The 57296-nt window shown below is 71.6% G+C and carries 51 protein-coding genes, 2 tRNA genes and 1 other RNA gene (1 of these 54 running past the window's edge); 25 read left to right on the forward strand and 29 right to left on the reverse strand.

Annotated features, from left to right (window positions below):
- Window positions 1–70: 70 nt before the first annotated feature.
- The 3 genes from ABEA42_RS10300 to ABEA42_RS10310 form a co-directional block, all read right to left on the reverse strand.
- Window positions 71–406, reverse strand: coding sequence for a PadR family transcriptional regulator (locus tag ABEA42_RS10300; RefSeq protein ID WP_345503048.1), 336 nt, complete (start codon window positions 404–406; stop codon window positions 71–73).
- 256 nt (window positions 407–662) lie between these two features.
- On the reverse strand, window positions 663–1262 hold the full coding sequence (locus ABEA42_RS10305; protein ID WP_345503050.1) for a GAF and ANTAR domain-containing protein: 600 nt from the start codon (window positions 1260–1262) through the stop codon (window positions 663–665).
- A 425-nt stretch (window positions 1263–1687) separates the two neighbouring features.
- Entirely contained in the window at window positions 1688–1897 is a 210-nt protein-coding gene (locus ABEA42_RS10310) for a hypothetical protein (RefSeq protein WP_345503052.1), read from the reverse strand.
- 876 nt (window positions 1898–2773) lie between these two features.
- Between ABEA42_RS10310 and ABEA42_RS10315 the strand changes: the two genes are divergently transcribed.
- Window positions 2774–3094, forward strand: a complete 321-nt coding sequence (locus ABEA42_RS10315; protein ID WP_345503054.1) for a beta/alpha barrel domain-containing protein — start codon at window positions 2774–2776, stop codon at window positions 3092–3094.
- Between the two features lie 873 nt (window positions 3095–3967).
- Here ABEA42_RS10315 and ABEA42_RS10320 read toward each other — a convergent pair.
- The 3 genes from ABEA42_RS10320 to ABEA42_RS10330 form a co-directional block, all read right to left on the reverse strand.
- Window positions 3968–4135: a Flp family type IVb pilin gene (locus ABEA42_RS10320; RefSeq protein ID WP_345503056.1), complete on the reverse strand. Its 168-nt coding sequence runs from the start codon at window positions 4133–4135 to the stop codon at window positions 3968–3970.
- Window positions 4136–5010: 875 nt separating this feature from the next.
- The gene (locus tag ABEA42_RS10325; RefSeq protein ID WP_345503058.1) at window positions 5011–5703 is read right to left on the reverse strand and encodes a GAF and ANTAR domain-containing protein; all 693 of its coding nucleotides are present in this window, start codon (window positions 5701–5703) and stop codon (window positions 5011–5013) included.
- A gap of 612 nt (window positions 5704–6315) precedes the next feature.
- On the reverse strand, window positions 6316–6858 hold the full coding sequence (locus ABEA42_RS10330; protein ID WP_345503060.1) for a hypothetical protein: 543 nt from the start codon (window positions 6856–6858) through the stop codon (window positions 6316–6318).
- 610 nt (window positions 6859–7468) lie between these two features.
- Here ABEA42_RS10330 and ABEA42_RS10335 point away from each other — a divergent pair.
- The 6 genes from ABEA42_RS10335 to ABEA42_RS10360 all read left to right on the forward strand — a co-directional run bounded on the left by ABEA42_RS10335 (window position 7469) and on the right by ABEA42_RS10360 (window position 12796).
- A complete protein-coding gene (locus ABEA42_RS10335; RefSeq protein WP_345503062.1) occupies window positions 7469–7672 on the forward strand; it encodes a hypothetical protein in 204 nt (67 codons plus the stop codon).
- A 285-nt stretch (window positions 7673–7957) separates the two neighbouring features.
- Window positions 7958–8212 carry a lipopolysaccharide assembly protein LapA domain-containing protein gene (locus ABEA42_RS10340; RefSeq protein ID WP_345503064.1) on the forward strand — a complete coding sequence of 85 codons (255 nt, stop codon included), beginning with the start codon at window positions 7958–7960 and terminating at the stop codon, window positions 8210–8212.
- Window positions 8213–8255: 43 nt separating this feature from the next.
- Window positions 8256–8561, forward strand: a complete 306-nt coding sequence (locus ABEA42_RS10345) for a hypothetical protein (protein ID WP_345503066.1) — start codon at window positions 8256–8258, stop codon at window positions 8559–8561.
- A 1348-nt stretch (window positions 8562–9909) separates the two neighbouring features.
- On the forward strand, window positions 9910–11466 hold the full coding sequence (locus ABEA42_RS10350; RefSeq protein WP_345503068.1) for a replication initiator: 1557 nt from the start codon (window positions 9910–9912) through the stop codon (window positions 11464–11466).
- The gene (locus ABEA42_RS10355) at window positions 11463–11693 is read left to right on the forward strand and encodes a helix-turn-helix transcriptional regulator (RefSeq protein ID WP_345503070.1); all 231 of its coding nucleotides are present in this window, start codon (window positions 11463–11465) and stop codon (window positions 11691–11693) included. The genes ABEA42_RS10350 and ABEA42_RS10355 overlap by 4 nt, the downstream gene beginning before the upstream one ends.
- A gap of 2 nt (window positions 11694–11695) precedes the next feature.
- Window positions 11696–12796, forward strand: coding sequence for a tyrosine-type recombinase/integrase (locus ABEA42_RS10360; protein WP_345503072.1), 1101 nt, complete (start codon window positions 11696–11698; stop codon window positions 12794–12796).
- Between the two features lie 37 nt (window positions 12797–12833).
- On the opposite strand, the gene ABEA42_RS10365 is transcribed toward ABEA42_RS10360, so the two are convergent.
- Window positions 12834–12910: transfer RNA gene (locus tag ABEA42_RS10365), tRNA-Ile, on the reverse strand.
- A 209-nt stretch (window positions 12911–13119) separates the two neighbouring features.
- Here ABEA42_RS10365 and ABEA42_RS10370 point away from each other — a divergent pair.
- Window positions 13120–13599 (forward strand): hypothetical protein, encoded by a 480-nt coding sequence (locus ABEA42_RS10370; protein ID WP_345503074.1) that lies wholly within the window; start codon window positions 13120–13122, stop codon window positions 13597–13599.
- Between the two features lie 255 nt (window positions 13600–13854).
- Entirely contained in the window at window positions 13855–14370 is a 516-nt protein-coding gene (locus tag ABEA42_RS10375) for a DUF3145 domain-containing protein (RefSeq protein ID WP_345503076.1), read from the forward strand.
- Between the two features lie 97 nt (window positions 14371–14467).
- Here ABEA42_RS10375 and ABEA42_RS10380 read toward each other — a convergent pair whose 3' ends face one another.
- Window positions 14468–15382: a DUF1996 domain-containing protein gene (locus tag ABEA42_RS10380; protein ID WP_345503078.1), complete on the reverse strand. Its 915-nt coding sequence runs from the start codon at window positions 15380–15382 to the stop codon at window positions 14468–14470.
- A 440-nt stretch (window positions 15383–15822) separates the two neighbouring features.
- Here ABEA42_RS10380 and ABEA42_RS10385 point away from each other — a divergent pair, with 440 nt between their 5' ends.
- On the forward strand, window positions 15823–16482 hold the full coding sequence (locus ABEA42_RS10385) for a hypothetical protein (RefSeq protein WP_345503080.1): 660 nt from the start codon (window positions 15823–15825) through the stop codon (window positions 16480–16482).
- An 82-nt stretch (window positions 16483–16564) separates the two neighbouring features.
- Here the strand turns inward: ABEA42_RS10385 and ABEA42_RS10390 are convergent, their stop codons facing one another.
- From ABEA42_RS10390 to ABEA42_RS10415, 6 genes are all read right to left on the reverse strand, one after another.
- Complete coding sequence (locus ABEA42_RS10390) at window positions 16565–17191, reverse strand: hypothetical protein (RefSeq protein ID WP_345503082.1); 627 nt, start codon at window positions 17189–17191, stop codon at window positions 16565–16567.
- 145 nt (window positions 17192–17336) lie between these two features.
- Window positions 17337–18581, reverse strand: coding sequence for a beta-ketoacyl-ACP synthase II (gene fabF, locus ABEA42_RS10395; RefSeq protein ID WP_056884552.1), 1245 nt, complete (start codon window positions 18579–18581; stop codon window positions 17337–17339).
- Window positions 18582–18705: 124 nt separating this feature from the next.
- Entirely contained in the window at window positions 18706–18954 is a 249-nt protein-coding gene (locus ABEA42_RS10400; RefSeq protein ID WP_056884551.1) for an acyl carrier protein, read from the reverse strand.
- Between the two features lie 95 nt (window positions 18955–19049).
- Window positions 19050–20069, reverse strand: a complete 1020-nt coding sequence (locus tag ABEA42_RS10405; protein ID WP_345503086.1) for a beta-ketoacyl-ACP synthase III — start codon at window positions 20067–20069, stop codon at window positions 19050–19052.
- 1 nt (window position 20070) lies between these two features.
- Window positions 20071–21054 carry an ACP S-malonyltransferase gene (locus tag ABEA42_RS10410; protein WP_345503088.1) on the reverse strand — a complete coding sequence of 328 codons (984 nt, stop codon included), beginning with the start codon at window positions 21052–21054 and terminating at the stop codon, window positions 20071–20073.
- A gap of 98 nt (window positions 21055–21152) precedes the next feature.
- Window positions 21153–22346, reverse strand: a complete 1194-nt coding sequence (locus ABEA42_RS10415) for a PucR family transcriptional regulator (RefSeq protein WP_345503090.1) — start codon at window positions 22344–22346, stop codon at window positions 21153–21155.
- 147 nt (window positions 22347–22493) lie between these two features.
- Here ABEA42_RS10415 and ABEA42_RS10420 point away from each other — a divergent pair, with 147 nt between their 5' ends.
- Entirely contained in the window at window positions 22494–23654 is a 1161-nt protein-coding gene (locus ABEA42_RS10420) for a glycerophosphodiester phosphodiesterase (protein WP_345503092.1), read from the forward strand.
- Between the two features lie 30 nt (window positions 23655–23684).
- Here ABEA42_RS10420 and ABEA42_RS10425 read toward each other — a convergent pair whose 3' ends face one another.
- Together ABEA42_RS10425 and aceE are read right to left on the reverse strand one after the other, a co-directional pair.
- Complete coding sequence (locus ABEA42_RS10425; protein WP_345503094.1) at window positions 23685–24575, reverse strand: NAD-dependent epimerase/dehydratase family protein; 891 nt, start codon at window positions 24573–24575, stop codon at window positions 23685–23687.
- Window positions 24576–24685: 110 nt separating this feature from the next.
- Window positions 24686–27451, reverse strand: coding sequence for a pyruvate dehydrogenase (acetyl-transferring), homodimeric type (gene aceE, locus ABEA42_RS10430; protein ID WP_345503096.1), 2766 nt, complete (start codon window positions 27449–27451; stop codon window positions 24686–24688).
- A gap of 185 nt (window positions 27452–27636) precedes the next feature.
- On the opposite strand from aceE, the gene ABEA42_RS10435 reads away from it, so the two are divergent.
- Window positions 27637–29748, forward strand: coding sequence for an acyltransferase family protein (locus ABEA42_RS10435; RefSeq protein WP_345503098.1), 2112 nt, complete (start codon window positions 27637–27639; stop codon window positions 29746–29748).
- 46 nt (window positions 29749–29794) lie between these two features.
- Here the strand turns inward: ABEA42_RS10435 and fdhD are convergent, their stop codons facing one another.
- On the reverse strand, window positions 29795–30637 hold the full coding sequence (fdhD, locus tag ABEA42_RS10440; RefSeq protein ID WP_345503100.1) for a formate dehydrogenase accessory sulfurtransferase FdhD: 843 nt from the start codon (window positions 30635–30637) through the stop codon (window positions 29795–29797).
- Between the two features lie 92 nt (window positions 30638–30729).
- Between fdhD and ABEA42_RS10445 the strand changes: the two genes are divergently transcribed.
- The 4 genes from ABEA42_RS10445 to ABEA42_RS10460 all read left to right on the forward strand — a co-directional run bounded on the left by ABEA42_RS10445 (window position 30730) and on the right by ABEA42_RS10460 (window position 33813).
- Window positions 30730–31266 (forward strand): PH domain-containing protein, encoded by a 537-nt coding sequence (locus ABEA42_RS10445; protein ID WP_345503102.1) that lies wholly within the window; start codon window positions 30730–30732, stop codon window positions 31264–31266.
- 20 nt (window positions 31267–31286) lie between these two features.
- On the forward strand, window positions 31287–32774 hold the full coding sequence (locus ABEA42_RS10450; RefSeq protein WP_345503105.1) for a PH domain-containing protein: 1488 nt from the start codon (window positions 31287–31289) through the stop codon (window positions 32772–32774).
- A gap of 120 nt (window positions 32775–32894) precedes the next feature.
- Window positions 32895–33320: a DUF3052 domain-containing protein gene (locus ABEA42_RS10455; protein ID WP_345503107.1), complete on the forward strand. Its 426-nt coding sequence runs from the start codon at window positions 32895–32897 to the stop codon at window positions 33318–33320.
- Window positions 33321–33342: 22 nt separating this feature from the next.
- A complete protein-coding gene (locus tag ABEA42_RS10460; protein WP_345503109.1) occupies window positions 33343–33813 on the forward strand; it encodes a peroxiredoxin in 471 nt (156 codons plus the stop codon).
- A gap of 89 nt (window positions 33814–33902) precedes the next feature.
- Here ABEA42_RS10460 and ABEA42_RS10465 read toward each other — a convergent pair whose 3' ends face one another.
- Window positions 33903–36752 (reverse strand): immune inhibitor A domain-containing protein, encoded by a 2850-nt coding sequence (locus ABEA42_RS10465; RefSeq protein WP_345503111.1) that lies wholly within the window; start codon window positions 36750–36752, stop codon window positions 33903–33905.
- A gap of 204 nt (window positions 36753–36956) precedes the next feature.
- On the opposite strand from ABEA42_RS10465, the gene ABEA42_RS10470 reads away from it, so the two are divergent.
- From ABEA42_RS10470 to ABEA42_RS10495, 6 genes are all read left to right on the forward strand, one after another.
- Window positions 36957–37029, forward strand: a tRNA-Val gene (locus tag ABEA42_RS10470).
- A gap of 1 nt (window position 37030) precedes the next feature.
- Window positions 37031–37882 carry a Nif3-like dinuclear metal center hexameric protein gene (locus ABEA42_RS10475; protein WP_345503113.1) on the forward strand — a complete coding sequence of 284 codons (852 nt, stop codon included), beginning with the start codon at window positions 37031–37033 and terminating at the stop codon, window positions 37880–37882.
- A gap of 44 nt (window positions 37883–37926) precedes the next feature.
- A complete protein-coding gene (locus ABEA42_RS10480) occupies window positions 37927–38619 on the forward strand; it encodes a zinc ribbon domain-containing protein (protein ID WP_425572054.1) in 693 nt (230 codons plus the stop codon).
- A 3-nt stretch (window positions 38620–38622) separates the two neighbouring features.
- The gene (locus tag ABEA42_RS10485; RefSeq protein ID WP_345503118.1) at window positions 38623–39801 is read left to right on the forward strand and encodes a bifunctional RNase H/acid phosphatase; all 1179 of its coding nucleotides are present in this window, start codon (window positions 38623–38625) and stop codon (window positions 39799–39801) included.
- A 69-nt stretch (window positions 39802–39870) separates the two neighbouring features.
- Entirely contained in the window at window positions 39871–40284 is a 414-nt protein-coding gene (locus ABEA42_RS10490; protein ID WP_345503120.1) for a rhodanese-like domain-containing protein, read from the forward strand.
- Window positions 40281–41462 carry an O-succinylhomoserine sulfhydrylase gene (locus ABEA42_RS10495; protein WP_345503122.1) on the forward strand — a complete coding sequence of 394 codons (1182 nt, stop codon included), beginning with the start codon at window positions 40281–40283 and terminating at the stop codon, window positions 41460–41462. The genes ABEA42_RS10490 and ABEA42_RS10495 overlap by 4 nt, the downstream gene beginning before the upstream one ends.
- Before the next feature lie 15 nt (window positions 41463–41477).
- On the opposite strand, the gene ABEA42_RS10500 is transcribed toward ABEA42_RS10495, so the two are convergent.
- Both ABEA42_RS10500 and ABEA42_RS10505 read right to left on the reverse strand, forming a co-directional pair.
- On the reverse strand, window positions 41478–42575 hold the full coding sequence (locus ABEA42_RS10500) for an SLC13 family permease (protein ID WP_345503124.1): 1098 nt from the start codon (window positions 42573–42575) through the stop codon (window positions 41478–41480).
- Window positions 42576–42585: 10 nt separating this feature from the next.
- Entirely contained in the window at window positions 42586–43335 is a 750-nt protein-coding gene (locus tag ABEA42_RS10505) for a YaaA family protein (RefSeq protein ID WP_345503126.1), read from the reverse strand.
- A gap of 54 nt (window positions 43336–43389) precedes the next feature.
- Here ABEA42_RS10505 and ABEA42_RS10510 point away from each other — a divergent pair, with 54 nt between their 5' ends.
- Window positions 43390–44838, forward strand: coding sequence for an RNB domain-containing ribonuclease (locus ABEA42_RS10510; RefSeq protein WP_345503128.1), 1449 nt, complete (start codon window positions 43390–43392; stop codon window positions 44836–44838).
- 24 nt (window positions 44839–44862) lie between these two features.
- Here the strand turns inward: ABEA42_RS10510 and ABEA42_RS10515 are convergent, their stop codons facing one another.
- Window positions 44863–46281 (reverse strand): lytic transglycosylase domain-containing protein, encoded by a 1419-nt coding sequence (locus ABEA42_RS10515; protein WP_345503131.1) that lies wholly within the window; start codon window positions 46279–46281, stop codon window positions 44863–44865.
- A gap of 204 nt (window positions 46282–46485) precedes the next feature.
- Between ABEA42_RS10515 and rnpB the strand changes: the two genes are divergently transcribed.
- An RNA gene (rnpB, locus tag ABEA42_RS10520) (RNase P RNA component class A) lies at window positions 46486–46885 on the forward strand.
- Window positions 46886–47016: 131 nt separating this feature from the next.
- Here the strand turns inward: rnpB and ABEA42_RS10525 are convergent.
- The 6 genes from ABEA42_RS10525 to ABEA42_RS10550 are packed head-to-tail and all read right to left on the reverse strand — an operon-like array spanning window position 47017 to window position 55486.
- Window positions 47017–47760, reverse strand: a complete 744-nt coding sequence (locus tag ABEA42_RS10525; protein ID WP_345503132.1) for a copper chaperone — start codon at window positions 47758–47760, stop codon at window positions 47017–47019.
- Between the two features lie 8 nt (window positions 47761–47768).
- A complete protein-coding gene (locus ABEA42_RS10530; protein WP_345503134.1) occupies window positions 47769–49835 on the reverse strand; it encodes a DUF7868 domain-containing protein in 2067 nt (688 codons plus the stop codon).
- 12 nt (window positions 49836–49847) lie between these two features.
- Window positions 49848–50966 carry a hypothetical protein gene (locus tag ABEA42_RS10535; protein ID WP_345503136.1) on the reverse strand — a complete coding sequence of 373 codons (1119 nt, stop codon included), beginning with the start codon at window positions 50964–50966 and terminating at the stop codon, window positions 49848–49850.
- Window positions 50963–51559 (reverse strand): hypothetical protein, encoded by a 597-nt coding sequence (locus ABEA42_RS10540; RefSeq protein ID WP_345503138.1) that lies wholly within the window; start codon window positions 51557–51559, stop codon window positions 50963–50965. The genes ABEA42_RS10535 and ABEA42_RS10540 overlap by 4 nt, the downstream gene beginning before the upstream one ends.
- 19 nt (window positions 51560–51578) lie before the next feature.
- A complete protein-coding gene (locus tag ABEA42_RS10545) occupies window positions 51579–52898 on the reverse strand; it encodes a hypothetical protein (RefSeq protein WP_345503140.1) in 1320 nt (439 codons plus the stop codon).
- Window positions 52895–55486 (reverse strand): hypothetical protein, encoded by a 2592-nt coding sequence (locus ABEA42_RS10550; protein ID WP_345503142.1) that lies wholly within the window; start codon window positions 55484–55486, stop codon window positions 52895–52897. The genes ABEA42_RS10545 and ABEA42_RS10550 overlap by 4 nt, the downstream gene beginning before the upstream one ends.
- Window positions 55487–55885: 399 nt before the next feature.
- Between ABEA42_RS10550 and ABEA42_RS10555 the strand changes: the two genes are divergently transcribed.
- Window positions 55886–56623, forward strand: coding sequence for an AfsR/SARP family transcriptional regulator (locus tag ABEA42_RS10555; protein ID WP_345503144.1), 738 nt, complete (start codon window positions 55886–55888; stop codon window positions 56621–56623).
- A gap of 6 nt (window positions 56624–56629) precedes the next feature.
- On the opposite strand, the gene ABEA42_RS10560 is transcribed toward ABEA42_RS10555, so the two are convergent.
- Together ABEA42_RS10560 and ABEA42_RS10565 are read right to left on the reverse strand one after the other, a co-directional pair.
- Window positions 56630–56836: a hypothetical protein gene (locus ABEA42_RS10560; RefSeq protein ID WP_345503146.1), complete on the reverse strand. Its 207-nt coding sequence runs from the start codon at window positions 56834–56836 to the stop codon at window positions 56630–56632.
- Window positions 56837–57031: 195 nt separating this feature from the next.
- A protein-coding gene (locus tag ABEA42_RS10565) for a DUF1996 domain-containing protein (protein WP_345503148.1) crosses the window boundary here: on the reverse strand, window positions 57032–57296 show its final stretch. Its footprint extends 617 nt past the window's final position; only the last 265 of its 882 coding nucleotides appear in the window; its start codon lies off the right edge, out of view — the gene reads right to left on this strand; the stop codon is at window positions 57032–57034.

Here is a 57296-nt window from a genome sequence, read left to right on the forward strand (position 1 = left end):
CACCACGCGCTTGGGCCACGGCCGGCCACGGCCGACCTGCCCCGCGAGTGATGGTGCCAGCGTGCGCATCTCATGCCTCCCCGCTCGCCGGGTGGGGGAGGGAGAAGCCGCGCCGAGGTCGGTGTGCTCGGGCCACGGCCAACTGCGCGGACTGGGCACCGGCACCCGTCAGGCGGTAGTACCGCCGCGCGGGGCGGCCTTCGACGCGTGGGTCGATGTCCTCCCATCGCGACTCCAGCCAGCCGAAGCCCTCGAGCTTGGCGAGGATTGGGTGCACGGTGCCGCTGGGGAGCCCGGCCTCCGCGCCGATGTCGCTGCCGTACCGATCGCGGGTGGCGTCATCGAGGAAGACCTGCAGCACGAGCTGGGTCGGGATCGTCATCCGTGGCTGGTGACCGGTGCCCACGGCCGTACTCTACCTAGCCCCTAGGTAGAGTACAAGGGAGTCTCACTGGCGGCGTCCCGCGGTGATACGGCTAGTCGGCACGCTCGTGGTGCTGACCAGGTGCTCCGGACAGGGCAACGCCGAGAACTGCAACGCCGAAGCGGCGGCCGTGGCATTCTCCTCGTTCGCCAAGAGCGCTCAGGGGTGCCCGCTAGCGATGCTGAGCACGCCATGCCCAATATGACCCATCCGTTATCCCTGCTGCTGGCCAAGGACTTCAGGCAGACCACGGCAGATCGGGCAGGTCGCCCGTCTCCACCGGTTTCGCAGCCACCTCGGCGAGCTTGGTGTTGGTGTGCTGGCTGACCCTGCCCAACAGCGTGAAGGCATCGTCTGCGTTGAGCTGTCTTCGCTCCATCCGGATGCCGATGGCCGCGCCGATGGTCCGGGCTCGCAGGAGCGCCAACTGCAGGTTGTCCGACTCGTCTTCTCCGAGCGCCGCCTCGATGGCCAGCACCGCCAGGTCGCCCAAGGTCCGGGCCACCTCGACGGCCGACTCGTCGAACGCCTCGCGTCGATCGGCGTAGCAGGTCAGCACACCGAGGGGCCCGTCGGCGCTCTGCAGCGGAACACTGAGAACAGACTTCACCGGCGTCGCGGCCAGCATGCCCTTGCAGTAGTCCGGGTACTGGTCACTGACGGCCAAGTGGGAGCAGACGACAACCTTGCCCGATTCGAAGGCCGTGATCCCAGGGCTGGCACCGGCTGCACCCGCAATGCCAGCGATCCTTGACGCCAGATCCTCATCGGTCGAGGCGGTCAGGCGGGCAGGTTGTCCGTCAGGGTCCGCGTGACCGCGACAACGGCCCACTTGCACGACAACAACGTGGCGGTCTTCGCGACAACCGCTCGGAGGGTGGGCGCCACCCCTTGGGTCTCTACGAGGTCCCGCGCAACCCTCCCTAGCCCATCCGAGTCGTGTACCGGTGAGTCACTCATGCCCGCATTGTGCAACCCCAGCTTTCGATCGCGAAAAGGGGCGAGGACTGCCCCTGGCGGCCAGCTCTGTTGGAGAGGCGAGGGGCAGTCTCTCTCGCTTTCCCGGTCCGCCGCGACCCAACGAGCGTTTGCAATACGGTGGCGATGTGCCGCTGCCGGTCACAGCGTTGTCGCGGCCATCAACTACACGTGGTTGGCGAGGGCGCCGGGATGTGTGGCCGCGACCGTGCTGGACGGGCCGCACGCTTGGCGCCCTTCATCACGTGTTGACTGGTTTGTAAACCGTCGGCACGGAAACCGGTCTCAGTCCATCTCCCAGCTGAACGTCACGATCACCACGTGCGGGGGCATCGATTCCTCGGTGATCACCACGGCAGGCTCCTCGGCTAACGCGTGATCGGCGGCGAGGCCCAACTGTGTCAGGCGGGCTCGGGCTTCCCCCACAAGGCGGCTGTGAGACTTCGGATCTCGAACGGCGGCTTTGGGCACGATTACGGCGGTCGCGACGCGCATGGTCGACTCCTTGGCTCAGGCGCTATTTCGCGCCTTCACCGTTTCCGCGAGTGTTCCTGCGGGCGCAAACCTAACTGCATCTCAGCATGCGCCTTGCGGTTTGGGCCTGCCATAGCCCGTCGGAGCCACAAGACGAGTTAGCACACTAGGCGCGCCCTCACCTTCTTCCGTCATCGCCTGCTCGGTGGGACCATCAGGTGGGCCGTCGCTACGACGCGAGGTCGAACGGCGACGTGACCGCCCGCTCTTCTTTTCGGCGAACCTCAGGAGAGCTGGGCGGTCAGGGGGGACCTGTCCCCTCTGTGCGCGCAGCCCGGCCTTGAGTAACTCGGGCTCGAGGCGCAGGGAGACGCGCCGCACCGACCCGACACGCTGAAGTGCCCCCACCCTCATTGCGAGGGTGGGGGCTCTTGCCACCTCAACAGCACAGCAGCCTCTGCGGTGAGGGGGGAGGTCGCGGGGACCGCTGCGGTTCGACGGTAGGCGCGGCGGCGTGAGCAGCGCTTCGGTCATGATGCGTAGGGGCAACCAGCCGGATGGGGTAGGCCCCCTGGGCTCTCGCCCGCGAGTGTCGCCGGGACGCTTTCGTTCTGGGCGAACGTAGGGACGAAGGTCCCTCGCCAACGCGAGTCGGACCTCGCCCTCTGGGCCTCTGGGCGCCTGGCGGGAAGGGCGTCGCGCCTACTTGGACGCCGCGAGAAGTCCCCGACGCCGCGAGAAGTCCCCATCGTGGCTAACGGGGGCGTCGGGATGTGTAGCCGTGCCCGGGCCGCACGCCCGGCGCCCTTCGCGAGAAGCGCCCCCGCCCGGTAGCCGTCCGGGCGGTGGCACTTCGTTCGGCCAAGCGTTCCCCCGCGCGACAAGGTGCGGACGATCATGGCGTCCGAGGGCCTGACCGAAGACGAGATCCGACGCACCTGCCAGCAGGTTGCGGCCGCGGGGGCGCGGATGGTTCAGGGCGGCTCTTGGCGGGCCGGACGGACCGGTCTGAACCACGTCGAGATGATCCGGGCCGCCCTACCTCCTGAGGTACTGGTCAAGTGGACCGAGCCGATCAGGGCTGTGAGCACGATGCTGTTGTGCATGTCGCCGGGCGTCGACCGCTTCAACTGCGATGTGGACCAGATCCTCAGCGACGCCAAGCGCGCGGAATGGCTGGTGCCGCTGACCATTCCGGCCAAGGGGCTCGACTACTAGGACGACAGATCTGGGTGCGACGGACTGGAATCGGGATCGCCCCCGTCTCCACGCGCGGAGGCGGGGGCGGCCGTTGCAGGTGAAGACCAGGGGGCTCCTCCGCAACCGCCCAAGCCTAGGACACCGAGCCGAAACGAGGAATCCACTGTCGGAGCTTGGCTCAGCCAGGGGTGCGACCGACGGCGGCGCCCCCTGGGGAAGCGTCGTTCCCAGCGCCGCCGCGGCCGCTCACGCTAGAGCCTGCCGACCGGGGGATGGACCAGGCGCACCCTTACGCGATGCAGAGACCCTACGACCGGCTCGATACCCCCGCGTCCCCCCGATGGCGTAGGTCCCACCTCAGCGCAAGGTCATCGCCGAGAGGCCAACTGCAATGGCTGTCGCGAGCAGCCCGACCGGGACCAGCCACTCAGCCAGCAGGGCTCGACTCGGCCGCACGCGACCACATCCTGGGCATGACGCCAAGTCGCCTGCGTAACGGCACGCGAGACAGGGTGGGGGCACCCTCGGACGTTATGAGGCACGCAGGGTGGCGCGCGAATCGTCAGGAAGACATTGTCCGTTCAGTCGACCCACGGTGTGCGTCTTTCGGCTCGTGCGTGATGACGCTCCTGGCACCCCGCCCGGGCACGAAAGGCATGGCCACCCCCTGCGCGTCTGGTTACCCTGCCGCCGACGCCAGAAGCTACCTCGCCGCCAACGCGAAACGGAAGATCGCCACGTCCCTCGCGGAGTGGACGGGCCCTTCCGCGCCAAAGGCCAGGGACTCAGATGAGACCGAAGGAACCAGCGAGGTAGCCCAACGCCGTCGCCAGCCCCACTAAGACCAGCCATACAAGGCCGCGCTTCAACACGTGCATGACGTGAGGCCCCTTAGACGCTGCCGGCGACCTTGTCGAAGACCCCGGACAGGCTACCTCCGAGCAGGGCGACGGCGACAACGATGACGATGGCGATGAGGGCGACCATCAGGCCGTACTCGACTGCGGTAGCGCCCCGTTCGGCGACTCGCGCGTGGAGCTTAATGAGGTAGTTGCGCACGGGGAGTTCCCTTCGTGAAGGTGGATCGGCTGACTGCGGAGCCCTGAGCGTTCCAGCCGACCGGCGGGGCGCTCATCCACCTTCAGCACTGTTCGCCCTGACCGAACGGTTCGTCCGCACCGCCACCCGCGAGGGTTGACATCGAAGACCTTTGGTCGTAGCAAACGCGACACGGGGAGAGTGCCCACCATTCTCGGGCAGAGAATGGGGGCACTCCATCGGCCGATGGCCACCGCGACCCCTTGAAGCAGTGGCCGGAAGCGGCATTGCCCTGCATCGCGTCAACCTCGCTTGCACGCAGGACTCACACCAGGGCTGCGGGGCAGCGGCCTGAGGCCGGATCTAGCGCCTCCTGCCATGCGCCAGCACGCAGATCGGCCGACCAGCGACCGCTCATGCCGCGGAGCGGCTGTTCAATCGAGGCGTTGAACTTTCAGTCCAGTCGCGGTCGACACCATCTCGCCTCGCAGCCCGTCGAAAGTCAGGAGGGCCTCTTGGACGTGCACCGAAAGCAGCCACCACCCGGGGCGTCGATTCGATCTCCACGCTGGTCCAGCACCCGGGCGGCGGCTAGCCGCGAGCCGCCGCAATTCCTCATCGCTGACCGACCAGACGACCACCGAGGATTGGGCCCCGCCTCTGCGTGTGGAGACCGTACGGCGTGCATCTCGCTGGGTGTCGTAGCCCGGCACGGTCTCCTGCACAGGCTGCTGCCTGCCGAGACCTCTGGGGTGCTTCTTCAGCGTCCTCGCCGTGGCCGCCCCGCGGCGGTGGCAATGGCAAGACGTAGGCGCGCCCGCTGACCTGCGCGTGCTCTTGCGGGCGTGAGCTCGGCACCGTTGTACGAGATGGTTACCCGACCTGGTCCGGCCTTACTACACCTTCGGAATGGCCCGCGTCCGCACGATCTGCTCGGCCAGTTGTCGCAGCTTCAAATTCTTGTTCTGGGAGATCCTGCTGAGAAGACTGAAGGCCCGGTCCGATGGCAGGGAGAACCGCTCCATCAGGATCCCGGTAGCTTGGCCGATCACGGTTCGGCCCCCGAGGGCCTTCTCCAGGTGCTCAACCTCCTGCGCGCCTGCCAGTGCAACCCCGACGTGCGCGGCTAAGGCCATGCCGTCGTGGATGTCGTCGCTGGTGAAAGCTGACCTGTCCTTGCCGTAAAGGTTCAACGCACCAAGAGTGCTGTCGGTGGAGAACAACCGGTAGCTCACGATGCTGAGGAGCCCCAGCCGCGTGGCGACCTCGGGGCCCCACTTGGGCCATCGCTCATCAACAGAAAGGTCGTTGCTCTGTACGGTTTCCTGCCGTCGCAACGCGTCCAGGCAGGGCCCCTCCTTCAGTTCGTGTTGCAGTGTGTCGACTTGGCGGAGTGCGTCATCGCTGGTGGCGTGCGTGTCGACACGTTCCCCTCGGTAGACGACGCACACCCCTGCGGCATCGCATCCGGGCAGGATCTGCGTCGCGAGCACCACCGCTCGCTCCATCGCCTGCTTGCTGTTGTCCTCGTCCTGCATGTCCCGCGCAGCAGCCGCCAGGTCACGGTTGAATTCGTCATGGTTTGGCACCCGTGCAGCATGACCGAAGCCGACGCGGCCTTCAACCGCATCCGACCGAGACGAGACGCCAGTGATGAATAGTTGGAAGACACGGGTGTTATGTACTCAAACAACCACAGCAACGCGTCGACGATGCCCTGAAGTCGGGACGGTCCCGTGCGGTCCATGGGTGTGGCGGGTAATGGTCCTTCCCGAGGGTGAACATCAGGATGCGGACCTGCTCATCGGGCAAACGCCCGCTTCTGCCGAGCAGCCCTCATGGGTTCGAGCTGTGGGCTGTCCAGAAGGGGAGAGTGGCCGACGGACCTGCTTAAACCCCCGCAGTGCGAATCTTGCAAACAGTCCGGGGCCAACAGGCCCAACCGAACGCGCCAATACATCCGGTCATGCCGCGATGGGCGCGCCGACAGAAGCCGGTTTCACGGTCGGCGCGTCAGGGCTTGTATCCGTTGTCGGCGGCATCGCGGGATAGTTCAACTCCGTCGTTGCGACCCGCTCGTCTGCCGGCGGCCTGGACTGACAGAAGAGCTCATCGACGATCCACGCCGAAGGAACGCCGGCCATCCGGTACTCGTGAGCCCAACGCGATGTGCAGTGGGCTGCCTGGGGGCGGTCGACGGCTCAGCCAGCTCCGCCTCCGTCTCCTCCGCCCCAACCACCGCCGGCGCCGTGAACGATGCCCGAGTCGTCCCGTCCGGTTCCGCGGGCAACGTTCCAGCGACCACTGTCTGGGTTGAACCCGGCACTTGCCCACTCCGCGTCGTCCTCGGGGGCCGGGTCGACGCCATCCCAAGTGGCGTACTGACCGAACAAGCCGAAGCTGGCCTCGGTGTGGATGACCGCGTCCGAGAGGGCCCGTAGGACTACGGGATCACAGGTGGAGATGAAAGCGTTTGGCGAGCGGCGCTCACCAAGGACGATGAGGCGGGCCATCTTGGAGATGTCTTCGGAACTCAGGCGCTGACCGGCCAGCAGCCCGTGTTGGATCGACGTCAGAATGATCAACCGTTGTTCCGGGCTGAGACGAGTCATTGCCTGAATGTGGGCTTCCTCGACCGCTTCGGGCGCCGCTTCCCTGAGCAGGAATCGGTACTGGCGGACCACTGGGTCCTCACCCGACCCATCAGGCTGCCGCGTGTCTTGGCGTCGGCCAAGGTTGACCATGTCCGATGGTACGACCGCCGAACGATGACGCGCCACGGCGAAGCCCCGTCCGCAGGGCCTCGTCTTCCGCATCGGCAAGAACATGTGGCCAGAGAGAGCAGATCGATCGTGGAGCAGAAGACGGAGCATGGCACCCCGATGGGCCGGAGTTGGGACACACGCCGTGCGCCCGCACCGCCGACCTGGCCCGAAGGCTCAATGGTGGCGTAGCCGGTTCACGCGAAGCGCAACGACGGCGCCGCAGGGTTGGCAATCAGGACTAGGGGTCCTACTCAGAAGCCGGGACGGTCCGAGTCCGGACGACGGTACGCTATTTCTGTTCTGGTTCCGCTCGTACCGTGGCCCCGATCCCACAGCCAAGCGCCAACCACAAGCAGCACCACGAAGATGCCCGCGATGATCCCGAACCACATAGAGATGGTCCTTCCGGCCGCTCACGCAACCAACTCCCCGTATCGTCCCACCGGGTTGCCGGCATGCCAACCATCATCATGAAGCTGCGACCCAGGACCTGCACCGGGCCTGCTGCAGTGGTTGAGCGCCGAGCTTCTGGGCGATGGTTACACCGGAAGGCTTGTCCCGCCGTAAGCACTGCTCTGGGCATGTTCACATGGACCTTGCAGAAACCGGGCGCATCAGCCTCACCTTGAATCAAGCGGCATCGGCCGTCGGCTTCTCGGCTAAAACCCTTCGCGGCGCCATCGCCTCCGGGGGCCTCATCGCCCATCGAGCAACTGACGCCCCCAACTCAAAGTTCATCGTCCTCGTCGAAGACCTGCGCACCTGGGTGGAGAACCTGCCCTTCGCCAAGTAGATGACGTCCGCTCATGCCGCGATCCGCTCGTGCCGAGATCCGGTAAACGGTCCGGGCTGCAAGAGACAGCAGGACTGGGGGAGCGTGCCGTCGCGAGACTCTGGCCGGAAGAACGTGATGCGCTCGCCGTTGACCGCTGATCGCGCTGCGAGGAACGTTGCGATCATGGCCACAGACCCGCCCACCTCGGCATCGGACGAGCGCCCAACCGTATCGACGCCCACAACGGCTGGCTCCCCATCTGCGCATGGCGCGCCTGCCCTCACTCGGGCGAGCGCGGTCTGGGTGGCCACCGCAGCCGCGCTCCTGCTCCTCATCCTCCTCATCGTCTTCATGCTGCAGAACACCACGAAGGTCGAGGTCCATCTCCTGGGAATGGCCGCCACGATTTCCCTCGGAATGGCCCTGCTGATCGCTGCCGTCGGTGGCGGTGTGGTGGTGGCCATCGCCGGGGTCGCCCGGGTCGCCCAGTTGCGCATGAACGCACGCCGGACTCGACGAGGCGCTTCTGACCCTGAGGAGACCCGGGACGGCCCGTGACAGCCATGTGCGAGGCTCATCTCGCGGGCGCGATGGAGGCGACGTGACCGAGGACAAAGTCCCGCCCATCACGGTCGATGACGTGGTGGGGCTCACCAACGAACGACATACCACTCAAGGCTTGGCGCACGATGTTCACGTCGTGCTCACGGGCAGGCTCGCGATGGAGCAGGCTGAGCAGCGGCTGAGCGGGGAGTGCTGGCCGTATCAAGACACCTGGCCGCTCACGTTCGAGCCGTCGGGCTCGAACTCTGCCACGCGCATCGTCCTGAGACGGGTTGTAGACCACCGGCAGGACGAGGCCGTCGAGGCGCTCAGGGCGTGCTTGGACCGGTTCCAGCGGCAGTAGTCGCGACCACGCGCGGGTGTTATGTCCTGCCTGGTCACATGCGCAGCAACCGGCGAACGGTGGGGCCCGGGACAGCTTCGGGCTGGCCAGTACGCGTGGTCTGAACGCGCGGATCTGCCGCGATCCGCGCGGTCATGCTGATGAGCGAGCACTTGGCATGTCGATGGGTGGCGCCGACAACGAAAGTCCGACTCCCTCGTGTGCAGAGGAAGGGTCAGGCTGGCGTGCTGCATTGACCAGCACTGGAGCAGGGCGGCATCGGCTGACACAAACGGCACTAGGAAATCGTGGGGAAGTGCTCGAAGGTCCGCGCTCCTAGCCTCGTGCACATCGTCAGGGATTCGCGCACTACTTCGAGGTGAACATGCCACAGCGAGGACGGGCGGCCTCAGGCCTGATAGCCGCATTCGTGGCGGCGTCAGTGTGGGTGAGCCATGAGGGCGTCGAGGTGGGCCGCACAGTGATTCTGGACTGCCACCTCCTGTGTCCGGAGGTCATCGCAAAATCCGGCCGCCAGGGACGCAGTCAGCCAAGGCAGGAACATCTTCAAGGCTCTGCGCGCCGGTGAGCCCGATGAGAGGGTCGTGGCTGAGGCAGGTTGTGCCGTCATGAACGCGGGGCTCAGTGAAGATCCTGGTCAAAAGGCATTGGCCGATCAGATCCGCGGGTACGTTGTTGATTCCCCCGGCGAAGAGGTGGCAAACGCAGTCGATGAGCCCATCAAGAAGGCGGCGAGCGCGATCCGAGCGGCGCAGCTTTACGGAGGGGTCGGTCGCTGGTACTTCGAATACTGTCTGACTTAACACGCTCCATCTGTGCCTGTCGCCGCTGCCTACTGTCATGAGCATGACCTTCAATTCACCCCTGTCTGCGCAGACGTCATGGACTGCGCTGACGGGAACGGCACGGGCTGGGCAACCCGGCTGCTCGTGAGTAAAGGCTGGGTCAAATCTCGGCCCCCAGACCGACAATCAGTGGACTGAGCCCGATTCGGGGTGGACGGTGAGTGGTGTCGCACCCAAGGGTGCGGTCGGATCGACAGATCCGAAACATGTTGCGTCACAATGCTTTACGGTTGCCGCAGTTGGCACGGTTGTTGCGACTGGTGCTGGTTGTTGGTGGTTGGTTGTGGCGCGTTGCGGCCCACCCGCCGAGCCTGCACGAACGGGGTTTGGTGGGGGCGGCCTAACCGTTCCACCCAGTGCCGTCGCGGTGCTCGCTCCTCTGCTCGCGCCGGCTTTCCGTCAACACAGTGGGGCCGCCCTTGGACTGGGTGTGCCGTGTGAGAGAGGACCCTGCGGGGAGAGCGCGCACGGCGCACCCTCACCAGGGAAGGGGGTGGCCGTTCATGTCGCAGGAGACGCGCAACGCGTTGTGGGCGGGGCTGCCCCGTCCCCGGTTCGACGAGAACAACAAACTGCACCTGCCCGGGTACGACCAGCACCAGTCCAAGCAGATCTTGGCGCGGATGCTGTCGGACGACGTCGACGCCTGGTCCGTCGCCGCCTCCCGGGTCGGGTACTGCTCCAACCCCGTCCACCTGGTCGGGTCGTCCACCACCATCGACAAGGCCACGGGCGAGGTGCTGTCCACGTACTCCTCAGCGGACGAGCCGCTGGGGTCGACGGTGGTGCGGTGTGGGAACCGGCGCGAGTCCGCCTGCCCGTCCTGCTCCCGCCTGTACGCCGCCGACATGTTCCAGCTCATCCGCGCCGGCGTCAGGGGCGGCAAGACGGTCCCAGAGCAGGTGGCGGACAACCCGTTGGTGTTCGCCACCCTCACCGCCCCCTCCATGGGGCCCGTGCACGGCACGAGGGATAACGCCCGCCGCTGCCGCTCCCACGCCAGCGGCCAGCCCCGCTGCGAGCACGGGCGGCCGACGACGTGCATGGCCGTCCACGCCGACGGCGACCCACTGCTGGGACAGCCGCTGTGCGCCGACTGCTACGACTACGCCAGCCATGTGGTGTGGCAGTGGTGGGCCCCGGAGCTGTGGCGACGGTTCATCATCACGCTGCGCCGTACCCTGGCTCACCACCTGGGCGTCCCCGCCACGAAGCTGCCCGAGGTGGCGACCGTGCAGTACGCCAAGGTGGCCGAGTACCAGCGCCGCGGGCTGGTCCACTTCCACGCCCTGATCCGGCTCGACGGCCCCCGCACCCCAGACGGGTTCGCCCCCGCACCACGGCAGGTGACCGCAACCATCCTCGCCCGCCTGGTCCGCGAGGCCGTGGCCGCGGTCCGGTTCACCGCCCCACCCGTCCACGAAGATGACGTGCCCCGGGTGCTCGCGTTCGGACGCCAGGTCGACGCCCGCCCGGTCACCGCCGCCCGCCGCACCGACGACCCCGGCGCCGCCTTGTCACCGGAACAGGTGGCCGGGTACCTGGCCAAGTACGCCACCAAGGCCGCCACCGACACCACCGACCACTCCAACGCGCACCTGCGCCGCATCCAACACACCGCCGACCAGCTCGGCCGTCGGGTCGAAGACGACTGGGCCGCGACCGGCCGCCAAGGACCCCTCAATGACGTCCCGTACGGGCTGCTGGGCAAGTGGGCGCACGAGCTCGGGTTCCGCGGCCACTTCGCCACCAAGTCCCGCAGCTACTCCGTCACCCTCGGCCAGCTCCGCCGAGCCAGACGTCGCGCCCAACAGCTCGTCGCCGACGCCGGCCGCCGCGGCGACACCATCGACCTCGCTGCCATGGAAGCCCAGCTACTGGCTGTGGACGACGACCAGGCCACCACCGTCGTCATCGGAGCATGGACGTACAGCCACACCGGGTGGGACACCCCCGGCGACGCAGCGCTTGCCAAAGCTGCCGCCGCGGCAGCCCGCGAACACGACCACGAGCGGGCGGCGCAGCGGAAGGCACACATCGACAAGGAGGACAGGCAATGAGAAGACAACGGACGACCGATGAGCCGCCGAGAACGACGTCATCGAAGGTGGTGGCGATCGAGCCTCTGTGGACGATCCACGATGTCTCGAAGTACCTCGGCGTCCCGGTGGGGACCCTCTACCAGTGGCGCCATCGGGGGATGGGGCCGCCCGCGGTGCGCCTGGGCAAACACCTGCGCTACCAACCGGCCGCGGTCCGGACTTGGGTCACGGAGCAGGTGGCCTAACGATGGCCAGCATCACGAAGGACGCGCGCAACGGTCAATGGCTGGCCCGCTGGCGTGACCCGCAGCACCGGCAGCGCAAGAAGTCGTTCAGCAGGAAGGTCGACGCCGAGCGCTTCCTCGTGGCTCTCCTGGCTGAGATGAACCGCGGCAACTACCTCGACCCGGCGGCAGGCAAGGTCACCGTCGGGGAGTTCGCCAAGGTGTGGGTGGCCGGCCTTTCGCACCTGAAGGAGTCCACCGCCGAGCGGTACCGAGGAATCGTCCGCAATCACGTCGTGCCGAAGTGGGGGAGCACCCGCCTGTCCGGCGTGGCTCCCTCGGACGTGGCGGCGTGGATCGGCGAGCTGACCGAGGGCGGGGCGAGGCCATCGACGGTCCGGCAGGTCCACCGCGTGTTCTCCCTGATCATGGATCTCGCCCTGCGCGACGGCCGTATCGCTCGCAACCCAGCAGTCGGCGTGCGCCTACCCCGAGCAGTGAGGGGAGAGCCACGGTTCCTCAGTCCTCCCGAGCTGACGGCTCTCGTGCGGGCGTCGGGTTCGGGTGGTCTGGCCATCTGCATCCTGGCCTTCACGGGCATCCGCTTCGGTGAGCTCACCGCCCTGCGCGTGGTGCGGGTCGACCTCGCACGTCGGCGGCTGCACATCGCCGAGAGCGCCTCCGAGATCGGCGGCCGCCTCGTCTGGAGCACGACCAAGAACCACCAGACGCGGTCCGTTCCCGTTCCCCCTGGGCTGGTGCCGATGCTCGAGGAAGCGGTCGCGGGCAAGGAGCCGGGGGACCTGGTCTTCATGTCGCCGCACGGGGGTCCGCTCCGACTGGGCAACTGGCGCACCCGAGTCTTCGACCCCGCGTGTGCCTCAGCCGGGATCGTCGGGCTGACTCCGCACGACCTGCGCCACACCGCCGCCTCCCTGGCCATCGCCGCTGGGGCGAACGTCAAGGCCGTCCAGCGGATGCTCGGGCACTCCTCGGCCGCGATGACGCTCGACGTCTACGCCGGACTGTTCGGTGACGACCTCGACACGGTGGCCGCTCTGCTCGATGCGCACGTGCCACAAATGCGCCACAGCGCCGAGATCACGGCTGCTGCCGGAGGTTGAAATGACGCCGCATAGGGCGCTGACCTGCATTGATACATGGTGGGGCAGGTCGGGCTTGAACCGACGACCGACGGATTATGAGTCCGCTGCTCTGACCGACTGAGCTACTGCCCCTGGGCGGCAACTGCACCCGCCAGGGCGAGATTCTGTCAGACCCGCAGGACGCCCCGAGGACGCCGGTCACCTCGAGACACGCAGAGCCCAGCGCGACACGGCGAGGCACAGCGAGCCACAGGCAGTGACAGCCGATCCATGGCGTACGCCGGTCGGCGGCGCAGCCCGAGGACCCACCGTGGAGCTCCACCCACCCAGAGGAGCCCGCCATGAAGATCCGCATCGTTCCCGTCGCCGCCGGCCTCGCAGCAGCAGCCGGCATCGCGCTGACCGGCGCCTCGCTGGCCAGCGCCGACACCAGCACCGCCAGTGCGTCGACCGCCGCCTACGCCCAGAGCGCGCCCGCCCAGGGGTCGGCCCCGGGCAACGCCAACGGCAACACCGATCCCAGCAAGCCGACGCGCTCGGACGAGACCCTGCTCACCGGTGACGTCGCCGCCAAGGTCACGGCGGCCGCAAAGGCCAAGGAGCCGACGGCGACCATCGAGCGCGTCGAGACCGACTCCGACGGCGTCTACGAGGCCCACATGGTGCGCACCGACGGCACCCACATCATCGTGCAGGTCGACAAGGGGTACGCGGTGACGGCTGTGCAGGAGGGCGGTGCGGGCGGTGGTCCCGGTGGCGCGCCGCCGGCGTCGTCCGGGCAGGGTACGGCGCCCTCGGCTTCCCCCACCTCGGCCACGTAGGTCGGGCGCCGGTACGGCGCCGGGGTGCCCGGCGCCGTACCGGCACGGTCGGCCAGCTGCCTCGTGCTGAAGAGCTCGCATGTGGGCCACCACAGCAGTTGCGCCCGATACTCGTGGTATTGCTGGTGTCGATGTGGTCTGTGGTGCACAATGGGCGCCAGCACAACCAAACTGAAGAGTCGCGGCGACCAGCCGAGCCACCGAGGTGCAGAGGTTCGTGGGGAAGACGTCCCTCGCACACCCAAGGAGGCCCGGATGTCTGTCGCGATGCCGCGTGTCACGACCCGCGGGGTGGTGTTCATTCACTCCACCCCCAAAGCGCTGTGCCCGCACATCACCTGGGCGCTCGAGTCCGCCCTCGACAGCCGGCTCTCGATCGACTGGACGCCCCAGCCTGCCGGTGCCGCACTCGTCCGCGCGGAGTTCCCGTGGACGGGTTTACAGGGCACCGGCGCCAAGCTCGCCTCCACGCTGCGTGGGTGGGACAACCTGCGCTACGAGATCACCGAGGAGCCCAGCCCGGGCGCCGACGGGTCCCGGTGGTCGCACACGCCCGCCCTCGGCATCCACCACACGTGGACCTCGGCCGCCGGCGACGCGGTCGTCAACGAGGACCGGCTGCGTGAGGTGCTGAGGCTGTCGCAGGGCTCGCCCGAGGCGATGGCCGAGATGCTGGAGGAGCTGCTGGGCGCGGACTGGGATGCCGAGCTCGAGCCGTTCCGCTACGCCGGGGACGGCGCGCCGGTGCGCTGGCTGCACAAGGTCGGCTGAGACGACGAGTGCCCCCTCCCGCACGGCGGGAGGGGGCACTCGCGTGCTGTCAGGCCGTCACGACGACCCGGCGGTCACGAACCCGGGAAGGGTCCGCTCACGGGTCGCACTTGGTCGTCGAGTAGCTCGACGAGGAGGTGACACAGGTGGCCACGAACTTCTCGAAGTCAGGCTGGCGCCAGGTGTTCCAGAAGTCGCCGTGCAGCGTCTCGCCGTCCTTGACACCCGCGTGGGCGTCGGAGTCGAGCGAGATGTCGTTGCCCGGGCCGGTGTAGGCGAACTGGAACGACTCACGCAGCTCGACCATCTTGTTCGGGAAGCCGGCGGGGCAGGTGGACACGCCACCCTTCTTCACCGCGTAGGCGTAGTGCGCGTTGTCGTTGGTGTTGCCCACGTCGGTCGGCTTGTGGTTCGGCAGCACACCGTCCCAGCAGGAGGGGAAGTCGACGTGCGCCGTCAGGGTGTGACCCGGCTTGCCGGACTGGCCGACGCAGGAGGGGATGGACGGGCCGATCGGGACACCGGAGAACTGGCCACAGCCCCAGTCGTGCTTGGTGGCGACCAGGCGGGTGTCGGCCGGGAAGGCCATCCCCTGACCGAAGTCGTTGTGGTCGAAGGTGCGGTAGTACGCGGTGAACTGCTGCGCGGGGACGAGCTGGCCGGCCTTCGGGCCGGAGTTGTAGCGCAGCGTGGGGATCCAGTACCCAGCGGAGTCAGGGGACGTGGACTCGCCGAGGACGGCGCGGCAGTTGTTGGCCTTGCCCTCGAGGTCGGCGTAGTTGGCCTTGTTGGGGTTGGCGAGCGAGTGCCAGGCGATGTTGCCGAAGAACTGGTGCTCGTGCTCGGACCCGGTGCCGTTGTGGTTCACGATCGGGTCGTAGTGGCCGACGGCCACCACGGGCTGGCTGTTCAGGTCGCACTTGACCTTGCCCAGCGCGTTCGCCGGCGCTGCCGACATGAGGGCGGTGACCGACACGAGGGCGATCAGAGCCAGGGCTATGCGTTGACGCATACTTCTCCTTGGTTGGGGGAACGGCTGCGTCCGGGCATGCCAGAACTCGACACGTCGGACGGGCCCCTGGGGGGGAAGGGACACGCGCGTGCCGGCGCGAACGACGCGTACGCCGTCACCATCACCGACACTCCTCGGCACCAGACCGGGTCGCCCTGCGTTCGCCGGTCGGCACGACCCCGGGCACTCCGCGCTCACCGCGGTTCACATCGGGGGCTCGACCCCGCGCGAGCGGGGTCAACGAGCAGCCGGTGGAAGACAGTACATGATCCCCGGGCCTACGCCACATCGCCGATCTTCCGGACATCCGGGCCATCCGGGGCGGCAGCCGGGGAGCGAGGTACTGGGGCGGGGGAGGGCATTCGCCTGACCTGCAGGTTTTCCGACTCCGGGGTGAGCGTGGGTAGCCTCTACGGCTGACCAACGACCTGGAGGTACCCGTGTCCCGCCGTGAAGCCGTGGCCAGGGCGACCATCGTGGCGTTGGCTGCAGCCGGAGTCGTGGTCCTGCTGTGGTCCGCCTGGCGCGTCCTGACCACCCCCCTGCCCAACTCCGCCGCCGCTGCTGCCTGGACGCTGTGGGTCGTCTCGGTCGCCGCGCTGGTGACCTTCGTGCTCTACCTGCGAGAGGTGGCCCGCCACGGGCTCGGCGTTGGGCGCGCCAGCTGGAAGCCGCTGCCGGGCGTGGCCCTGCTGTGGGTCGCCGGGCTCACCGCCCTCGTGGCATTCGGGTTCGTGTTGCCGGAGCGCCCGGCGGACTCGGCCCAGTCCCAGGTCGACAGCGCCGCGGCTTCGCCGACCACGCCTACCACCCCCAGGCCGACCACCCCCAGGCCGACGACCACGGGCACGCCGACGAGCCCCGCCACCTCGGCACGGGTCAAGAGCGTGGCGCCCTCGACGACCGCCCGCGCCACCACCCGTCCCCGACCGGTGACCACGGCGTCGCCGGTTCGGGCGACCACCCGCAAGGCGACGCCGGTGCCCTCGCCGACCAGTACCTCGCCGACGCCCTCGACGACGACGACCGACCCGCTGCTGGACATCGTCCTGCCGCCGGGCCACGGGCGGCGCCCGACCGAGCCGCCACCGTCGCGCTAGAGCGCGACGCCGCACAGAGCGGTCGCCCACGCCGCGGGTCCCACACGGTCGCCGGCCGGCGCCCGAGCCGGGGTGACGTCGACTAGCGCACGAGCCTGCCCAGGCGCTGGGCCAGCCGCTGCGGCGGTGCCTCGCCGGCCACGTCGAGCGGACGGTCGGCCCGCCCTTCGTCCAGCGGCAGGAAGGCGCGCCCGGCGCGCTCGCGGATGACGCTGAGCTCGTGGGGCCGGAACAGCTCCACCGGCAGCGCCCAGAAGGTGGGCCGGTGCTCGATCACCACGACGTCGTCGTACTGGTGCACACCGGTGACGAGCGAATAGCCGTACTCCACTGCCGAGTCCAGGTCACGGACCCTGATCGACTCCTGGCCGACGGTGACCGCGATGAAGCGCCCGGGCACGACCTCGCGCGCCAGCCACTCGTCGTGCCTGCGCATCATGAGCAGGACGATCACGACGTAGGCCAGCACCCCGACCGCGGGCAGCCCGCCCATGAGCCACCACACGAGCGTGTCCAAGCGGCCGGCGTACTCCCAGGCACAGACGAGCGAGGCCACGGCGGCGGCGAGGAGCACGGGCACGACCTGGCGCAGCACCATCGGGCAGCGAAGCGTGTAGCGCCACAACCCCCGTCGGAGGCGCCCCGCGAGCTGCTCGTCGATGATGTGTACGCGTTCGCGGCCCCAGCCCCGCGCGGCGGTAGATCCCACCAACTCCGTGCCCCCTGTTTCATCCGGGGCAGACGCTACAGAGTCCGGTGGGTCCCGGCTTCGTCACGCACCAAAGACCGTCCGAACGGGGGACCAACCCTTAACTGGGCCGGCCCCCGCTCGGAAGTGAACGCGTGGAAAGCCTTCAGACAGAGGTGAAGACGACCGCGACGTTGTGGCCGCCGAAGCCGAACGAGTTGTTCAGGGCCGCGATGTCGCCCTGCGGCAGCTTGCGGGCCTCGCCGTGCACGACGTCGAGCTTGATGGCCGGGTCGAAGTCGTCGAGGTTGATCGTGGCCGGTGCCGTGCGGTGGTGCAGCGCGAGCACCGTCAGGACGCCCTCGAGCGCACCCGCGGCACCCAGGAGGTGACCGGTCATCGACTTGGTGGCGCTGACCGGCATGCCGTCGGCGTCGTCACCGAACGCGCGGCGGATGGCGTTGGACTCGGCGACGTCACCGACGGGCGTCGAGGTGGCGTGGGCGTTGACGTGCACGATGTCCTTGGCCTGCAAGCCTGCTCGCTGCACGGCCTCGACCATCGCACGGGACGCGCCGGCGCCCTCCGGCTCGGGCGCGGCGATGTGGTGGGAGTCGGCCGACATGCCGACGCCACCGATCTCGGCGTAGATCTTGGCGCCGCGGGCCTTGGCGGCCTCGTACTCCTCGAGGACCATGACCGCGGCACCCTCACCGAGGACGAACCCGTCGCGACCGGTGTCGTAGGGCCGGGACGCACGCTCCGGCTCGTCGTTGCGGGTCGACAGGGCCTGCATGGCGGCGAAGCCGGCGATGGGCAGCGCGTGCACGGCGCCCTCCGTGCCACCGGCGACCGCGATGTCGGCGCGGCCGGAGCGGATCATCTCGTAGGCGTAGCCCATGGCCTCGAGGCCCGAGGCGCAGGCCGACACGGGGGTGTGGGCACCGGCGCGGGCGCCGAGCTCGAGCGAGACCGCGGCCGAGGAGGCGTTGGGCATGAGCATCGGGACGGCAAGGGGGAAGACCCGGCGAGGGCCCTTCTCCTTGAGGTTGTCCCACTGCGACAGCAGGGTCCACACGCCGCCGATGCCGGTGCCGATGCACGCGGCGAGACGCTCCGGGTCACCCTCGGGCGAGCCGGCGTCGGCCCAGGCCTCGCGGGCGGCGATGAGGGCGTACTGCGCGCTGGGATCCATGCGCCGGACCTCGACCTTGGTGAGGACCTGGTCCGCAGGCGTCTCCAGCGTCGCGGCGAACTTCACCGGGAGGTCGTACTTCTCTACCCACTCGTAGGGCATGGTCTTGGCGCCGGAGCGGCCGGCCAGGATGGCGTCCCACGTGTCGGGGACGTTGCCCCCCACCGGGGTGGTGGCTCCGAGGCCCGTGACGACGACGCGTCGTTCGGCGGTCATGGCTGGAGGTGCTCCTTCGTGAGGGGTGGAGGGAAGGGGTGGTGCTGCGGGGTGGGCGCCGGCGCCCCGGGTAGGGGGCGCGGCGCGCCACCCCGCGGTGGTGCGCGGTGGTCGAACCGGGGGCTCAGGCCTGGTTCTTGGAGATGAAGGACACGGCGTCGCCGACCGTCTTGAGGTTCTTGACCTCGTCGTCGGGGATGCGCACGCCGAACTTCTCCTCGGCGTTGACGACGATCGTCATCATCGACAGGGAGTCGATGTCGAGGTCGTCGGTGAAGGACTTCTCCGACTGCACCGACTCGGTGTCCAGGCCGGTCTCCTCGTTGACGATCTCGGCCAGACCCTCGAGGATCTCCTGCTCGCTCTGCGCCATTCGGCTCAGCTCCTTCGTGTTTCGACTGCTGTCGGGTGGGTGGTTGGCCCGGTGTTCCGTGTTTCACCCGCGGGCCAGCGGGAGTCGTGGTGCCGCTAGGGCAGGACGATGACCTGCGCCGCGTAGACGAGTCCGGCGCCGAAGCCGATCTGCAGCGCGAGGCCTCCGTGGGGCGCCTCGCCCTCGCGCAGCATCCGCTCGGTGGCGAGCGGGATGGACGCGGCGGAGGTGTTGGCGGTCTCGGCGATGTCGCGGGCGACGGCGATGTCGGTCGGCAGCTTGAGCTGCTTGATCATCGCGTCGATGATCCGCATGTTGGCCTGGTGGGGGATGAACGCGTCGAGGTCCTCGGCACGCACGCCGGCAGCGTCGAGCGCCTTCTGGGCCACCGGCGCCATACCCCACACGGCCCACCGGAAGACGGACTGCCCGGCCATGCCGATGGCCGGCCAGCCGAGGTCCTTCTCGCGCACGTCGACCCAGGAGTCGCGCTGGGAGATGGTCTTCCACTGGGCGCCCTCGGACCCCCAGACGGTCGGGCCGATGGCCGGGGTGTCGGACGGCCCCACGACGGCGGCGCCCGCGCCGTCGCCGAAGATGAACGCGGACCCGCGGTCGGTGAGGTCGGTGAAGTCCGAGAGCTTCTCGACGCCGATCACCAGGACGTGGCGGGCGCTGCCGCCCCGGACCATGTCGCTGGCCAGGCTGATGCCGTGGCAGTAGCCGGCACACGCTGCGGAGATGTCGAACGCAGCGGCCTGGATGCCGAGGCGGTCGGCCACGATGGGGGCAGCGGCCGGGGTCTGGTAGGGGTGGGTCACGGTGGCCACGATGACGGCGTCGATGGCCGACGGCTCGAGCCCGGCGTCCCGGAGGGCCTCGAGCGAGGCTGCGACGGACATGTCGACGACCGACTCGTCCTTGGCCGCGAAGCGGCGGCTCTTGATGCCGGACCGCTCCTGGATCCACTCGTCGCTGGAGTCGATGGCCTCGACGAGCTCTGCATTCATCACCACGCGCTCGGGGCGGTAGCCACCCACGCCCATGATGCGCGAGAAGGCGGCTCCCTCGGGAGCGGTGATCGTTCCGGTGCCCTTGGGGGCGGGTGTGCTCATGTCAGGCCCTGTTCTCGGGGGTGGTGGCCTCGGGGGAGGGGACCTCGGAGGCGGGTTCGCCGCCCTGCGCCGAGTCGGAGACCAGCTGCTGTGCCGCCGCGAGGTCGTCGGGCGTCTTGACCGCCACCGTCGCCACGCCGGGCATGCCACGCTTGGCGAGGCCGGTGAGGGTGCCGGCGGGGCAGAGCTCGACGAGCGCGGTGACGCCGCTGTCGACCATGGTCTGCATGCACAGGTCCCAGCGCACCGGGCTGCTCACCTGGCGGACGAGCCGGGCGCGGGCGTCGGTGCCGCCGGCGACGGGACGGCCGTCGGCGTTGGACAGCAGGGTCACGCCGGGGTCGCTGACGTCGAAGTCGGCCGCCAGGGCCTCGAGCGCGGCCACGGCGGGTGCCATGTGGTGGGTGTGGAACGCCCCCGCGACCTGCAGCGGGATGACACGCGCCCTGCTGGGCGGGTCGGCCGCGAGGGCGGCGAGCTGGTCCAGGGTGCCTGCGGCGACGGTCTGGCCGGCACCGTTGGCGTTGGCCGCGGTCAGGCCGTGGCGCTCGAGGACGGTCAGGACCTCGGCGGGGTCGCCGCCGAGGACGGCGCTCATCCCGGTCGGCGCCTGCGCCGAGGCCGCGGCCATGCCGGCCCCGCGCTCGCGGACGAAGACCATGGCGTCGTGGTCGGTCAGGACGCCGGCCAGGGCCGAGGCGGTGATCTCACCGACGGAGTGGCCGGCGGTGACGCCGACCGTCCCGGCGGGGCCGGCGGGCAGGAGCACCGCGGCGGCGGCGAGCCCGGCGGCGACGATCAGCGGCTGGGCCACTGCGGTGTCCTTGATGGTCTCCGCGTCGGAGGTGGTGCCGTGCGCGACCAGGTCGAGGCCGGCGACGTCGGACAGCGCCTCCAGGCGCTCGCGGAAGGGGGCCAGCTCGAGCCATGGCGCGAGGAAGCCGGGGGTCTGGGAGCCCTGTCCGGGGCAGACGATGGCGAGCACGGTCCCAGCCTCGCGCCCCGACCCGGCCCGGGACGTGACCGTTTGGCACGAACATCCCGCGCGCGTTTTGGAGGTTTCCTCCAATTGCGCCCCCTGGGTCAGCTCGGCGGGGCGTAGCGCACCGCAGCGGGCACGGCCCGGCTCAGCCGTCCCAGCGCGAGCGCGATCCGTACGGTGTGTGCGTCGTGCGGGTCGGTCAGCTGGTAGCCGGTGAGGTCGGCGATCTTGCCCAGGCGGTAGCGCACCGTGTTGGGGTGGACGAACAGCACGCGGGCAGTCCCCTCCAGCCCGCCGCCGGTCTCCAGGTAGGACGCGGCCGTCTCGAGCAGGGCGCCGCCGCTGGTCGCGAGCGGGTGCCAGATCCGGTCGAGCATCAGGGCCCTGGCCGGTGCGTCACCGATGAGCACGCGCTCCGCGAGCAGGTCGTCGGCCGCGACCGGCCGCGGCGCCTCCGGCCACGCCTGGGCGCACGAGTGCCCAGCGAGGGCGGCCCGGGCGCTGCGCCCGGCGGCGAACAGGTGGGGCACGGTCGGGCCGACCACCACGGGACCGTCGCCGAACTGGTCGCCGACCTCGCGGGCCGAGGCCAGGGCGTCCTCGACGTTGCCGAGGATGCACACGAGGCGGCGGCCCTGGACGGCGACGAGGGTGTCGACGCCGACCCGCTCGGCTGCGCGGCGCAACCCGTCCACCACGCCGGCGGGACTGCCGTCCGGGGTGCTGCCGGCGACGACGGCCACCCTGGTGGTGGTGCCCCAGCCGAGCGCGGCGGCGCGCGACTGCATGGAGTCGTCGGCCTCGCCACGCAGCACGGCGTCGACGACCAGGCCCTCGAGGCGGGCGTCCCAGGCACCCCGTGCCTCGGCCGCGTGGGCGTAGACCTCGGCGGCCGCGAAGGCGATCTCCCGGGAGTAGCGCAGCACCGACTCGCGCAGCGCCTGCTCCTCACCGGGCTCGGCGAGGGCGGTCGCGTCCTGCTCGACGACGTCGACCACCGACCGCACGAGGTCGAGGGTCTGGCGCAGGGTGATGGAGCGGGTCAGCTCACGGGGAGCCGTGCCGAAGACGTCGGCCGTCACTGGGGTCTGGTCGCCGCCCTCGCGCAGCCAGGCGATGAAGGCGGCGATGCCTGCCTGGGCGACCAGGCCGACCCACGAGCGGTCCTCGGCCGACAGCGCGCGGTACCAGTCGTGGGCTCCCTCCATGCGGCGCGTCGCCCCGCTCGAGAGCTCGCCCGCTGCGCGCTCCACCCGCTGGAGGGTGGCGGGGGAGGTGTGCAGGGCCGCAGGCATGCCGAGAGTCTATTTGTATGGGACCCACAACGGCCCTCCGGTCACGGGCGCCGCCCGGGCACGGTGCCCTGAGGGTTCGGGGGCTCTTCACCCCGAGGTCACCGGCGCGTCGCCCGCGACGCCTGGCGCGTTCCTAACGTCCCCGGCATGACCAGAACCCTTCCCGTCATCGCCACCACCGCCGCCCTCCTGCTCACCTGCACCGTGGCCGCGGGGTCCGCCGCCAGCGCCGCGCCGGCCCCCGCCCGTACCGGCAACCCCGGCTCGGGCCAGTACGTCCGGAAGGCGCCCACGGCGCACCCGCTCGTCATCGCCCACCGCGGTGCGTCCGGCTACCGGCCGGAGCACACCACGGCGGCCTACGAGCTGGCGGTCGCCATGGGGGCCGACTACATCGAGCCCGACCTGGTCATGACCCGCGACGGCGTGCTCGTCGACCGCCACGAGCCCGAGATCTCCGGGACGACCGACGTCGCCGACCACCCCGAGTTCGCCGACCGGAAGACGACCAAGGTGCTCGACGGGGTGGCCACGACCGGCTGGTTCACCGAGGACTTCACCCTCGCCGAGCTCAAGACCCTGAGGGCCAAGGAGCGGCTGCCGCAGATCCGGCAGGAGAACACGCTCTACGACGGGCGCTACACGGTGCCCACCTTCGCCGAGGTCCTCGCACTGCGCGAGAAGCTGTCCCGCGAGTACGGCCGGCCGGTCGGGATCATCCCGGAGATCAAGCACTCCACCTACTTCCACGCCCGGGGCCTGGACCCCGAGGCGGCGCTGATGAAGCTCGTGCGCCAGTACTCCCTCAACCGCGCCGACGCCCCGCTGTGGGTGCAGAGCTTCGAGCTGACCAACCTCGTCGCCCTGCGGGACAAGTTCGGCTACCGCGCCCACGAGGTCTTCCTCGCCAGCGGGTCGGGGGCGCCGTACGACCTGCAGAGCTCGGGCGACCCGCGCACCTACGCCGACCTGCTGACCCCAAAGGGCCTGCGCGGGCTGGCCCGGACGGTCGACGGCATCGGGCCGGACAAGGACCTCGTCGTCGCACGCCGGGCCAACGGCAGCCTCGGCGCGCCGACGGGTCTCGTCGCCGCCGCGCACGCCGCCGGGCTGGTCGTGACGCCCTACACGTTCCGCGCCGAGAACACCTTCCTCCCGACCGACTACCGGGTCGGCAGCAACCCCGCCGACTTCGGCCGCGCCGTGGACGAGGACGTCGCCTTCATGCGGGCCGGCGTCGACGGGCTCTTCTGCGACCAGCCCGACATCTGCGTGACCGCGCGCAAGGAGTTCCTCGGCCGCGACTGACCAGCGGGCGGCCCCGGCCGCGGGCGGGCCTCAGCCGGCGTGGTCGCGCCAGGAGTGCTGCGGCTCGTACCCCAGCACCCGGCGGGCCTTGTCGATGCCGAGCAGCGTCTCGTGCTCGCCCAGCTCCTTGCGGACCTCGACGCCGGGGAAGACCTCGGCGACGAGGTCCGCACTGGAGCGGCTCATCACGGTGTCGGCGTTGGCGATGACGAAGACCTCGACGCCGGGCACGGTGCGCTCCAGGCCGAGGCGCACCGCCTGGGCGCCGTCCCGGGCGTCGATGTAGCCCCAGAGGTTCCACTTGCGCAGGGAGGCGTCGGCGTCGAAGGACGGGAAGGCGGCGTAGTCCTCGATGTCCATGACGTTGGAGAAGCGCAGTCCCACCATGGTCAGCTCGGGGTCCCAGCGGCAGAAGTGCCGGGCCATCTCCTCCTCGAGGGCCTTGTTGAGGGAGTAGGTCGACTCCGGGCGGGGGTCGTACTCCTCGTCGACAGGGACGTAAGGCGGAGGAGTGTCGAAGGGCAGCCCGAGCACGGTCTCGCTGGAGGCCCAGACGATGCTGCGGATCCGGAGCGCCCGCGCGGCGGCGAACACGTTGTAGGTGGCGGCCGAGTTGTTGGCGAACGTCGCCGCGTTGGTCACCAGCCCGGGCGCGGGCACCGCTGCCAGGTGCACCACCGCGTCGACTGGCGTGGTGTGCTCGTCCACCCCGCCGGACAGCGCCTCAAGGACCTGCCCGTAGTCGGTGAGGTCGACCGCCACGAACGGCGTCCCGGGCGACGCGGGGCGGGTCCGGTCGAGTGCCAGGACGTCGTAGCCGCGTTCGGCAAGGTGGGCCACGACCGTGCGGCCCAGCTTGCCCGACGAACCGGTGACGGCGACACGGCGTACGGGGTCTGCGGGCTGCGTGGGGGAGGTCATGTGACCATCCTGCCCCAGACGCAGGTATGCCGCCCGCTCACGTCGAGCGGGCGGCATACCTGTTGTGCCACAAGGCGATCCGCCGCTGGCGGTCGCTCCGGTTCAGGCGGTCAGCTCTCGCCGCCCGCGTTGCCGGACGTGCCGGCGGTGACGTCGAGCAGCCGGTAGCGGGAGGCTGCCTCGCGGGGCACGGAGGCGTCGACCTCCCCGCGCTCGGCGAGCATCTGCAGCGTGCGGACCGCCATCGACGGGCCGTCGATGTGGAAGTAGCGCCGCGCAGCCGGGCGGGTGTCGGAGAACCCGAACCCGTCGGCCCCGAGCGACGCGAAGTCGCCGGGCACCCACTGCTGGATCTGGTCCTGGACCTGGCGCATGTAGTCGGAGACGGCCACGACGGGTCCACGGGTGTCGCGCAGGCGCTGCGTGACGTAGGGGACCCGGCGCTCCTCGTCGGGGTGGAGGAAGGCGTGCTCGTCGGCAGCCATGCCGTCGCGACGCAGCTCGCTCCACGACGTGACCGACCAGACGTCGGCCACCACGCCCCAGTCGTTGCGCAGCAGCTCCTGGGCCTCAAGCGCCCACGGGACACCGACGCCGGAGGCGAGCAGCTGCGCCCGGGGGGCGTCGTCGCCGAGGCCGTCGCTGATGCCGCGGGCGAAGAGGTACATGCCCTTGAGGATGCCCTCGCGGTCGACGTCCTCGGGCTCGGCCGGCTGGCTCATCGGCTCGTTGTAGACGGTGATGTAGTAGATGACGTTCTCCGGGTTGTCGCCGTACATGCGGCGCAGCCCGTCCTCCATGATGTGGCCGATCTCGAACGCGAACGCCGGGTCGTAGGACACCACCGCGGGGTTGGTGGCGGCCATGATCGGGCTGTGGCCGTCGGCGTGCTGCAGGCCCTCACCCGTGAGGGTGGTGCGGCCGGCGGTCGCCCCGATGAGGAAGCCACGCGTCATCTGGTCGGCGGCCGCCCAGATCGAGTCGGCGGTGCGCTGGAACCCGAACATCGAGTAGAAGACGTAGATCGGGATCATCGGCTCGCCGTGGGTGGCGTACGACGTGCCGGCGGCGGTGAAGGCCGCCATCGACCCTGCCTCGTTGATGCCGAGGTGCAGGATCTGCCCGTCCTTGGCCTCCTTGTAGGCGAGCATGAGCTCGGCGTCGACCGACGTGTACTTCTGCCCGTGCGGGTTGTAGATCTTGATCGTCGGGAAGAACGAGTCCATGCCGAAGGTGCGGGCCTCGTCGGGGATGATCGGCACGACGCGCTTGCCGAACTCCTTGTCGCGCATGAGCTCCTTGAGCAGCCGCACGAACGCCATGGTCGTGGCGACCTGCTGCTTGCCGGTGCCCTTCTTGACCACTGCGTAGGCCGAGTGGTCGGGGAGCTTGAGCGGCTCGTGCTGCACCCGGCGCACCGGGAGCGGGCCGCCGAGCTTCTGCCGGCGCTCACGCAGGTACTGGATGGTCGGGTCGTCCGGTCCCGGGTGGAAGTACGGGGGACGGTACGGGTCCTTCTCGAGCTGCTCGTCGCTGACCGGGATCTTCAGGCTGTCGCGCAGGCCCTTGAGGTCGTCGAGGGTGAACTTCTTCATCTGGTGCGTGGCGTTGCGCCCGGCGAAGTGCGTGCCGAGGCCGTAGCCCTTGATCGTCTTCGCGAGGATGACGGTCGGCTGGCCGTTGTGGTTCATCGCGGCCTGGTAGGCGGCGAAGACCTTGCGGTAGTCGTGGCCACCGCGCTTGAGCTTCCACCAGATGTCCTCGTCGGACCAGTCCTTGACCATCTCGCGCGTGCGGGGGTCGCGGCCGAAGAAGTGCTCGCGCACGTACTTGCCGTCGTTGGCGCGGAAGGTCTGGTAGTCGCCGTCGCTCGTGGTGTTCATGAGGTGCGCGAGGGCACCGTCGCGGTCGGCCGCGAGGAGCGGGTCCCAGCCACGGCCCCAGACGACCTTGATGACGTTCCAGCCCGCACCGCGGAAGAACGACTCGAGCTCCTGGATGATCTTGCCGTTGCCGCGTACCGGTCCGTCGAGGCGCTGCAGGTTGCAGTTGATGACGAAGGTGAGGTTGTCGAGCTCCTCGCCCGCCGCCAGCTGCAGCAGCCCGCGCGACTCCGGCTCGTCCATCTCGCCGTCGCCGAGGAACGCCCAGACGTGCTGCTGGCTGGTGTCCTTGAGGCCACGGTTGTGCAGGTACTTGTTGAACTGGGCCTGGTAGATGGCGTTCATCGGGCCGATGCCCATGGACACCGTCGGGAACTGCCAGAAGTCGGGCATGAGACGCGGGTGCGGGTAGGACGGCAGCGCCAGCGGCTTGCCGGCCACGACGTGGCTGTGCTCCTGGCGGAACCCGTCGAGCTGGTCCTCGGAGAGGCGTCCCTCGAGGAACGCACGGGCGTACATGCCGGGGGAGGCGTGCCCCTGGAAGAAGACCTGGTCGCCGCCACCGGGGTGGTCGGCGCCACGCCAGAAGTGGTTGAAGCCGACCTCGTAGAGCGTCGCGGCCGAGGCGTAGGTGGAGATGTGGCCGCCGACACCGATGCCGGGGGCCTGGGCGCGGTGGACCATGACGCCGGCGTTCCAGCGCAGGTAGGCGCGGTAGCGGCGCTCGACCTCCTCGTCGCCGGGGAACCACGGCTCCGCCTCGGGGCTGATCGTGTTGATGTAGTCGGTCGCCGTCAGCGACGGGACCCCGACCTGCATCTCCCGAGCGCGCTCGAGCAGCTTGAGCATCACGTAGCGGGCCCGCTGGCGACCGCCCTCCTCGATGACTCCGTCGAGGGAGTCGAGCCACTCCTGGGTCTCATCGGGGTCGATGTCCGGGAGCTGGCTGGGGATGCCGTTGAGAATGGGTCCGGCTTCCTCGCGTGCGGCCACGGTCGTGAGTCCTTTCTCGCGCCACGGTCGCGGGGTTGCCTGCGACCACTGCCCATCTTCCCCCCTTCCATGGCAAGGCTCACAACCCGGTCCGGCCTACTGGCCAGTATGCGGAGCCCGCACCGGCTCCCGCGGCCCGCGCGCCGATTTCACCCACAGCGCCCGAGTTGGGAGACTTGGGCCCGATGGCCTCCCTCCTCGTCAACCCCACCACGCCCGTCGCCGACTCCCGACGGGCGCGGCGTGACCGCTTCCGCGGCGACATCGAGGGCCTGCGCGCTGTCGCCGTCACCTCCGTCGTGGCCTTCCACGCCGGGGTGGGCTTCCTCAGTGGCGGCTTCGTCGGCGTGGACGTCTTCTTCGTGCTGTCGGGCTTCCTCATCACCGGTCTGCTCGTCGACGAGCTGGCACGCACCGGCCGGATCTCGCTGACGCACTTCTACGCGCGGCGCGTGCGCCGGCTGCTGCCGCTCGCGGCCCTGGTGCTCGCGTCGACCGCTGCCGCCACCCAGGTCCTCGTGCCCGCGATCGACCGTGCCGGCGTCGCCGTCGACCTGGCCGCGGCGGCCCTCGGGGTGGCCAACTGGCGCTTCGCCCTGGAGGCCACGCAGTACATGGCCGACACCGACAAGTCGCCGGTGCTGCACTTCTGGTCGCTGGGGGTGGAGGAGCAGTTCTACGTCGTCTGGCCGCTGCTGCTCGTCGCCCTCATCGGGATGTCCGGGGTGGCGCGGCGGTCGTGGTCGGTCGCCTTCCGCCGCATGGTGTGGGTCCTCGGCGGGGTCTTCGTCGTCTCGCTCCTGCTGTCGGTCCAGCAGACCAGCTCGGGGGCGGCCGGGGCCTACTACGGCCTGCACACGCGGGCCTGGGAGCTCGCCGCCGGAGGTGGGCTCGCCCTGCTGCGCCCGGTACTCGGTGAGCTGACCCGGCGGGCGGCCACGGGTGCTGCCTGGCTCGGGGCGGCCCTCGTCGTGGGCTCGATGCTGCTCATGGACGAGGCGACGCCGTTCCCGGGGATCGCCGCCGCCGTCCCCGTGCTGGGGACGGTGCTGCTGCTCGTGGGCGGCGTCAAGGCCGGCGACCGGGGCGTCTCGGCGCTGTTGAGCCACCCCTGGCCGCGCTTCGTCGGACGGGTCTCCTACGCCTGGTACCTCTGGCACTGGCCCTGCCTGACCCTGGCCGCTGCCCGCTGGCCCGAGGACGCAGCCGACGGGTCGGCGACCACCGCCGCGCACGCCCGTCCCGCCGTGGTCGTCGCGGCGCTCGTGGTGTCGTTCCTCCTCGCGGTGGCCAGCCACTACCTCGTCGAGCAGCCGATGCGCGCAGCCCCCTTCCTCGCCGCCTCGCGTCGCCGTTCCGCCCAGTGGGGCGGGGTGTTCGTGGCCACGTCGCTCGTCGCGGCGTGCGGGCTGGCAGTCAGCACCAAGCTCGCGGGGGAGCAGCCCGTGGCCGCGGTCGTCGAGGCCAGCACCGACGTGAAGGGACCGCGCACGCCGTCCGAGGCGCGCGCCAGCCGCCCGAAGGACAGCACGCCCTGCTACACCGGCTACGCCACCACCGACGTGCCCGAGCCGCAGGACTGCCGGATCGGCCCCGCCGACGGGGGCACGAGGACGATCGCCCTCCTCGGTGACTCCCACGCCCAGCAGTGGCTGCCCGCGCTCGCCCGGGCCGCCAAGGAGAAGGGCTGGACGGTCTACCACTTCGCGAAGCCGTCGTGCACGATGACCGACGTCCCGATCTTCCACGTCCAGGCCAAGGGCCGCTACACCGCCTGCGAGCAGTGGCGGGCCAACGTCATGGACCGCGTCGCCCAGATCGACGGGCTCGACGCCATCGTCATCGGGCGGTGGAAGGACTACAAGGACATCGCCCTGCAGGCCGACGGATCTCGTGCGACCCCGGAGACGATCTCCGACCTCTGGGCAGCGGGGTCGTCCCGCACCTACCCCCGGCTGGCCGAGGCCGCGCCGCGGGTCGTCGTCATGACTGACACCCCGCGGCCGCCGCACGACGTCCCGTCCTGCCTCTCTCGGACCGACGAGCCGGCCGGGTGCGCCTTCGACCGGACGGCCACGACCCACCAGGACGGAGCTCTGCTCGCCGCCGAGAGGGCCGCCGCCCCCAAGGCCTTCCGGACCATCGACCTCACGCCGGTGATCTGCCCGCAGCAGTCGTGCCCGGTCGTCTCGCCCGCCGGCCTGATCATGTACCGCGACTCCAACCACCTCACCGACGGCTACAGCGAGAGCCTCTGGAAGCTCATGGCCTCCGAGCTCACCAAGGCCATGGCCTGAGGGAACGTCACCCGGGTCGGACGGTGCCGGCAGGGGCCCAGGCCGCCTACTGGCTGAGGTCCAGGCGGTGCTCGCCGGCGTAGACCGTCATCCTGGGTGCGCGGGCGAAGCCCACGAGGGTCAGTCCCGCCTCGCGCGCCAGGCCGACCGCCAGCGACGACGGCGCCGACACGGCGACCAGTGCGGGGATCCCCGCCATCACTGCCTTCTGCACGAGCTCGAAGCTGGCCCGGCCGCTCACCACGAGGACGTGTCCCACCAGCGGCAGGCGACCCTCGCGCCCGGCCCAGCCGACGACCTTGTCCACCGCGTTGTGGCGGCCCACGTCCTCGCGCACCACCAGGGCCTTGCCCTCGGGGGTGAAGAGCCCGGCGGCGTGCAGGCCGCCGGTCCGGTCGAAGGCCTTCTGGTGGGTCCTCAGCTCGTCGGGCATGGCCACCAGGGCGGCGGGGGACAGGCGCACGGGGTCGCGGTCCACGGCGTACGGCCGGCGGGTGGTGATGGCCTCGATGCTCGTCTTCCCGCACACGCCGCACGCGCTCGAGGTGTACTCGTGGCGCTCGCTGCGCGACAGGTCGAGCGTCGCACCGGGCGCCAGCGTGACGTCGACGACGTTGTAGGTGGGCGAGCCGGACTCGTCCTCGTCCAGGCAGTGCATGAGTGTGGCGACGTCGGTGGCGTCGTGCAGGGCGCCCTCGGTGAGCAGGTGCCCGATGGTGAGGTCGAAGTCGTCGCCGGGCGTGCGCATGGTCACCGACACGGAGGTCCCGCCCACGCGCATCTCCAGCGGCTCCTCGACCGCGACCGTGTCCGGCCGGGAGCGGGACACCACGCCGTCCGGGGTCACCTCGAGCCGGATCGCCGGAGTCCGCTGCGTCACCCTTCCCACACCCGCACACTATGCCGACGCTGTGCCGGCTGCGCGCGCCACGTGCGGCCGAAGACGCCGCCGCCGGCGCCCGCCGCTACTAGGTTGGAGCCGTGAGCGACTCGACTCCCCACCCCGGCCCGGCCGCTGCCGGCGACGCGCCGGTCGTGGTGCGCCTCCACGGTGACGGGGGCCTGCCGTGGCGACCGGTCTCGCCTCGCCTGCGCACCGCCCGCCTGACCGTCCTCGCAGGTGTGGTCGTCCCGGTGCTCGTCATCTCGCTGCTGGTGGCCGCCTTCGCGTGGGCGTGGGCCTGGGTGGCCGTCGGGGTGGTAGTCCTCGCCGCCGGCACGGTCGCCTGGGTGGTCACCCGCCAGGTCACCGCGATCAGCTGGGCCGAGGCACCCGAGGAGCTGGTGGTGCGCCGCGGCCGGTTGTTCCGGTCGATGGTGTCGGTGCCCTACGGCCGCCTGCAGTACGTCGACGTGCAGTCCGGCCCCCTCGCCCGCCGCCTCGGCATGGCGACCGTCGAGCTGCACACCGCGTCGCCCGAGAGCGGCGGCCGCATCCCGGGGCTGCCCACGGCCGAGGCCGAGGCCCTGCGCGAACGGCTCGCCGCCCGCGGTGAGTCCCAGCGAGCGGGGCTGTGAGCGGGACGGTGGACGGAGCCGTGGGCCCCCCGTACGAGGCGTCGGACCACGCCGAGGGGGCGTCCGGGTCCGCACCGGAGGTGGGGGAGGCGCCCGACTGGCAGCACCTGCACCCGCTGTCCCCGGTGCTGCGCGGCGGTCTCGCCTTCGTCGCGGTGATGGCGTACGTCGTGTCGCAGCAAGCGGACCGGCTCGTCGGTGCGGCCGGCGACGACCCGACCGGTGGCCACCTGGGGTGGGCGGCGGTGGGTGTGCTGGTCGTCCTGCTCGCCATCGTCGGCGGGGCCTGGCTGTCGTGGCGGTTCTCGCGCTACCGCGTGACGGCCAACCTCATCGAGCTGCGCACCGGCTTCGTCTTCCGGCAGCACCGCCAGGTGCGCTTCGACCGCGTCCAGGCCGTCGACGTGGGCCGCCCGCTGCTGGCCCGGCTGACGGGCCTTTCCGAGGTCATCGTGCGCTCGGCCGGCGGCCGCGACTCGCACCTCACCCTGGCCTTCCTCTCCGACGCACGCGCCCAGGAGGTGCGCGAGCAGCTGGTGGCGCTGGCCGCCCGCGAGGATGCCCCGACCGGCCCCACGTGGCAGGGCAGTCTTCCGGCCGGCCCTGCCGGGCCCGCCACGGACGTGATGCCCTCCGGCGGCGCCCGGGTCGTCTCGGTGCCGAACAGCCGTGTGGTGCAGTCGATCCTCTATACCGGGCAGTCCGCGCTGCTCGTCCTGGCGGTGCCCGCCCTCGTCGGCTCGGTCATCGGCGGCATCCCGGGCATGCTCGCCTGGCTGGGGCCGACGGCGCTCGCGATCGGGGGCGCCCAGGCCAAGCGGCTCACCCACGAGACCAACTTCGAGCTGCTGCACCAGGGCGACAGGCTCCGGGTGCGCCACGGGCTGACCGACCTGCGCACCACCACGGTGCCGCTGCACCGCATCCAGGCGGTCGAGGTCAGCCAGTCGCTGCCGTGGCGCCTGACCGGCTGGTGGCGGCTGCGGGTCAACGTGGCCGGCGCCGGGCACGGCGACGACGAGGCCGACACCGTGCTGCTGCCCGTGGGGACCCTCGACGAGGCCCTGGCCGTGCTCGCCCTGGTCCAGCCCGGCGCGGCGCCCTCCGTGGCCGTGGCGGCCCTCACGGGGGAGGGGACGGAGCAGGGCTTCACCACCGCCACGCGGCGTGCGCGCCTGCTCGACCCGCTCAGCTGGCGGCGCCGCGGGTATGCCGTGCTGCCCGAGCTGCTGGTCACCCGCCGTGGGCTGCTCTACCGCAGCGCCCAGTTCGTGCCCCACGCCCGGGTCCAGTCGCTCGCGGTGACCCAGGGGCCGCTCGAGCGGGCCGCCGGGGTGGCCACGGTGCGCCTCGTCTCGACCCCGGGGCCGGTCAAGCCGCTGGTCGCCCACCTCGACACCGGCGACGCGGAGCGCCTCCTCACCGAGCAGGACGTGCGCTCACGCCACGCCCGCGGCGTCGTCCACGGTCCCGGGGACCGTCTGGCGGAGCGTCCACATCGCGGCTGATCTGCGGCGATTCGGCCGACCTGGTTGCGCAAACGGGCCGGACAGAGTGGACTGTGCGCCACAGTGGGGCAGCACGGTCGGCATCGGGTCGACACCCACCACGAGAATCGGAGAAGGCACGTGAGCACGTCCGCACAGACGGCGCCGCAGAGTGGGGCCGGCCGTCTGGGGTTCACCGCAGGCCAGGTGATCCAGGAGTTCGGCTACGACACGGACGTCGACGACGACCTCCGTTTCGCCATCGAGGACCTCACGGGCACCGAGCTCGAGGACGAGGACTACGGCGACGTCGCCGACGCCGTCCTCATCTGGTGGCGCGAGGACGATGGTGACCTCGTCGACGGCGTCGTCGACGCCCTGACCAACCTCGCCGAGGGCGCCTTCATCGTCGTCCTGACCCCCAAGGCCGGCCGCACCGGCCACGTCCAGGCCAGTGACATCGAGGAAGCCGCCACGACCGCCGGCCTGCACACCTCGGGCACCGTCAACGCCTGCGACGACTGGACCGGCACCCGCCTCGTCGCCCCCAAGTCGGTGCGTCGCTGAGTTCGCTGGCAGACTGCCGGCCATGACCACACCGCTGTCCGTCGGGGACGTCGCGCCCGACTTCACGCTCAAGGACCAGAACGGCCAGGACGTCACCCTGTCGTCCTTCAGGGGTGCCAAGAACGTCGTCGTGGTGTTCTACCCCTTCGCCTTCTCCGGCATCTGCACGGGCGAGCTCTGCGAGATCCGCGACAACCTCGGGGCCTTCGTCTCCGACGACGTCCAGGTCCTCGCGATCTCGACCGACCACATGTTCAGCCAGCGCGCCTGGGCCGACAAGGAGGGCTACTTCTTCCCCCTGCTGTCGGACTTCTGGCCCCACGGGGCGGTCGCCGAGTCCTTCGGCGTGCTCAACGACAAGGCGGGCGCCGCGCTGCGCGGCACGTTCCTGCTCGACCGTGAGGGCGTCGTGCGCTGGACCCTCATCAACGAGATCGGCCAGGGCCGCGACTTCACCGGCTACCACGAGGCGCTGCGGGAGCTCTCCGCCTGACGCGCCAGCCACGCGTCACGACGCGACGCGACACGACGCGACAGGGCCGGTGCACCGTTCGGTGCACCGGCCCTGTCCTCTCTGTCCTGCTACGGCGTGGGAGCCGTGACCCGGATCTGCGCAGCCATGTCCCCCTGCAGGGCCTTGGCGACCTTGATGACAGTGCCGTAGCCCACGCCGTCGTCGGCCGGGTTGCCGGTACCGAGCGGGGTGGCCGCACCGACGTCCTCACCGAACAGCTCGGGGAGGAGCTTCCCGCGCTGGTCGACGATGCGGACGCTGTACGGGGCGTTGCCCTGCGAGGGCACCACCGTCGAGGCGTCGGCGTCGCGGTAGAAGAGCCGGCCGTCGTCGCGGAGCTCGAAGCCGGGGTACCAGCCACGGTCGTCGGTGAAGGTCGTCACCGCACCCTGGGCCGGGTGGGTGTTGCACTTCTCGACGGTGATCGCGTCGTCGGTCAGGCACTCCTTGAACGAGTACGAGCCGACGAGGTTGAACGCCGCGTTGGACGACTGCGGACGCGACGGCAGGTTCTTCAGCGTCGTCGGGTCCAGCGCTGCCGCGGCGCCGGTGCGGCGCAACGGGTCGAAGTGGCTGTCCACGATGAGCAGGCCGCCCTTGGCTCCCTCACTGGGAAGTGACGTGAGGTTGTTGAGGACGTGGTTGGCGCTGCCGTAGGAGGTGTCGCGGTACCAGACCAGGGCGCCGGGGGCGTTGTACCTGATCTTCTCCACCTTCCACGCGCCGCCCTCACCCAGCTTCTGGTAGGTCGTGTCGTAGGCGTACTTCAGGCCCTTGTCGAAGCCGTCGGTGTTGCGCCACTCCACGAGGTAGTACTGCGCCTGGCTCGAGGTGCCGGTGTCGAGCACCCAGCCCGCGCCCGTCGTGTCGACCCAGGTGCCCACCGTGGCCGTCCAGCCGTTGTTCGCCTCGGCGTCGTCGCTCCACAGCGTGGAGCCACCCGCGGTGACGGCGAGGTCGTCGACGAACCATCCCTTGTCCTCGAAGCCGGCGTCGGTGGCGTACAGCAGGCGCACCTTGACCGTCTTGCCGGCGTACCCGGCGAGGTCGACCCAGTGGTGCTCCCAGCCGTCCGTGGCGCCGGTGAGGCCGTACTTCTTGCCGCCGTAGTCCTTCATGCGGCCGTTGGGGTCGGAGTACCCGTCGGGGGTGGACACCTCGGCGCCGGACTCGTCGAAGACCTTCTGCTCGGTCCACGTCGTACCGCCGTCGGTGGACACCTCGACGAACCCGTAGTCCCAGTCGGCCTCGATGGAGTAGTCGTCCCACATCCAGAACCGGGCGTCGGTGGCCCCGGCGGGGACGGTGACGTCACGGGCGAGGGTGTTCTTCGCCCACGACTGGTCGGCGCTGGAGTACCACATGTTCGACCCGCTGTGCGGCGTCGCCAGCGTCAGGGTCTTGTCCGGCAGGTTGACCTTGATGCCGTCGGCCGTGCCCTTGGGGGTGCGGCTCGTCTGGCCCACGACGACCGTGCGCGGCTTGTCGCCGGGGTTGACGACCACCGGGTCGGCCCAGCCGAGGACCCACTTGTCCCACAGGCCCATGTGCGTCGGGATCGACTGGAAGATCGGCCCGGAGTGCGAGCCGGAGGACATCAGGTCCCAGAAGTCGACGTCGGAGTCACCACCGCTGGCGGTGTCGTAGAGGTCCGGCAGGCCGAGGTCGTGCCCGTACTCGTGGGCGAAGACGCCGACGCCGGAGTCCTCGGGCTGGACGATGTAGTTGCTCAGCCGCAGGTTCGTGCCGGGGACCGGGGCGCCGCCGGCGACCGCCGACGAGTGGGCCCAGATGGCGTAGGGGCCCTCGGCGCCGCCACCACCGGACTTGTCCTCGCCGGCGTGGACGAGGACGACGTGGTCGATGACGCCGTCGGGCTCGAGGACGTTGCCGTCGCCGTCGACGTCGCCCTGGTCCTCGACGTCGTAGTCCGCCCACGGGAAGCTCGGGTCCGCGGCCGCGAGGGCAGCCACCGCGTCGATGGGGAGCTGACCGGCCCCGAGCGGGTTGCTCGGGTGGCCCTGCATGTCCTGGATCGCGCCGTACGTCCACTCACCCGTCGCCGGGTCGCGGAAGCAGCGGGTCGCGCCGTAGTAGGCCTCGGAGTGCGGCACCGTCACCCACGGGGTCGCGGCCCCGGTGACGGTGTAGGCGCCCTTGGACATCTCCTCGTACATGTTGCGCATCGTGTAGCCCGAGATGTCGAAGCCGGGCTTGCCGTCGGGGCCCTTGAGGTCGGTGCGGACGCGCTGGGTGATGCCCTGCTTGGTGTAGAGCATCGTGTTGTAGTGCTGTGAGGAGAAGTCCTTGACCCACATCGAGTTGTTGTCGAGCAGCTCGGAGTCGGCGGGGTTCGGGATCTGGTTGTGCGTCGGGCCGTTCTGCACGGTGCCGGGCACGCAGGTGTCGGCGCCGAAGCCGTCGGGCACCATCGAGCCCGAGAAGTCGTCGTTCGCGGACTCGTTGAACTCGACCAGGATCGTGAGCAGCTTGGCCTGCTGCGTCGTCTTCGCCTGCTTGAACTTGTTCTTGATCGCCTTGGGGCTCTTGCCCGAGCGGATCGACTCCGCCTCGGCCTTGGCCAGCTGGCGCGCGGCCACGGGGTTGCCCTTGGCGTGCTTGGCGTCGTACGCCTTGGCCCTGGCCAGCACCTCGGCGCGGCCCTTGGCGCCGGCCTTGGCCGTCGCACCCCCACCGGCCCGGACGTCGGTGCCGAAGGCCGCCTCCGCCCGTGGGGCGACCGTGTTGAGGTAGTAGTCGCCACCGTGGGCGACCGGTGCGCTGGCCGGCGAGTGCGCGGGCGCAGCCACCGTCGAGCCCGACGCCCCGACGGCCGCGAGGCCGGTGGCGACGAGCGCGACGGTGGGTACGACCGCCGCGGCCCGGAGCGAACGCCCCGTGATCCTGCGTTGGGTCATGTTTCCTCCTGGTCTGCCCCGGACTGTGCGGGTCCGCGGGCGCAGTGGACTCCTTGCGGTGGAAGTCCAGGTGCGGGGCATATTGCTCCCGACCCGCCGGTTTGGGAAGAGACAGCCGCCGTAGCCCGCCTCGGCGGGGACATTCCCCGGACCGGTGCCCCACCTGCAACAATGACGCCGCACGAACCCGCCGTGGTCGTGCGAGGGCCTGTAGCTCAGTTGGTAGAGCACCGCGTTTACACCGCGGGTGTCGTCGGTTCGAGCCCGGCCGGGCCCACGTGCACCCCACCCTCGCCGACGTCGTCCGCGCCCTGGAGGGGCTCTACCCGCCCTCGACCGCCCAGTCCTGGGACCAGGTCGGGCTGGTCTCCGGTGACCTCACGCAGCCCGTCGAGCGGGTGCTGTTCGCCGTCGACCCCACCCTCGCGGTCATCGAGGAGGCCCGGGCCCTGGGCGCCGACCTGGTCGTCACCCACCACCCGCTGCTGCTGCGCGGCGTCCACAGCGTCGCCACGTCGACGGCCAAGGGCGCCAGCGTCACCGCCCTGGTGGTGCACGACATCGCGCTCTACGTCGCCCACACCAACGCCGACGTCGCCTCGCCCGGCGTCAACGACGCCCTGGCGCAGGCCTGCGGCCTCGTCGACGTCGAGCCGCTGACGGTGGTCGAGGGCCAGCCGCTGGGCCGGGTCGGGCTCCTCCCGGAGCCGGTCACCCTCGCCGAGTTCACGACCGCCCTGCACGCCGCGCTGCCGCCGTCCCCGGGGGGTATGCGTGTCGCCGGGGACGCCGGCGCCACCGTGCGCCGCGTGGCCGTCATGGGCGGGGCCGGCGACGACCTCTTCGACGCCGTGCGGGCGGCCGGGGCCGATGTCTACGTCACCGCGGACCTGCGTCACCACCCGGTGCTGGAGGCGCGGGAGGAGGCCCGCGGGGGCACGCCGTACCTCGTCGACGCCGGGCACTGGGCGACCGAGTCCCTGTGGCTGGAGGGGGCGGCCCAGCGGCTCGAGGACGCGCTTGCGGGGACCGGTGAGGCGCACCATAAGGTGGAGACCCACATTTCCACACTGCGCACCGACCCCTGGGACTTCGTCGTCGGTGCCGAGCCGCCCGGAGGTACGTCCTGAAAGCCGACCCGTCACGCCAGTGGAGGCTGCTCGACCTGCAGGCGATCGACACGCGTCTCGACCAGATCGCCCACGCCACCAGGAACCTGCCGCAGCGGACCCGCCTCGCCGAGCTCGAGCAGCGCGCCGCCGCCCTCGACTCCGAGCTCGTGCGCGCCCGCACCGCCCTCGGCGACATCGAGCGCGAGGTCTCCAAGGCCGAGTCCGACGTGCAGCTCGTCCGTGAGCGCGCAGCCCGCAACCGCTCGCGCCTCGACGCCGGCACCGGCTCCGCCAAGGACCTGCAGGCCCTCCAGCACGAGCTCGACTCGCTCGGCCGCCGGCAGGCGGAGCTCGAGGACGTCGAGATCGAGATCATGGAGCGCGCCGAGGCTGCCGGCGCCGAGGTGGCGCGCCTGGAGGCGGAGCACGCGACGCTCGCCACCGACCTCGAGGCGGCCCGCGTCGCCCAGGACGACGCCCTGCGCGAGTACGAGGCCGAGGCGGCCAAGGTCGCCGCGCCCCGCGCCGACACGGTGGCCGGCGTGGGTGACGACCTCGTCGCGCTCTACGAGAAGATCCGCACCCAGGCCGGCGGCCTCGGTGCGGCCGCGCTGCGCCAGAGGCGTTGCGGTGGTTGCCAGCTCGAGCTCAACAACGTCGAGATGAACCGCATCAAGGCCGCCGCGGAGGACGAGGTGCTGCGCTGCGAGGAGTGTCGCCGCATCCTGGTCCGCACCGCCGAGTCCGGCCTCTGACCGGTGGGGCGCGCACTCGTCGTCGAGGCCGACGGCGGCTCCCGGGGCAACCCCGGGGTCGCCGGGTACGGCGCGCTCGTCCGTGACGCCGCGACCGGGCGGGTGCTGTGGGAGGGCGCCGCGCCGCTGGGCAAGGAGTCCAACAACGTCGCGGAGTACTCCGGCCTCATCGCGGGGCTGCGCGCTGCCCAGCGCATCGACCCCGCAGCCGATGTCCGGGCCCGGCTCGACTCCAAGCTCGTCGTCGAGCAGATGGCGGGCCGCTGGAAGATCAAGCACGAGGACATGCGCCGGCTCGCGCTCGAGGCGCGGGAGATCGCAGCGGCCCTGAAGCGCGCGGGCGGCTCCGTCGAGTACGGGTGGGTGCCGCGCGCCGAGAACAAGGACGCCGACGCCCTGTCCAACGCCGGCATGGACGGGCGGACCATCGACCGCATGCTCGACGACCTGGCCCCGGGCGCCCCGGGTGCGGGCGACGAGCAGGCGGCTGACGAGCAGGCGGCCGGCGACCGTGCCCTCGTCGAGGAGGTCATCGACCCGACCCCCGCGGTGGTGCAGCCCGAGCCGGGACAGGGACCGACGGCCCGTGTGGTGCTCGTGCGCCACGGCGTCACCGACTTCACCACCGCCGCCAGGCTCGACGGCCGCGGGGGCAGCGACCCGTCCCTCAACGCGACCGGGCGGCAGCAGGCGACCGCGGCGGGGCGGGCCCTCGCGCACCTGCTCGGTGGCGCCGACGCACGGCTGGTCACCTCCTCCCTAGCCCGGGCCCGCGAGACGGGTGCGGCGGTGGCGAAGGCCATCGGTGCCACCCCGGTCGTCGACGCTGCCTGGGACGAGCAGGACTTCGGTGACTGGGACGGCGCCAGCGTGCACGACCTGGCCCGCGAGCGGCCCGAGGAGCTGGCCCGCCTGCGCCACGACGCGACATACGCCCGCCCCGGCGGCGAGACCCATGCCGAGCTCGCCGAGCGCGTGCTCGCGGCCTACGCGCGGGTGGTGGTCGCCGGCGGGACCACCGTCGTGGTGTGCCACCGCAAGCCGATCATGGTCGTGATGGCCGAGGTCCTCGGCATCCCGCACGAGCGCGTGTGGCGCCTCGCTGCGGCCCCGGGGTCGCTCAACGCCCTCGAGGTGTGGCCCGACGGCACCGTCTCGGTGGTCTTCACCAACCGCACCTGAGCCCTTCTGGGCGCGCCCACGATGTGACCGCGTCGTCTCGGCATGTGGCGCCCGTCCTAGGCTGGCGCCATGAGCTATGCGGGAGACGTGGCGCCCGAGGAGGCGTATGCAGCCCTGGCCGCGGACGAGGACGCCGTCCTCGTCGACGTGCGCACCAGCGCGGAGTGGAGCTATGTCGGGCTTCCCGACCTGAGCGAGCTCGGCAAGAAGGTGGTCTGCGTGGAGTGGCAGCGCTACCCCGACGGCGCCGTCAACGGTGACTTCGTCGAGCAGCTGCGCGACGCCGGCCTGCCCGACGGCGCCCCCCTGTACTTCCTGTGCCGATCCGGGGTGCGGTCGGTCGCCGCCGCGGAGGCGGCCACCGGCGCGGGCCTCGAGCCCGCCTACAACGTGCTCGACGGCTTCGAGGGCCCGCACGACGAGCGGGGCCGCCGGACCGTGGCCGGGTGGAAGAACTCCGGGCTGCCGTGGAGGCAGGGATGAGCGAGGGCCGCAGCTTCCGCCCCGACACCCTGGCGGTCCGCGCCGGGCTGACCCGCAGTGGGTTCGACGAGACCTCCGAGGCGCTGTTCCTCACCTCGGGCTTCGTGTACGAGAGCGCCGAGCAGGCCGAGGCCGCGTTCAAGGACGAGGTCGACCACTTCATCTACTCGCGCTACGGCAACCCGACGGTGACCATGTTCGAGCAGCGGCTGCGCGAGCTCGAGGGAGCCGAGGCCTGCTTCGCCACGGCGTCGGGGATGTCGGCGGTGTTCGTGGCCCTGGCCGCCCTGCTGGGCAAGGGCGATCGCGTCGTGTCCTCGCGCGGGCTCTTCGGCTCGTGCTTCGTCATCCTCGACGAGATCCTGCCGCGCTGGGGCGTCGAGACCGTGTTCGTCGACGGCCCCGACCTCGAGCAGTGGCGCGAGGCGCTGTCCGTGCCGACGCAGGCGGTGTTCTTCGAGACGCCGAGCAATCCCATGCAGGAGCTCGTGGACATGCGCGCGGTCTCCGACCTGGCGCACGCCGCCGGGGCGCAGGTCGTCGTCGACAACGTCTTCGGCACGCCGGTGTTCTCCCGGCCGCTGGAGCACGGCGCCGACGTGGTCGTCTACTCCGCCACCAAGCACATCGACGGCCAGGGCAGGACGCTGGGCGGCGCCGTGCTCGGCACGAGCGAGTTCGTCGACGGCCCCGTCAAGAACCTCATGCGGCACACCGGGCCCGCGATGTCGCCGTTCAACGCCTGGGTGCTCGTCAAGGGCCTGGAGACGCTGAGCCTGCGGGTGCGGCAGCAGGCCGCGAACGCGCTCGCCGTCGCGGAGGCCCTGGAGGCGCACCCGTCGGTGCGGACGGTCCTGTACCCGTGGCTGCCCTCCCATCCCCAGCACGAGCTGGCGCGTCGCCAGATGCTCGGGGGCGGCACGGTCGTGACGTTCGAGCTGTCGGGCGGCAAGGCGGAGGCCTTCGCGCTGATGAACGCCCTCGAGGTCGTCGACATCAGCAACAACCTCGGCGACGCCAAGTCGATGGTCACCCACCCCGCGACGACGACCCACCGCCGGCTCACGCCGGAGGCCCGCGCTGCCGTCGGCATCACCGACGGGACGGTGCGCATCTCGGTCGGGCTCGAGGACCCGCAGGACGTCATCGAGGACCTGGTCCGGGGCCTGCCCGGCTGAACGGCGCGGCCGCGGTCAGCCGACGAGGGCGAGGGCGGCCACGGACAGGCCTCCCGCGACCAGCGCGCAGACGGCTCCCTGCGCGGCGAGCCGCCACGGGCCGACCGTCAGGCCGCGGGCGCGGCAGCGCTGGGCCCACAGCAGGGTGGCCAGCGAGGCCCACGGCGTCACGAGCGGCGCGACGTTGACGCCCACGAGCAGGGCCATCAAGCGCTGGGGCGCGTCCGCCGTCACCGACTCGAGCGCGATGTAGGCGGGCAGGTTGTTGGCGACGTTGGCGGCCAGGGCACCGCTGCCGGCCACGCGGAACAGGTCGGCCGGCGCCGTACCCGACCCCGCGAGCGACGCCAGCAGGTCCTGCAGCCCGTGGCGCAGCGCCACGTCGATGACGACGAACAGGACGGCCACCCCGAGCGCCATCTGCCAGGGCACGGAGACCGACCGCAGCCCCTGGCGGTCGCGGACGGCGACCGCGACCAGCAGGACGACCGCGGCGATGCTGGAGACCCAGGCGGGGGAGAGGCCGAACGCGAACAGTGGCCCCACCGCCAGGCAGACCGCCCCGGCGACGCGGAGCATCACCGGGTCGTGCGGCTCCGGGGGCGCGTCCGGGGTGTACCTGCCGCGCAGGGCCCGGCGGTGGAAGACGTAGAGGACGAGCACGGTGCCGACGACGGCGGCGGCCGCGGGGGCCGCTGCCAGGCGGACGTACCCGGCGTGGCCGACGGACAGCTCGTCGAAGCGGTGCAGGGACAACAGGTTGCTGAGGTTGGAGACGGGCAGGAGCAGGCTCGCGGTGTTCGCGAGCCACAGGGTGGTCATCGCGAACGGCAGCGGCGAGATGCCCAGCTGGGCCGCGATGGCCAGCCCCACCGGTGTCAGCAGGACGGCGGTGGTGTCGAGGCTGAGGAAGATCGTGCACACCACGGCGACCACGACGAACAGCAGCCACAGCAGCGGTGTGCGGTGACGTCCCGCGCGGGTGGCCCAGTGGCCGGCGACGTCGAACACACCTGCGGCGTCAGCGATCTCGGCGACCACCGTGATCGCCACGAAGAACACCAGGACGGGGACGACCCGGGTCGCCAGGTCGCTCAGCTCGGCCGTCGTCACCGTCGGCCCGTCACCGGCGCGCCGTCGCGTCCAGCACCCACGGCCCGCCGGCGCGGCTCGGCTCGGAGAGGCTGACCTCGAACGCGTCCTGCAGCACCTCGACGAGCTGCGGGACGCGTCGCACGTCCCGGCCCACCTGGCACAGGTGGCGCGCGACCAGGCCCCGCGTGTGCTTGGCCATGTGCGTCGCGCCGGGCACCCGGACCTGTACCCAGCGGTCGGCCAGCGCGTCCTGGGGGACCCACGCGGCCGCGTACGTGCTCGACCGGCAGTCGACGACCACGCCGCTGGCCGCGGCCTGCGGCAGCACCCGGCCCAGCTCGGGCTTCCACGCGGAGGCGAGGGGACCGACGCCGGGGAGGTTCACGGCCATGGACAGGCGGTAGGGGACGATCGCGTCGGTGGGGCGCACCGCGCCGTACAGGGCGGAGACGACGACCAGCCAGCGGTTCGCCCGCCGCTTGGCCGCCGCGTCGAGGGTGGGGTAGTCGAGGGCGTCGTAGAGGACCCCCGTGTAGACCTGCGCGGCAGGCAGGGTGGGCGCCGTCCAGAGCCTGGTGTTGCGCGCGACGTCGTCCGCGAGGTTGGGGCTGACGCCGAGCACCTCCGCTGCGTCGGCGCGCGAGCTGACCCCGGCGAGCGCGTCCGCGACCTGCGCGCGGGTGGCGCCCAGCTCCGGGAAGCTCAGGCGGGCAGCGTCGAGGCGGCGTCCCCGGGCCCGGCCCGTCTTGGACTCCGACGGGGGGAGGAGGATCAGCACGGGCCAAGACTAGGTCGGCGCGCCACGAGGCACCCTGCTGGGTAGGTTGACGGCATGCCCCAGCGCCGACTCAAGGTCCAGCCGCCCGTCGCCGAGCACGCGGTCGCCCAGTCCACCGAGCTGCAGGCGCGCTTCGCCGCGATCCGCGCGGAAGCCGGTGTCCCGGAGGCGTTCCCGCCCGAGGTCGAGGCCGAGGCCGAGCAGGTCGCCGCCGCCCCCGAGCTGCCCGACCGCGACGAGACGGCCGTCGCCTTCCTCACCATCGACCCGCCCGGTTCGATGGACCTCGACCAGGCGCTGCACATCGAGCGGCTCGGGGACGGCCACCGCGTCCGCTACGCCATCGCCGACGTGCCCGCGTTCGTCCGGCCCGGCGGCGCCCTCGACGCCGAGACCCGGCGCCGCGGCCAGACCATCTACGCGCCGGACCGGCGCACGCCCCTCCACCCGCCGGTCATGAGCGAGGGAGCAGCGAGCCTGCTCCCGGGGCAGGTGCGGCCGGCGTTCGTCTGGGACCTGCGGCTCGACGCGCAGGGCGAGGTCACTGACACCGCCCTGTACCGCGCCCGCGTGCGCAGCACCGACCGGCTGGACTACGTCGGGGCCCAGAAGGCGCTCGACGCGGGCGGGGCCGATGAGCGGCTCGAGCTGCTCAAGGAGGTGGGGCTGCGGCGCCTGGAGCTGGAGCGCCGGCGCGGCGGGGCGAGCCTGCCGATGCCGGAGCAGGAGGTCACCGAGGACGAGAGCGGCCACTACCGCCTGCACTTCCGGCCGCCGCTCGACGTGGAGGACTGGAACGCCCAGATCTCGCTCATGACCGGCATGGCCGCGGCCCAGCTCATGCTGCGGGCGGGCGTGGGCATCCTGCGCACCATGCCCGCCCCCGACGCCGACGCCGTGGGCCGGTTCCGCCACGCGAGCCGGGCCCTGGGCGTCGAGTGGCCCAAGGGCACGCCGTACGGCGAGTTCCTGCGCACCCTGGACCGCACCAACCCCCGTCACCTCGCCCTGATCCACGAGGCGACCGCCCTGTTCCGTGGAGCCGGGTACACGCCGTTCGACGGTGCCGCTCCCGCCCAGCCGGACCACGCCGCCGTGGCCGCACCGTACGCCCACGTCACCGCCCCGCTGCGCCGGCTGGTCGACCGGTTCGGGCTGGCGGTGTGCGAGGCCGTCAGCGACGGGCGCGAGGTGCCGTCGTGGGCACGGGAGGCGCTGCCGTCGCTGCCCGAGGTGATGGGAGCCTCCGACAAGGTGGCGTCCGCGGTCGAGCGAGGGTGCGCCGACGCGGTCGAGGCGGCTGCCCTGGAGGACCGCGTGGGGCAGGAGTTCGACGCGATGGTCGTCGACCAGCGCGAGAAGGGCCGGGCCCTGGTCCAGGTGCAGGAGCCCGCCGTGCTGGCCAACGCCACGGGCGACCACGAGCTGGGCACACGGGTGCGGGTGCGCCTGACCGAGGCGATGGTGGCCACGAGCACGGTGCGGTTCGAGATGGTCGGCTGACCCCTGGGGTCCACGCCGCCGCGGTCAGCCCGAGGTCGGGCCCTCGGTGCTCGTGGTCGTGGCGGTCGTCGTGGTCGCCGGCGCCGAGCTGCTGCTCGAGCTGCTGCTCGAGCTGGTCCTCGAGCTGGTCGACGAGCTGGTCGTCCCGCACGGGTCCGGGGTGGTCGAGGGGCTGCTGGTGGTGGTCGAGGGGCTGCTGGTGGTGCTCGACGGGCTGGTCGTCGTCGGGCTCGTCGTGGTCGAGGGGCTCGCGGTGGTCGTGGTGCTCGCCGTCGTCGTCCCGGGGCAGGTGGTCGGCGAGGGGCTCGTCGTCGGGCTCGTCGTGGTCGAGGACGACGTGGACGAGGTCGTGGTCGACGTGGCGGTGGTGCTGCCGGTGGTCGTCGGTGGGGCGGTTGTGCTGGTGGGGCTCGTGGTCGTCGTGGTCGAGGGACGGGTCGTCGTGGTCGAGGTGGTGGGGGAGGCGCTCCCCGCCGTCGACTTCATCGGGGCGACGGCGGCGGCGGCGACGGGCGGCCGCGAGGGCGGTCCGACCAACGTGGGCGGGACCCACGCGGGTGCGGCGGGGAGGAGGGGGAGGGACCCGCCCTGCGTCATGGTGCCGGCCAGCCGCAGGACGTCGGCGAGGTAGGCGGCCGAGTGGTTGTAGGACAGGACCGCCGACCTCAGGCCGGTGCTCGTCGACAGGTCGCGGCCGCCGGCGCACAGGTAGGCGGCCGCCGACCACGCGCTGTCCTCGACGTTCTGGGGGTCGCGCGTGCCGTCGCCGTTGCCGTCGCGACCCCAGCGCGACCACGTGGAGGGGATGAACTGCATCGGCCCGACAGCCCGGTCCCAGGTCGTGTCGTGGTCCCAGCGCCCGGCGTCGGTGTCTGGGATGGCTGCGTACCCGTGGCCGTCCAGGACTGGTCCCAGCACGGCGGGGACCGCCCGGTGGCTGCTGTCGAGGCCGCGTCCGGCGAGGGACCCCGACTCGACCTGGCCGATCGCGGCGAGCAGCTCGACGGGGAGGTGGCACGAGGTCGGGACGGAGGAGGCGGCCGAGCGGTAGGCGTTCCAGAGCACGTCGGGGACCGCCGTCGGACCGGACAGCGGGGCGCCACCCGTACCGGTCGAGCCGAGGGCGGCACCGGTCGCCACGAGCGGCGCGCCCAACCTCGTCGCGAGCACCTGGGTGAAGGCGAGGGCCCCCTCGCGTCGCTGGCCGACGAGGAGGTCGCGCTGGGTGACGTCCCAGTCCTCCGGGAGGCTGGTTGCCCTGGCGGTCGCGGCCGACGTGGTGGGCGACGCGGTCGCCCCGGCCGAGGGTGGGGGACCGGAGGCGGCCCCGCCTCCGACGAGCAGCGCGCCCCCGAGGACGACGGCTGACAGGACGGTGGTGGCTGGGCGGCCCACCGACAGCCGGAACACGCGGGGTCCCGGGCTGTGCGGTGTCTCGGCCATGGTCCCTCCCACCAGGTCGGCCGTCGTGCGAGGTGTCGGGAGCGGTCTCCAGCGCCCCCCCGTTCGCGCGATGGTAAGCACGTCCCCCGAGCCGTGGCGACCCCCTCGTGCAGGGTTTTTCCACGCAGTCCGGGACCCTCTGGGACCCCTGTGGCGCGAGAGGTGGATGGGGCACTCCCGCGCTGCCCTATCCTTGGGCGTGGATGAGTCGGCCAGGCGGTCGCGTCGGTGGGCAACCACCGCCGAGGAACGTCCGGGCTCCACAGGGCAGGGTGGTGGCCAACAGCCACCCGGGGTGACCCGCGGGACAGTGCCACAGAGAACAGACCGCCACGGTGGACCACGCAGCCCTCGGGCCGCGCAGGCACCGCGGTAAGGGTGAAACGGTGGTGTAAGAGACCACCAGCGGGCCAGGTGACTGGCTCGGCTAGGTAAACCCCACCCGGAGCAAGCTCAGACAGTGTGCGTCCGAGGGCTGCCCGCCCGAGCACACGGGTAGAGCGCTGGAGGCAGCCGGCAACGGCTGTCGTAGATGGATGACCGTCACCGAGGGCTGGGCAACCGGCTCACGGGACAGAACCCGGCGTATCGGCCGACTCATCCCACGTCCTCGAGGCCGGCGGACTGGGCCCGGACGGCGCCAGCGGCGGTTGGCATCCGGCTCCGCGGACGTCCGGCCAGCCGCCCGGGCACTAGGCCGACGACACCGTGCTCTCCTCCTGCAACCGCGCCTGCTCAGCGATGGGGCATCGACCCGTTCATCGTCATGGTCGTCTCCGGTGCGAGCAGCAGTGCCGTCACCAGGCAGAGCACCCCCAGGGCGGCCACCCAGGGTGCGAGCCGTCCCGCCTCGCGTGGAGGCCGGCGGCGTTCGGCGACGGTGATCGCGGTGGCACCGGCCATGGCGAGCAGGCCGTGGTCCAGCACCACCGCGAACATGAGCGGCGCCGTCACGGCGAGGCACGGGTATGCCGCTGACGCGCCGTACCGTGCGCAGTCGCGGTCGGCGCGCCAGCCCGACAGCGCGAGGGGCCGGGTGGCCCAGCACTGCCGCAGGAGCCGCGCGTGCGAGGGGGAGCGGGTGACGGCGACGGCGAGGACGAAGGCGCCCGCCAGCGCGGGCACCCACCCGACCGCGTCGGTCAGCGCGACCCCGACGAGCATGAGGGCCGCGCCCACGAGCGTCCACACGCCCAGGTACCCGACGAGGAACCCTGCGACCGCTCGGTACCGGCGCCTCCACAGGCTGCTGACGGCGACGTGCTGGACCTGGTCGAGCACGAGCGGGGTCATCATCGCGGCCGCCATCACCGCAGAGTGCTGCAGCGCCTGGGCCGGGGTGTGGTGCTCGTGCAGCCCGAGCAGCAGCCCCGGCTCCACCGCAGCCGCTCCGGCCAGGCCGAGCCAGCCGAGCCCGGCCACCGCCACGCCCACCCACTCCGGGTGGTGCCAGTGGGTGCGGACGGCGAGCGACGTCATGGTGCCTCCTAGGCGTAGAACAGGCTGACCCGGCCCACCTTCACGTCGCCCTGGGCCACTCCTCCGGTGGCGTCGGGGACGGGGGTGAACGTGACCTGCAGCTGCTTGGGGTCCCACTGGTCCGCCGCCGAGAGGGCACGCACGATGCTGGTGATGTCGAACGTGACGTCCCGTCCGCTGCCGCTGTGCGTCGTCGTGCGGCGGGACGCCTCAACCACCCCGAACATGGAGACGACACCGGCGCGACGGTCGGGGAAGTCGGTCGGGCGGGCGCCCGCAGGGATGTTGACGTGGACCTGGACGCCGCTGGCGTGCAACGTCGTGCCGGTGATGTTCTCCAGCCGCAGGTAGACCCGCGCTCCCGGGGCCGGCGCACCGCCTTCCATCAGTGCCCTCGCGGCGGGCCCGGTCGGGCCGCTGACGTCCACCCGGGCCGAGGTGGGCTGGGCGCCGAGCGGCACGGAGCCGCTCGATGCGCCGACCAGCTCGGGTGGGCGAGCCTCGTCCTCCCCGATGACGGGCGGTGCCTCGTCGGGCCGTTCGCCGAGTGCCTCCGGGGTGGGGGTGACTGGCATGTCCGAGTAGCGGTAGCCCAGCGGTGGCTGGCGCGGGTCGATGACCTCGGCCGTGGTCAGGGACGTGGTCGTCGTGCCCGAACCGAACACGAAGCGGGCACCCCGCCAGGCCCCGTCGGTCGGGTTGGTGTTCGTGCCGCGTCCCCGCAGCCACGCCTCCCAGAGGCGGTCGATGTTGGCGTGGTGCAGCCAGAAGATCGGGTCCTGGGCTGCGGTCTCGAAGTTCGACATGAGGCCGCGGGGGTTGGAGCCGCCGACGTCCACGTGGACGAAGCCGTGCGGGTGGTCCTCCAGCGTCCCGCCGCCGCCACCCCGGTGGGTCCCGACCACCGCGGAACGGCCGCCGAGGCCACCGGCGAAGGACAGGGTGAACGCCGTCTCGGCGAACATGTCCCGGGTGTCGACGGAGGTGTCCGGGATCATCGCGCCGTTGTTGATCCCGGGACCTCGCTGGGTGACCAGCAAGGGGTTGGGTGAGCCGTCGGGGAGCGTGGGGGCGCGGAAGGCCGGCGGGAGGCGCCGTACGTCGGCCCGGCTGGTGTCGCTGTAGTTCCAGAACGGCAGCGCCCAGTCCGCCGGGCCACCGAGCGCGGCGATGGCGTCGCGCATGATGCGCTCGAAGTGGTGCAGGTAGACGCGGTGCCACGGCAGGAAGTGCCAGCTGCCGTGCTCGCAGCTGTCCCACTTGGCGCCGGCCGGCCACTGGGGCGCGGCGATGAAGGTGCCGTGGGTCTCCGCCAGGTGCCGCCACGACCGCGGGTCGGTGAACGTGGTCCCGTTGCGGGCCTGCAGCGCCCGTACGCCGCGGGCGTACCAGAGCAGCGTGGGGTGCCAGGTGCCCGCGGCACTGAGCGTCCACGCGTCCTCGCGGACCCGCACGCCGGGGGTGGCCGGCGGTGTGGGCACCGGGGGAGGGGGCTCCGGTACGGGGGCCGGGGGCTGGGCCCCGGCGAGTGCCTCCAGCTCCGGCCAGGTCCGCTCACCGATCTTGCCGTCGCGGACCAGCCCCCGACACGCCTGGAACATCTTGGTCGCCGCCTCGGTCGCCTGCCCGAAGGAGCAGTCGACGGCCAACGGGTCCTGCCGCAGTGACACCAGGGTCGAGCGCAGCGACGCGATGTAGCTCGCGGTCGACGCGCTGGTGTCCCGGCAGCCGGCGCTGCCACCACGCAGGCTGGCCAGGAAGAGGTTGAGCAGGGTCTGCGCGTAGCCCACGTGCGGGTTGCGCGAGCTGGCGGTTCCACTGCCCCGGAGCAGGAGCGGCCGTGGCGGTGGTGGGACCGAGCCGCAGCCGCTCACGAGGTCCTCGCCCGACAGGGGCACGGTCTCCGCCTCGGTGCCCGGCTCCGACAGGAGCGCGAGCGGCGCCTCGGCGGACTCCCACCCCTGCTCCGTCGAGGCCCACGCCTCCCCGGAGGGCACCGCGAACGGGCCCTCGTCCAACCACTCCGTACTGGCCGGGGTCGTCGACTCCGGCGTCTGCCACGGCATCCCGGACATGGCGAGCTCCTGTCAGCGCCGGACGGGGACGGCCGCGGGCAGCACGGTCACCGGCACGGCCCGCGCCTTGAGGTCACGACCCGAGGCCGCGGCCCACTCGGTGATGACGCGCCGTACCTCGGTGCCCAGCGGGGTGACCCCCGGCGGCAACGGCGGGACGCCGGGCGGCGTGACGCTCTGGTACAGCAGCCAGGACCGTCCGTTGTCGGTCACCCAGCCGGCCTCGAGTGCCCGCAGCAGCAGTGACAGGTCCGCCGCCATCGCCAGGAACGAGGCGGTCCGCGTGTGCGGCATCAGGCGTACCCGCTCGCCGATGACCCTGAGCCGGTCGGCGGCGCTCGCTCCCTGGGCGCGCAGGTCGACCACGACCGGAGTGTTCGAGGCGACCGTCAGCTCCACCCAGCCCATGGCCGTCGTCGCCGCCAGCTCCTCGCGCCCCAGCAGGGCGTTGAGCCGCCGGGACCGCAGCATGAACCCGAGCTGCTCGGCGAGCCGGTAGATCCGGTCGTCGTCGGTGGTGTTGCCGGCGACGAGGTTGCGGATGTTCTCGATGGCACGCCAGAGCTCGAAGAGCAGCTCCTCGAAGAGCCCGACGAAGGTGCGGTTGGCGACCTCGGCCTTGTCGTAGGGGTAGGGCGCGTTGCCGTCGGTCCCGTGTGCGAGGTCCATCCCGAACAGGCGGTAGTACGCGTTGCGGCGCACCGCCTCGGCGTCGGGCCTGATGGCGCTGGTCGACAGCCAGGCCGCGAACGGGTTGGCGGCGTTGAACAGCAGGGCCTCGGTGGCGTCCAGCCAGCGCTGGGTCGCCACCGACGGGATGCCCAGCCCCTCCCCGCTGCGGAAGGCGCGCACGACGCGGGCCAGGATCTGCGCCCCCCGGGTGTTCTCCACGGCATACGCGTAGATGAGGTGGTCCCAGGCGGGCTGGGCGGGCATGGGCACACCCGAGAAGGCGCCGATGGCGAACAGGCCCTGTCGTGCGGGACCTGCGGGCGGTTGGGCCTGGTTCCACAGGTTGGCGGCGTTCCACACCTCTTCCATGCGGAGGACGAGGTCGAGCGGGTCCGCGGTGAGCACCTGGGCCTGGGCGGCGGCGTTGCCCCCGAGCTGCTGGACGAGCTGCGGGATCATGACTGCTCCTCATCGTCGTCGTCGTCCTGGTAGACGTCCGGGTAGACGTCCTCGTAGGAGCTGTCGTAGGACTCGTCGGTGACGTCCGCCGAGCTGCCAGGGGGGTAGGTCGGGTCCAGGGAGGGGTCCGCCTGGCCGATGAAGTCGACGGGGCCGTCCCACGCGGTCGTCATCCCGGGGAAGTTGGTGTCGCGTCGGCCCCCGAGGGCCTGCCGGATCTCGCGGAGGGCACCCGCGACCCCGGGTTGGAGGGGCAGTGCGGTCGAGGGTGGGACCAGCATCCGCAGGGGGGCCAGCACCGCCTGGATGTCCGCGGTGCCCTGCTCCATGCCGCGGCGGATCTGGCGGGCGCTGCGCACCATTCCCTTGCGGATCTCCGAGGCGCTGGACGACATCGCCTCCTCCACCTCGGAGACACCGGTGGACAGCCCGTCGAGGCCGGCGACCCCGCGCAGTGCGGTCCACATCTTGTCGTTCTCGACCGAGGCAGCCTCCTGGATCGCGCGGATCGCGTCGAGCAGCTCCCTGGTGCGCGCGTCGATGGCCTCGATCGAGTCGGCCAGCTCGCGGGTCGTGGGTCGGTTGGTGGCCACGGTGTCTCCTTCGCTCGGCCTATGCGGCTCGTTGTCCACTGGTGATCCAGGCCCGGGAACGCTCGGTCCACTCCCCGGTGCGGTCCGGCCGTTCGGCCTCACGGAGGCCGGCCAGGGCGACGATGCGGATGCCCTCGGTGCGCCGCCAGTGCGGGGACGTCCACAGCGCGGCCCCGGTCGTGCGCTCGAGCTCACCCAGCGCGGCGGGCGAGACCCCGTGCGGGTCGACGAGGGCGTGGACCGGGCGGTCGCGGAACCCGGGCACCCTGAGGTCGAGGCACAGCCGGGCCAGCTGCGGCATCCGTGCCTGCGCCCGCAGGAGCAGCGGGACGGTCGACTGCTCGGCGCGGGTGGCGGGGTGGGCGGTGAGGAGCGCCTCCTCGAGGCCGTCCCAGGGGCCCGGGCCGTAGGACTGGCGGCACATCGCGCAGCCCAGCAGGGTGCGCAGCCAGCCCACCGGGTGCGGGTCGCCCAGCGGCCAGCGCAGGATCGTCCGGTCGTCGGCGACGACGTCGTACAGGGCAGCCACCGACGCGTACCCGGTCAGCGCGAAGGCGTACACGTCGGCGGCGATCTCGCTGCTCCACGGCTGCCACATCGACCTCAGCGGTGGGTCGTCGACGAGCTCCACCCCGAGTCCATCGCGCAGGGCCTCGTTCCAGCCGGTGAGGTGGGCCACCTGGTGTCCTGTCTCGTGGAACAGGGAGGTGGGGCGGTAGAGGTTGTGGCGCACGATCTTGATGGCGGCGACCGGGTTGACCGTCCCCGGCGCCCAGAGGCGTATGCCGGCCCTGATGATGCTGGCGCCGAGCCCGTCACCCAGGTAGGTGAGGACGGGCGGGACGGGGCGCCCCAAGGGGCGGAGGGTCACCTCGATGCTCTGGTAGGCGAGCTGGTCCAGCGTCCGCAGCGCCTCGCGGAGGGTGGGGCTGGTGCGCGAGTTCACCGCCTGCCCGAAGAAGTCCAGGGTCGTCTCGACGGTGAGGTACAGCCGACGGAAGCGGAGCACTGCGGCCTGCGCCCGGGGCAGGAGCGCGGGGTCGTGCCGTGCTCTGCGCACGACCTCGGTCGCCGTGTGCCCCGAGCGCAGGAGGTCCTGGACCACCGCTCCCAGCTGACGGCGGACCGGCAGGCCGATCTGCTGCTCCACCGACTCCCATGCCTGGCGTGAGGCGAACTCCTCGGCGTCGAGGAAGCTGCGGGCCGCGGCGACCCAGTGGGCGAGCTGGCGTTCCAGGTCGTCCCCGAGGGCGGTGCCGCCCCCCGGTGGGGCGGGCGGGGTCCCCGCCCGGGTGGGGACGGCGGTGCCGGCGGTCGGCGCGGTGGCGGTGGCGGTCACGGCGTCACGCGCCCTGGCCTCACGGTGACGGTCGTGGCGGCGCCCACCGCGGAGGAGGAACCAGACCAGCTGACCGGGCCGCCCGGCACGGGGAGCTGCAGGCCGCGGACGACCACGGTGACCGTCACGCCGCAGGCCGCGTCCTGCACGGCGGCTGCGAACTCCTGGGCCCGGGTGCGGGACCACTCGGCGAGGGCCCGGGCAGCGGCGGCCCTGATCTGGCGGCGCAGCGCCACCCGCAGCGTCGTGGGCAGCCGGTGCGAGCGGTGCCGGCGGTGGCTCGGTCGCCCCCCACTCCAGCCGAACGCCCGGAGCGTGGCGGCGCCGCCGGCCGGAGCCCAACCCCGTCGGTGCCGGGCCTCGAGCTCGGAGCCCGGCCAGGACTCCTGCTCCGCCTCGAGCCAGTCCTCGAGCTCCGCCCGGGCGGCGGGAGGCGTGCCCGCAGCGACGGACGGGGCGACGCCACCGATGGCACGGGACACCGTCTCCACGCCACCCGGACCGCCCCGCACCTGCACGGCCCCGTCGCTGCGCCCCACCGCGGCGCTGCCCGAGCGCAGGGCGTCGAGCACCGCGCGCAGCACGGTGGTCCCGCCACCCGGCTTCGCGGCCATGGCTGCCGCGATCCGCTGGGCGTCGCTCTCGGAGAAGAACATCACCACGCGTGCCTCGCCGCGGCCGAGGCGGATCCGTATCCGGCAGGAGCTGGGCTCTGCGGGGTCGCACGAGGACGCCGTCCTGCCTGCCGCCGACGCCGCCACCGTGGTCGGGCTCTGGCCCACCGGCTCGAGGTGGAAGAACCGCTGGCCGACCCCGATCCGGTGCCGCGACTCCAGGAACCGGCCGGGCACGTCGACGCCGAGGCCCGGCTCGCGGAGCAACGCCGTGGCGTTGGCGACGGTCAACGGGTGCAGGCCCCGGTAGGCACCCCGGCGACCGCTCGGGCCGAGGATCCGTTCCAGCCCGGCCAGCCGGGGGAGGGTCGTACCGGGCCCGGCCTCGTACACGCGGACCCGGAACCTGCCGGGCAGGGTGAGGCCGGCCGCGCGCAGGGAGGCGGCCAGGGTCGCGCCGCGGAAGGTCCGCATGGAGGAGGCGAGCTGCTCGGTGACCTCCACCTCGGGGACCCGCGTGTAGCGCTTGTACGCGTAGGGGGTCCGCGGGAACCGGGTGACGAAGCTGCCACCGAGGGACGGTGCACGGCGCAGGTCCGGCCGGACGAGCTGGCTCGGGAAGTTGGCGGCGACGGCCTGCTCGAAGGCCTCGGCCACGGCCACCTGGAGCAGGCTCTCGTCCTCGAACACGTGTGCCGGCTGCTCGCTCACCCGCCGCACGGTGTCCTCCACGGTCGCCGCGAGCGTGGCCGGGACGGCCTCTGCCTCGAGCTCGCCGGGCTGCCCCTGCTCCAGCCCGATGATCCGCAGCCCCAGGTCGACGATGGCGCGGGACAACGGTGCGGACAGCGTGGGTCCGACCCACTGGCCGATGAGCTTGGCGAGGAAGCCGGCGAGGAAGTTGACGACCTTGGGGCGGCCCACCAACCGCAGGCCGAGCCGCAGCGCCGGGAGGATGGCGGGGATGAACTGCTCGACCGCCGGACCGAGGTCCTCGTGGTCACCCGCCGCCTGGAGCTGGTTCATGAAGGTGCTGCGGGCCTCGGCCAGGGCTTCGAGCTGGCTGCCGGACTCCGGCTCGCCGCCGCGCTCCTGGTCGTGGCCGAAGGCTTCGCCCTGCTCCATGGCCTCGCCGCCCACGACCGACTCGGCCAGTGCGGCGTCGAACGACTCGGCGAGGGACTCGGGGTCCCGCGCGGTCACGGGGGTGGCCGTGAACCCCTCGGACAGCAGCTCCTCCTCCGTCTCCGCCTCGAGCTCGGCCTCGTCGAAGCTCTCCGCCTCGCCGACACCGAACCGCCGGGCCAGCGCCCGGGCCGGCTCGTGCAGCGCGGTGGGGAGGCGGTCGATGGCCATGGCGAGGACCCGTCGCAGCAGCGGGCGGACCAGCGCCTTGAGCTTGTTGAGGATCGGCCCGAGGGTGACGGAGGCGATCTTCCCCGCGGCGCTCGCGACGGTCCTGACGACGCTCTTGGCCTTCCTGATCAGGGCCCCGATGAACTCCTCACCGGCCGGGGAGACGGAGGTCGGTCCCGGGTCGAAGCGCTCCAGCACTTCGTCCAGCTGTTCGGGGGCGAGGCCCTGGACGTCGAGGTGCTGGACGTGCTCGGCGAACCGCTGCACGCACTGCTCGGCCTCGAACCCGATGGGCGCCAGGTGGGCGTCGGCGAGCTGCATGGGCTGCTCACCGGCGAACCGCTGGTCGGCGGCCTCGGCGGTCTCCCCGACCAGCTCGGCGAGTGCCTCGTCGAACGCCTCGTCGCGGATGGACTCGAAGGCCTCCGCGACGAACTGCGCCTGCTCGCCCTCTGCCTCGAGCGACTCCCCGAACGACGACTCGCTGAAGGGTGACTCGGTCTCGGTCCACGGGAGGAAGCCCAGCGCCTCGGGCTGTCCTTCGGACGCCGCGACGGCCTCCGCGAAGGGCGTCTCCAGCTCCGCCGTCAGCTCCGTCGTCCCTTGGGTAACGGTCATCGCAGCCTCCCAGAACCTCGCCGACCGGTCGCTGCCCATGGTCCGCGTCGCGGGTTGGCGCGGCGTGCCCCGACTCGTGCCCCGACTCGTGTCCCGGTGCGTGCCCGACCTCGTGCCGACGGGGTGTCCGGGGCCGTCGGCGCCGCGTGGCCGGAAGGGGCCGGGCGCTGTCCGCGGGTCGTGGTCCGGGTTCGTCCCGGCGCGTGCGCGGTCCGGCTACCCCGGCGTTGGCGGTGCGTTGCCCCAGCGTCCTCGGAAGTGCGTTGCGAGTGGTCCGGATTGCCCATTGCCGAGCCGTGGAGCCCGCAGCACACTGGTTTGACGCCCGGATGGTTCGCCTCGTTGCCGGACGGCGTCAGGAGGGTGCGGCCACGGGCTCATCGGAGCGACGGGTTGGGTGTGACCGCACTGGACGTGAGGCAGGTGGCCGTGCTGGGCGGGCTCGGTGTGCGACCGGCCCACCGGCTGTCCGGCGTCGGTCGACGGGTGCTCGCCTACCTCGCGGTCCGCGGCCCCGTGGCCATGCGCACCATGATCAGCATGGAGCTGTGGCCGGACCTCTCCGAGTCACGCGGTCGGGCCAACCTGCGGCGGGCGCTGTGGCAGCTGCCGGCGGGCTGGGTGAGCAGTGACGGCGGGGAGCTGCGGCTCGAGGCCCAGGTCGACCTCGAGCGCGCGCGGTCGGCCATCGCCGAGGCCATCGCGACAGGGCGCCTACCCGACGGTGACGTGGACCTGCTGACGCGCGACCTCCTTCCCGGTTGGTACGACGAGTGGCTCGTGGGCGTGCAGGACCAGTTCCACCTCGGGCGGATCCAGGCCCTGGAGGCCGTCAGCCGGACCGCGCGCGCCGCGGGCGACCACCCACTCGCCACGCGGACCGCGCTCGCGGCCGTCTGCGCCGAGCCGCTCAGGGAGTCGTCCGTGACCGCGCTGGTCGAGGCGCTCCTCGCGGAGCGCAACCTCTTCGAGGCGGTGCGGCGCTACGAGTCGTACGCCGAGCTGCTGGGCCGGGAGATGCGCGCGGAACCGGGCCCGGCCCTGACCGCCCTGTTCCCGGTCTTTCCCGAGGCGCCGGCCCCGAGCGCCGGGGCGCTGCTCGCGCGGTCGAACGGACACGGTCGCAAGCATCCGTGACCCCGACTAGAAGCCGCCACCGCTCACGCCGGTGCTGCTCCCGGCGCTCATCGCACCCGGGCCGGTGGACCCGGCGCCACGGTTGGAGTCACGCTCCTTGAGGCAGTGCGCGCACCGTACGTAGCGCTGCCCGTCGGAGGTGTGCGCCCACTCCCAGGAGTGGTGCAGGCTGGTGCGGCACAGGAACGGCTTGCGTTCTGCTCTGCTCGGCATGGTGGGCCCCCTCGTCCAGGTCGCCCGGGGGCCGGCTGCCCTCGCGCGCTCCTCCTCGCAGGGTACGTGCAACGCAACCACGACGGAGGCGGTTCGCGACTGTCGGCGCTCCGCCGCGGTGGGTGGGAGCCCGAGGCGCCACCGACACGTGGGGTGTCGGTGGCGCCTCGAGCTCGATGTAAGAGGGGGAAGGGCCTACAGAGCGCAGTTGGCCTCGGCCGGGGTGTTGATGCAGGCGGTGACGAGGTTCTGCAGGCTCGTCTGCTGCCAGGTGTTCCAGAAGTCACCGTGGGCCGACCGGCCGTCGTAGGTCCCGGCCATCGAGTCGGACGACAGCCCGACGTCGGTGCCGGCGCCGATGTACGCGAACTGCAGCGTCTCCCGCAGCGAGATCATCTTGTAGGGGAAGCCTGCGGGGCAGGACACGACGCCGCTCTTCTTGGTGGAGTAGGCGTAGTGG

It is taken from the genome of Pedococcus ginsenosidimutans (assembly GCF_039544395.1).
GTDB lineage: Bacteria > Actinomycetota > Actinomycetes > Actinomycetales > Dermatophilaceae > Pedococcus > Pedococcus ginsenosidimutans.

Coding starts and splice junctions, on each gene's coding strand:
- ABEA42_RS10525 (WP_345503132.1), bottom strand. CDS start 47,760: ATGACGTCGCTCGCCGTCCGCACCCACTGGCACCACCCGGAGTGGGTG.
- ABEA42_RS10460 (WP_345503109.1), top strand. CDS start 33,343: ATGACCACACCGCTGTCCGTCGGGGACGTCGCGCCCGACTTCACGCTC.
- ABEA42_RS10370 (WP_345503074.1), top strand. CDS start 13,120: ATGAAGATCCGCATCGTTCCCGTCGCCGCCGGCCTCGCAGCAGCAGCC.
- ABEA42_RS10350 (WP_345503068.1), top strand. CDS start 9,910: ATGTCGCAGGAGACGCGCAACGCGTTGTGGGCGGGGCTGCCCCGTCCC.
- ABEA42_RS10495 (WP_345503122.1), top strand. CDS start 40,281: ATGAGCGAGGGCCGCAGCTTCCGCCCCGACACCCTGGCGGTCCGCGCC.
- ABEA42_RS10530 (WP_345503134.1), bottom strand. CDS start 49,835: ATGTCCGGGATGCCGTGGCAGACGCCGGAGTCGACGACCCCGGCCAGT.
- ABEA42_RS10420 (WP_345503092.1), top strand. CDS start 22,494: ATGACCAGAACCCTTCCCGTCATCGCCACCACCGCCGCCCTCCTGCTC.
- ABEA42_RS10400 (WP_056884551.1), bottom strand. CDS start 18,954: ATGGCGCAGAGCGAGCAGGAGATCCTCGAGGGTCTGGCCGAGATCGTC.
- fabF (WP_056884552.1), bottom strand. CDS start 18,581: ATGACCGCCGAACGACGCGTCGTCGTCACGGGCCTCGGAGCCACCACC.
- ABEA42_RS10415 (WP_345503090.1), bottom strand. CDS start 22,346: ATGCCTGCGGCCCTGCACACCTCCCCCGCCACCCTCCAGCGGGTGGAG.
- ABEA42_RS10510 (WP_345503128.1), top strand. CDS start 43,390: ATGCCCCAGCGCCGACTCAAGGTCCAGCCGCCCGTCGCCGAGCACGCG.
- ABEA42_RS10515 (WP_345503131.1), bottom strand. CDS start 46,281: ATGGCCGAGACACCGCACAGCCCGGGACCCCGCGTGTTCCGGCTGTCG.
- ABEA42_RS10355 (WP_345503070.1), top strand. CDS start 11,463: ATGAGAAGACAACGGACGACCGATGAGCCGCCGAGAACGACGTCATCG.
- ABEA42_RS10465 (WP_345503111.1), bottom strand. CDS start 36,752: ATGACCCAACGCAGGATCACGGGGCGTTCGCTCCGGGCCGCGGCGGTC.
- ABEA42_RS10310 (WP_345503052.1), bottom strand. CDS start 1,897: ATGCGCGTCGCGACCGCCGTAATCGTGCCCAAAGCCGCCGTTCGAGAT.
- ABEA42_RS10490 (WP_345503120.1), top strand. CDS start 39,871: ATGAGCTATGCGGGAGACGTGGCGCCCGAGGAGGCGTATGCAGCCCTG.
- ABEA42_RS10435 (WP_345503098.1), top strand. CDS start 27,637: ATGGCCTCCCTCCTCGTCAACCCCACCACGCCCGTCGCCGACTCCCGA.
- ABEA42_RS10425 (WP_345503094.1), bottom strand. CDS start 24,575: ATGACCTCCCCCACGCAGCCCGCAGACCCCGTACGCCGTGTCGCCGTC.
- ABEA42_RS10380 (WP_345503078.1), bottom strand. CDS start 15,382: ATGCGTCAACGCATAGCCCTGGCTCTGATCGCCCTCGTGTCGGTCACC.
- ABEA42_RS10550 (WP_345503142.1), bottom strand. CDS start 55,486: ATGACCGTTACCCAAGGGACGACGGAGCTGACGGCGGAGCTGGAGACG.
- ABEA42_RS10360 (WP_345503072.1), top strand. CDS start 11,696: ATGGCCAGCATCACGAAGGACGCGCGCAACGGTCAATGGCTGGCCCGC.
- ABEA42_RS10560 (WP_345503146.1), bottom strand. CDS start 56,836: ATGCCGAGCAGAGCAGAACGCAAGCCGTTCCTGTGCCGCACCAGCCTG.
- ABEA42_RS10405 (WP_345503086.1), bottom strand. CDS start 20,069: ATGAGCACACCCGCCCCCAAGGGCACCGGAACGATCACCGCTCCCGAG.
- ABEA42_RS10315 (WP_345503054.1), top strand. CDS start 2,774: ATGGCGTCCGAGGGCCTGACCGAAGACGAGATCCGACGCACCTGCCAG.
- ABEA42_RS10535 (WP_345503136.1), bottom strand. CDS start 50,966: ATGATCCCGCAGCTCGTCCAGCAGCTCGGGGGCAACGCCGCCGCCCAG.
- ABEA42_RS10335 (WP_345503062.1), top strand. CDS start 7,469: ATGGACCTTGCAGAAACCGGGCGCATCAGCCTCACCTTGAATCAAGCG.
- ABEA42_RS10330 (WP_345503060.1), bottom strand. CDS start 6,858: ATGGTCAACCTTGGCCGACGCCAAGACACGCGGCAGCCTGATGGGTCG.
- ABEA42_RS10375 (WP_345503076.1), top strand. CDS start 13,855: ATGTCTGTCGCGATGCCGCGTGTCACGACCCGCGGGGTGGTGTTCATT.